Here is a 57,671-nt window from a genome sequence, read left to right on the forward strand (position 1 = left end):
AGTTCAATGCCAGAGTTTTGCTGGCATGATCACTCAAGATTCCGAGAGATCATTTTCTTCCCCGTCAATGGTGATGGCGTTGCAGCCTCCCATTGTCATAAGCATTGTGCCTGCTGCCATAAGTGCCAGTATTTTCTTAATCTTCACGGTCTTTCCCTCCCAAAATTCATATTCTTAATTTCATATCAGATTTCTGTGTGCTGTGTACTGTTTTCCTATCTCTTGCGGTCTGAGAGTACGGCAATCAGGATGACCAGACCCTTGATTACGTCCTGATAGTAGGATGATACGCCAAGGATGTTAAGGCCGTTGTTCAGCACCGCGATAATCAGTACGCCAATCAGGGTTCCGTAGATTTTTCCCCTGCCGCCGCTCATGCTGGTGCCTCCCAGGGCCACTGCGGCGATGGCGTCCAGCTCATAGCCGTTTCCAAGGGTAGGCTGCGCGGAGCCCAGTCTGGAGAGCAGAATCAGTCCGGATAATGCCGCCATGGTGCCGGATATGGCATAGGCGATGATCTTTGTCCTGTGTATGTTTACGCCAGCCAGCTTGGCGGATTTCCAGTTGCTTCCGGTGGCGTAAATCCTGCGTCCGAAGGTGGTCTTATTTAACAGGAAATAAAAGAGCAGAAACAGGAGTATCAAAAGGATGACCGGAATCGGAACGCCGTAGAACTTCCCCTTTCCAACCACCTTCAGGATGAAGCTGTCTCCCAGGTTGGAGATTGGCTTTCCGTTGGTGTATATCATGGTCAGGCCGCGGTATACCGTCATGGTAATGAGGGTTGCGATAAATGGCTGCAGACGTCCCTTGGTGACCATAACCCCGCTGATAACGCCCATGGCGCAGCCCAGGACCAGTGCCAGAATCATGGCCAGCCCAGCCGGAACCCCTGCCGAAATCATTCCGGCGCACAGAGCCGTGCTGAGGGCCAGCACCGAGCCCACGGACAAGTCAATGGCGTCCGTCAGTATGACAAAGGTCATGCCGAAGGCAATGAGTCCGTTAATGGAAGACTGGCGCAGCAGGGACAGGAAATTGGCCCCGGTGCGGAAACTTGGGCTGGCAATGCTGATGCCTGCCACCAGCAGGATGAGGGCGATGAGCGCTCCAAAATCCTGGGCGTAATTGATGACTTTATTCTTATTTTCATTCATGATAAGGTACCTCCCGTAGCCAATGTCATTATCTTCTCCTGGTCAGCCTCATCCTGGCCGATGATTCCCCTGACCAAACCTTCCCGCACCACCATAATCCGGTCGCTCATTCCCAATACCTCCGGCAGCTCAGAGGACACCATGATGATGGCAACCCCCTTTTTTGCCAGCTGGTTTATAATGCTGTATATTTCCTTCTTGGCGCCTATGTCCACGCCTCTTGTGGGCTCATCCAGAATCAGTATTCTGGGTTCTGTGTAAATCCATTTTGCGAATACCACCTTCTGCTGGTTGCCGCCGCTTAAGTTCACACACTCATGTCCTGGCCCGAAGCACCTGATATGAAGCTCCTCTATGGCCTTTGTGACCAGCCCTTTTTCCTTCTCCCTGCTGATTACCACCTTGCTCTTGCCAGAGATACGCCCCAGATTGGTCAGGGATACATTTTTCTCAATGCTCTCCTCCAGCAGAAGTCCCTCTGTCTTGCGGTCCTCTGTTATGAAGCCGATTCCATGTTCAATGGCCTGCAGGGGATTCTTAATCACCGCCTGCTTTCCGTTGATAAAAATGCTGCCTCTGTCATAGGGCAGGTTTCCGAAAATAGCCTGCATGATTTCCGTGCGCCCCGCTCCCATCAGCCCGGATACCCCCAGCACCTCGCCAGCCTTTACCGAGAAATCCACATCGCGGAACACCCCCTCCTTTGTGAGGCCCTCCACCCGGAATACCTCGTCTCCAATGGCGCAGTCACGTTTGGGATACCGCTCGCCGATTTCACGGCCAATCATCATTTTGACGATTTCATTCATATTGGTTTCCGGAATCTTCTTTGTGCCTATGTATGTGCCGTCCCTGAGAACGGAAATGCGGTCGCAAAGCTCAAAGATTTCCTCCATGCGGTGGGATATATAGACGATGGACACTCCCTTTTTCCTCAGGGACTGCATGACCTCAAACAGCACCTCTGTCTCGCTCTGGGTAAGGGCTGCCGTGGGCTCATCCATGATGATGACTTTTGCGTCCACCATCAGGGCCTTACAAATTTCTATCATCTGCTGCTGTCCCACGGAGAGCTCAGACATCACCTTGTCCGTGGGAATGCTGACCCCCAGACGTTTTAAGGTTTCCTCGGCCTTTTCCCTCATGGCCTTCCGGTCGCATATTCCAAATCCCTTTTTGATTTCCTTTCCCAGGAAAAGGTTTTCTTCCACCGTCAGATCGAACAATACGTTCAGTTCCTGCTGGATAAAGACAATGCCTGCCCGTTCCGCTTCCTGGGGACTTTTGTAGGTCACTTCTTTTCCGTCCACTATGACGGTGCCCCTGTCGCGGGTGTAGACGCCGGTCAGAATTTTCATCAGCGTGGACTTGCCTGCGCCGTTTTCTCCCATCAGGGCGTGTACTTCCCCGTCGTCCAGCACAAAGCCGGCGTCCTTTAGGACCTGGTTCTGCCCAAAGGATTTGTTGATTCCTTTCATTTCAATTTTCATGTTGTTTCCCTCCAGATAAATTCTGCTTTAAAAGATACAGCCGGACTGCAGGATGATGTTGGCATAGGGCGTTGTCTCTCCTGTCCTGATAACGGCCCTGCATTCCTTTGTCATCTCCTTAAAGCGTGTATGCGGGACAAATTCCACCTTTTCCGGTTTGAAACCGGTTTCAAAGCTGGCAAAAAGCTCCTGGATTTCTTCCAGGATTTGTGGATTCTGTTCTTTGATTTCCTCTGCCAGAACCACTGCTTCTATTTTCATATCACTTGAAACCGCTTTCAAGACGTCCATAAACCGGGGATTTCCAAATGTCACAGCCAAATCAATGCGCTCTGTCCCCTCCGGTACAGGCAGTCCGCAGTCAGCGATTGCAATTCTGTCCGTATGCCCCATGGATGACAGTACCCTGGAAATATTGCTGTTGAGTATGCCGTGTCTCTTCATGTTTTTGTTCCTCCGTCTTCTTTACGCCGAAAGCGTATTTGTCAATGCTTTACATGTTCTCCTGATTCATGGCTTCCAGTACCTGGCTGCGCACAGGCATTCCGCCCTGGGCTCCGAACCGCTCAGTGGACAGGCTGGCTGCCGTGTTGGCAAACCGGAGCGCTTCCTCCATGGTGCTGCCCCCCGCAATCTCTACGGTAAATGCACCGTTTAGTGTATCCCCTGCTCCTGTGGTATCCACCACATTGGCTTTCCTGGCTGGTACGGTAAGTATTTCTCCCGTTGGAAGGCATGTGGATACGCCTCTGGAACCCTGGGTAATCACTAGCTTGCCGGGATGTGCCCTCAGCATCTCCTCCACGGGCATATCCCCGAACAGGATGGCTGCCTCATGTTCATTTGGCGTAAGGTAATCCACCTTTGCCAGGACTTCCGGCTTCACCGGTCTGGCCGGTCCTGGATTCAGCACTACCTTGACCCCATTTTCATGGCAGATATCAATTACATACTCGATGGTATCCTGGGGTATCTCATGCTGCAGCAATACGATATCACATGCCAGCAGAGCATCCCTTATGCTGTCCACATATTCCCGGTCCACCTTGTCATTGGCTCCTGCCACCACCACGATAGTGTTGTCATGATCCCCCACAGTGATGACCGCCAATCCTGTGTTCACTCCGGGAGCCACTTTGATGTGGGTGGTTCCCACTCCCATGTCTTCCATGTTCTTTATGAGGCTTCTTCCCGCCTCATCACCGCCCACACAGCCGAACATCTCCACATCTGCTCCCAGCTTTGCCATGGCAACGGCCTGGTTGGCGCCCTTTCCTCCGGGTATGTAGCGGATGTCCTCTCCCTTCAGTGTTTCCCCCTTTAAGGGAATCCTCTCTGCTGTCACTGTCATGTCCATGTTGATGCTGCCTACCACTGCTGTCTTCATAATTCCTCCTTTTCTGCTTTACATTTTATTTTATGGTTACAGTTTATCCCTTTGATGCCCGGAAATGGCCTGGTACTGCGCTGCGGCCATTCCCTAAAGAGTTGTGTCCCTTTTTATCAGCTTGACATCGAATACCTTATTCCGGCTAATCTGCGCTCCGGCAACATATTCGGTCAGCATTCGAACTGCCTCCTGCCCCATCCTTTTGATGGGCTGGGCAATGGTGGTAATCTCCGGCGTAAACAGGCTGCTGAGGGAAATGTTGTCAAACCCGATTAACTGCATATCCTCCGGCACCTTTATACCTTTCCTGTGAAGCTCCTTGTAAACCGATATGGCCACCATATCGTTGGCCGCAATGATTCCGTCCGTATCCGGGTACTGCTCCAGCAGCCGCGCCGCCATCTCGGTTCCCGACTCAAAGCTGTAATCTCCCTCTATCCAGGCAGGCTCGATTCCACGTTCCCTGCACACATCCAGGTACCCCTGGTGGCGCTTTCTGGCGCTGGAAAGATGAAGGGGACCGCTCATCTGTACGATGTGCCTGCACCCGCATTCCAGCAGATGCTCCACGGACATCCGCCCGCCCTGGTAATGGTTGGACTGGATACAGGCAATTTCCTTGCCCCCCTCAATCTGCCGGTCAATCATCACTACCGGAATCCGGCAGTTTCCCACTTCCTTATGTATCTCATCCATGTTGGTCATCAGGATAACTCCGTCTGCATTCATCCGTTCCAACAGACTCAGGTTCCGCTTCTCCTTTTCCAAATCATCATTGGAGTTGCAGAGCGTCAGGCGGTATCCCCTGCGGTCACATTCCTCCTCCACAGCTCCTGCCAGCTCATTAAAAAACGGATTGATGATGTTCGGCACCAGTATGCCGATGATTTTGGACGAACGCTTGTAAAGGGACCTGGCCACCTCATTTGGTTTGAAACCGGTTTCTAATATGGCCCGTTCCACCTTCTGTCTCTTCTCATCATCCACCCTGGCCGTACCGTTCATTACCCTGGATACGGTTGAGGGGGATACTCCCGCCAGTTTTGCCACATCGCGTATGCCCGTCATAAGCCCATCATCCTGCCTGTCTGCGGATTATATGCCTTCCGGCTCTTCCGCTCTTTGTATGTTTTATACTTGAAACCCGTTTCAAATATAATTTAATTATATATTCTGCTGGTTCCAAAGTCAATATTCAAATTTTTGTTTCGCCATTTTAGTCTAAACTCACAATATGAGCAGGTCATACGCCGTGAATTCCGCGTTTTTTTTAGATACATTTCACAACAACTTTGTTAAGACATTATCAGTATGTTTTCCGGCATCGTATGGGGACAAACTGGAAACAGAAAAAGGACTGACCCCCGTGTCATACGGGATTCAATCCTCATTATCTGTCTGTACCGCCTATTCTGCTATTTGAATACTATGGTTTTTATAGGTATCTGCCGGCCCGTCCGCGGCTTTATCCCTGAATTCCGTCCTGTTCTTTTGTCCTTTTTAAAATCTCAGTCAGCAGGCAGTCAGCTACCTCTTCCTTGGTCATGATGGGAAGTTCTGTCTCGCTGTCCCTTGTGATAAGCGTCACCACATTGGTATCCGTACCGAATCCAGCGCCTTCCACCTTCAGGTTGTTGGCTACAATCATGTCAATATGCTTTTTTGCCAGCTTGGCCCTGGAATTCTCCAGCATATTCTGGGTCTCCATGGAAAATCCGCAGAGGAACTGTCCGTCCCTCCGGTTCTGCCCCAGCCATGCCAGGATGTCGTTGGTCCGCTCCAGGGCAATGGATAAATCACCGTCGGATTTCTTGATTTTTTCTGTTCCCACCGTGGCAGGCCGGTAATCCGCCACCGCCGCTGCCTTGACAATGATGTCCTGCTCCCCGCTCCTTGCGGTAACCGCCTCGAACATCTCCCTGGCGCTCTCCACCAAAACAGTCTCCACGAACAGGGGACGTGGCAGGTCCACAGGGCCGCTTACCAGGGTAACATCAGCTCCCCTGTAGGCTGCCACCCTGGCAATGGCATACCCCATCTTGCCGGTGGAATGGTTTGTGATGTAGCGCACCGGGTCAATGGACTCCCTGGTGGGGCCGGCTGTCACAAGAATCCGCCTGCCTGCCAGGTCTCCTGGATAACCAGCCTCCCGCAATATATATTCGTAGAGTACCTCCGGCTCCGGCATCTTTCCGGCTCCGGTGTCACCGCAGGCCAGATATCCCCAGGCCGGTGTAATAACTTCCATGCCATAACGCCTGCAGATATCAAGATTGTCCTGTAAAATCGGATTCTCGTACATATTGGTGTTCATAGCCGGGGCCAGTATTTTTTTACACCTGCACGCCATGACCGTGGTGGTCAGCATGTCATCTGCAATGCCGTGGGCAATCTTTCCGATGACATTTGCCGACGCGGGAGCAATCATCACCACGTCCGCCTGCTTTGCCAGGGCCACATGCTCCACGCTGAATTCAAAATTCCTGTCAAATGTATCCACCAGGCATTTGTTGCCTGTCAGGCTCTCAAAGGTTATGGGATTAATGAAGTGAGCGGCGTTCTTTGTCATCAGTACATGGACCTTCACGCCCTTTTTAACCAGCATGCTGGCCAGGCTGGCTGTCTTATAAGCTGCAATGCTTCCTGTCACTCCAAGAAGGACTGTCTTTCCTTTTAACATATGATTCCTCCGGTTGTCTTTCCTCTTTTTCTATGTTACAATCCATGTTAAAGTATAACATACATCCTATATGATTGAAAGGAGTTCCCCCAATGATTTTAGCAATCGACATGGGCAATACCAACACCGTCATCGGCGGCATAGACGAGACAAAAACATATTTCATAGAGCGGGTCACAACGGACCAGGGACGCACGGATACAGAGTACGCGGTGAGCTTTAAGAACATCCTGGAGATGCATCAGATTGATATAGCAAGCATAGAAGGAGCCATTCTCTCTTCCGTGGTTCCCCCTGTTAATTCCACCATCCTGAACGCAGTGGAAAAGGTGACCGGTATCCGTCCCCTGCTGGTGGGGTCCGGCATGAAAACCGGCATGAATATCATTATGGACAACCCCAAGACGGTCGGAAGCGACCAGATTGTGGACGCGGTGGCAGCCAGCCATGAACATCCCCTTCCCCTGGTGGTCATAGATATGGGCACGGCCACTACTCTGTGTACCGTGGACAAAAAAGGAAATTATATCGGCGGCGTCATCCTTCCCGGCCTCAAGGTCTCCCTTAACTCACTCAGCAGCAAGACGGCCCAGCTGCCCTACATCAGCCTGGAGGTTCCCAGCCATGTCATTGGAAAAAATACCATTGACTGTATGCGCTCCGGCATCATTTACGGCAACGTGGACATGATCGACGGGATTCTGGACCGCATGGAAAAGGAGCTGGGAGAGCCTCCCACCATCATCGCCACGGGCGGGCTGGCCAAGTTCATCACTCCCCTGTGCCGCCATAAGATAGTGGTGGACGATGCGCTGCTCCTGAAAGGACTGCTGATTTTATATCGGAAAAATACGGAAGTTCATTAGAACAGATTCCGGCACCCGTCAGCGCCCTCCCTTGGCGGGCGAACTGAACCAGGGCTGTCTAACGCGGACAGCCCTGGTTTTTATTTTATTTCCACATACTCATAATCGCAATACCCATCAGACTCCCGGTTTTCCCGTGAGCAGGACCACAGGCAGAGTTTTGCACCGGTCCATGTGGCACGTTTCAGGGGAAATGAATATTCTATCCGGGTAAAGTTCCTGCCGTCAAACGAATAGGAAAAACCATATGTCTTATCTTCCTCCAGCACCAGTCTGAACCAGGCCTGTTCTCTATCTGCTTCCTGTGAAAAGACCAGCTTCTCACCGGCTTCCCCCTCAAACATGGGTTGTGTGACCGTTCCCCGGTAACATCTTATCTGGATTCCCTTTCCCATGCGGTACAGGCCTGCATATCCGTAATCATGGCCCACCATGCCGATTCCTCCAAAATCACCGTCCTCCCTTCCGGAAAGAGACAGCTTCACGGTCATGGACAGCTTCTGTTTCTGCGGAATCTGGGTCAGCACATTGGGCGCATACCAGAGCAGGTTTTCCCTGCCCGGATTCCGGTAGCAATACAGCCGCAGGTGTCCCGGATTTTCCCTCAGGGAATAAAATCCCGCATCGGGATTGGCCTGCCACTGCCACTGTAGTCCCAGTGTCTTTTCCTCAAAATCATCAGACTGGCGGATGGCATATTCCGGCACATCTCCTGCGGGGTCTTCTCGCGCCGCACGTTCTCCCTCTGTATGATCTCCCGCAGTATGTTTTCTCGTAGTACGTTCTCCTGTAGTATGTTCTCCCGTAGCACGTTCTCCCGTAGCACGTTCTCCCGTAGTACGTTCTCCTGCCGGAACGGACCACTCCCTAACCGGCTCTCCAATACCGTCCCCATTCTGGTCCTGGCCAATGAACGGCCAGTCATCCAGAAAACACATGGGCTGCAGGTGGATGATTCTCCCCAGCTCCACCACATCCTGGAAATGGACGAACCAGTCCCTTCCATCGGGCGAAGTTACCCATCCTCCCTGGTGGGGGCCGTTTACCCGGGAATTCCCCTGGTGCATCACCACCCTATAGTCGTAGGGCCCATAGACAGACCTGGATCTGAGGCAGGACTGCCATCCGGTCTCCACGCCTCCTGAGGGCATCAGAATGTAGTAATACCCATTCCTTTTGTACATCTTGGGGCCTTCTGATGTGGGCGCAATCTGTTCACCGTCAAATATAAGCCTGGGCTCTGTCAGAAGGGAGCGGCACTGGGGATCTATTTCCACCAGCGACAGCCGGTGTTTTATACCGGAGCGGCTCTTTGCATAGGCAAAAACCATGTAAGCCCTGCCGTCATCATCCCAGAAAGGGCAGGGGTCAATCCATCCCTTTGATTCACACAGCATATTCCATTCAAATTCCCTGTAGGGATCCTTGGATCTGGCCACCAGGATTCCCTCGTCCACCAGAGGGATAAACACAAAGAACGTTCCCTCATGATAGCGGATGGATGGGGCCCATGTGCCGGAACCGTGGCATGGAAGGGCGTATTTCTCAAAGGGGAGCTTCTTCACGCAGTGGTTAATCAGCTCCCAGTGAACCAGATCTCTGGAATGTAAAAGCGGAACCCCCGGAATATAGGTAAAAGAGGAGGATACCATATAATAATCCTCCCCCACCCGCACCACATCCGGGTCGGAATAATCCGCATACAGAATCGGGTTTTTGTACGTTCTCATATTTTCAATTAACCTCCTTTTTTTCTGCCATATATCCGGCCAGCCTTTCTGCTATCATCCCATGCCCCAGGTCCGATGGATGTAGGCCGTCCGACGACAGCCCCTGGGGAGTATCCATGGCCTCAAGCCCGTTTATATAATGAAGCCTGCCCCCATACTGCCCGGAAAGAACTGCCGCGCAGCGCTGTATGGCGCCGCGAAACCGTGCCGCCCTTTTGTCCCCTTCAAAATCATAGCGGTTATAATACATGTCTGTCACAAATACCTGTTTATCCGGCCTGGCTTCCAGCACAGCGGCCAGGAATGCAAGGGCTCTGCCATAGAGCCGGTCCCCATCCCATGTTTCGATCACATTGACTCCCAGCTCAAAAAGCGCCATGTCCCAGTCGTCCCTGGACCCTATATATGAGGCCATGGCCTCATCCATTTGGCAGCTTCCCGCGCACCCCAGATTAATCAAATCATATCCCAATTTCCGGGCCAGTCTGAACGCGTATGTACCGGAGGGCACTGACGCGTTCCCACCGTGGGTAATAGAAGAACCGTAAACCAGCAGGCGCTTTCCGGGCATCTCCTGTTTCTTTGGAGGACGGATATCCCCCTTTATGTTCCCGAGACAACATCCCCAGTCATAAGGAAGCAGAATTCTGGTCACTGAAGGATGAAAGGAATAACCGTTACCGGCAAACCTTTGGATGGCAGACCAGTCCTGCCTGCGGATTGTAATTTCAGTTCTGTCTGCCGTTACGGACCAGGGGCTTATTTCGTAGCTTCCCTGGTAATCCCCCTGAAACACCTCCAGAACCCCCTGGGAACGTATGTCGCCTTTAGCCGGCATACGCCTGAGTCCCAAGACGGCACTGTCTCCCTTCATCACGAACCGGATCTCACTGTTGCTGGCAAAAAGTATATTTTTCTGCGCTTTCATATTAAGCCCCAGCCTGGTGGGTTCCGGCACCCGGCAGAGCAGGTAATCTCCTGCCTCTTCATCCCGAATCAGGCTTTCCACATTGTGGAGTATGGTGCTGCCAAATTCCATGTTCCCCTCGTCTCCCCTCAATACATGTTATTACACCTTCACCCAATCATCCCTTCAGGCCGGAAGTTGCAATGCCCTCCACAAAATATTTCTGGGCTGCAAAGAACAGCAGAATCAGCGGAATCACGGACACCAGCGCCATGGACATAACCTGGTTCCACTGTATATTGGATGTCACGTCAATACTCACCCTGAGGGCCAGCGACAGCGGGAATTTTGAAACCGTGTTAATGTAAATGTTGGTGTTGAAAAAGTCATTCCAGGTCCATAAAAACTGGAACAGGCCCGCGGAAAACAGAGCCGGCTTAAGTAAGGGCAGCAGAATCTGTATAAAACACTGGAACGGGCCGCAGCCGTCAATGCAGGCAGATTCATCCAGATCCCTTGGAAGTCCCCTTAAGAACTGCACCATCATGAACACAAAGAAGGGGTAGCATCCCACGGCAGCCGGCGCGTAAAAGGTCATATAGGAGTCCAGCCAGCCCAGCTTGTTGAACAGCGCGTATCTGGGAATGATGATGATGGCATTGGGAAGCATCAGCGTGGCTATTAGCACCATAAAAAGAAACTGGTTGCCGGGGAAATCAAACCTGGCAAAACCGTAAGCCACGATGGAGCAGGACACCAGGGTAAGCAGCGTGGTGGGAACCACCAGCGCAAAGGTGTTTATGAAATACTGGGCATATGTGTAGGTTCCCGTGGTCTTCCATCCCTTGATGAATGCCTCAGGGCTCCATCCCTGGGGAAGAAGGCTCAGGCTGCCGAATATCTCGTTATTGGTTTTAAAGCAGGCAAAGAACATCCATATGACAGGAAACAGCATCACCACACCCACGATTCCGAGAATAACATAGGTAATACCGTTTTTAATCTTTTTCTCTTTCATGCCGTCCTCCTAATTATCGTAATAAACCCATTTCTTCGAGGTCACAAACAGGATAATGGTCATGACCAGGATAACCATGAACAGAATCCATGAGGTAGCGCAGGCATATCCCATCTTAAAGTATTTAAATGCATCCGTATACAGCTTCATACCCAGCACATAGGTAGCCTTATTGGGACCGCCGTTCGTTACCACAAATGCGGATGTAAAGTTTTGAAGGGCTGTGATAAGCTGCATAATGATGTTGAAAAACGCAATGGATGTAATCATGGGCAGTGTTATCTTGAAAAACATCCTGGGTTTTGATGCCCCGTCAATCCTGGCCGCTTCATACAGGGACTGGGGCACCTGCTTTAGGGCGGATAAAAACAGCACCATGGAGGAACCGAACTGCCATATTTCCAACATACAGATGGTGATTACTGCCATATCCGGGGTTCCCAGCCATTTGACCGGGCCGATGTGGACCAGACCCAGAAGACTGTTGATGAAACCATCATTCATAAACAGTACCTTCCACAGGATTGCCACTGCAACAGAGCCGCTGAGCAGGGACGGTATGTAGTATACGGTTCGTATAAAGTTGATTCCTTTCAGGTTCCGGTTCAGAATCACAGCAATAATAAGGGCCAGCACCACCTTGCCCGGCACTGTGATGAAGGTATACTTCAGTGTAACTGCCATTGAATTCCAAAATTCCCTGTCCTTTGTAAACAGCTTCACATAATTATCAAGGCCCACAAATTCCGGCGCATGGAATATATCATAGTTTGTAAATGAATACAGCAGCGAACTGATAAAGGGGTACAGCTGGAACACCAGAAAACCGAATATCCAGATACACACATACATGAATCCAATCCTGTTGCGTTTGGTCCAGCCGCCGTGCCTTGGCTTTGCCTTTTCCATCCTATTTCCTCCTATCCTCCAAGCGGCCCGGGAAAGGATGTCCGGGCCGCCTGCTAATCTCTTTTATGTTTGTTTTGGAGCCTGTTTGCTGAGAAGCCTTTTAGTTCAGGCCGCTCAGATAGTCATTAATCAGTTCAATGGCATTGTCGGCCGCCTCTTCAGGAGTGCTCTGTCCATAGGCAATACTCTCTATCATGTCTTCCTGAATTGCATAAACCTCTGCGCTGGTGGTATATCCCTTATCACTCTTGCCGTTAAGCCCTGCTGCCAAATCCACTGCATCCACCACGGTCTGGTTTAAGAGTCCCTTATCCGCACACAGCTGTCTTGCCGTGGATGTGGGAGGAATGGATCGTACGTCCTTAAGCGTCTCCTGAGCCTCTGCATTGTTGTAGAAATAGTTCAGGAAATCCACTGCTTCCTCCACATGTTCAGAGTTCTTATTTACTGTCATATACTGTGGGGTATCCGCAAAAAAGCCGTCATTGACCCTGTCTTCTGCCATCGGCATCTGTACAACGGTACACTCTGCTTCCGGAACAGCGTCCATCAGCAGGTTGATGCTGGAGGAAGGGCCGTAGGCAAATACAAATTTTCCATCCATCCACTTTGGATTGGTGTGAATCTGTCCCTTAAAGGTGGCGCTGTCCTCCGCCGGTTCAAAGACGCCTCCGTCATAGCAGTCCTTGATGTATGTAAGCACTTCTACCAGCTGTTCCCTGGTAAAGCTCATCTTCTTTTCACTGTCAATAATAAAGGATTCTCCTGTCATCTGACGCAGATACGGCCTGAGCACGTACTCGCAGAGTATCTTGGTGTCAGTATTCAGGTAATAATAATCCGGATTCTCCGCGTGAAGCTTCTTTCCGTCCTCCAGCATGGAATCCCATGTGATCTGCTTTGTCAGGTCCACGCCGCAGGTTTCAGCCGCATTTTTATTGGCCACGGTTGCCAGACATGACATACCGGTAGGCAGGGCCAGAAGCTTTCCGTCAAAGGTGCCGAACTGGCTGATGAATGTCTCGTCAAAGCCGGAGGTGTCAAACGTATCCTTGTACTCGTAGAAATCTACAAAAAAGTCTCCTCTGGACACAAAGTCAGGCAGAGAGTCCACGTTCTGCTGAAGGATGTCCGGAGCCGTGCCGTTGGCCAGCATGGTGGATACCTTGTCAATATATCCCTGGTCAGAATTCATTTCCGCCTCAATCCGTACCTCAGGATGCAGCTTCTGATACTGGTCGATGACAGCCAGAGTTGCCTCATTTCTCTCATCTCCGCCCCACCACATAAAGCGGAGCGTAATCTGGTCGCCTGAGGCGGCCGGTGCGCCGCTGCCTGCTGCACTGTCCTTCCCGGCTTCAGCCTGGGATGTGGATGAAGGAGCCGGTTCATTGGTACATCCGGCCAATACGGCGGAAGCCATAATACCAGCCATCAAAAGGCCTGTTATTTGTCTTGCTTTTCTCATTACTAATTACCTCCCATTTTTCAACTGTCCCTATTGTACTGTACTTTTGCCGTCTTGTTAAGAAACCTTACTTACGAAAATGGTATCTTTCCTTAATCAAATACCGGAGAAAGTATCATTTTTTACAATATTTATTCATTATTGGGAATCCTTTGTCCCGGATCCAGTTTTCAGATGATTTTTTTCTCTCTTTTATATATAATAAAGGCAGTATTTTTCAAGAAAGGGGCCCACCTATGTACCAAGTAATCATTGCAGACGACGAAGCCAAGATACGGAGCGGACTGGCCAATCTCTTTCCATGGAACCAGCTGGGTTTTGAGATTACCGGCTCATTTTCCAACGGCGGGGATGCCTATGACTTTGCCCTGTCAAGCCCGGTAGACCTGATTCTCTCCGACATCCGTATGCCTCTCATGGACGGACTGGAGCTGTCGGAACGCCTGCTGTCCCGTAAAAAAGTAAAAATCATATTTTTCAGCGGTTACCAGGATTTTGATTATGTGCGGAAAGCCCTGCGCAACGGCGTCTTTGATTACCTGTTAAAACCAGTAAAATATGAGGACCTGGCAGACTGCCTGACCCGGGTAAAGGAACTGCTGGACAGTGAACAGGGCCAGGACATGCCGGAGGTCTGTGAAAGCCTGAGCTACTATGAAAAAATTATCAGTACGGTAAAAAACTATCTGGACACCAGCTACCAGGACGCTACCCTGGAACAGGCTGCCAGACTGGTGTCCTTAAGCCCTAATTACCTGTCCAAAATCATGAAGGAGCACTCGGATACCAGCTTCTCCGATTATCTGTTAAAGACCCGGATGGAAAATGCGGCCCGCATGCTGAGGGATATCGGTTACAAGCAATATGAGATTGCCTACCGGGTAGGCTATGACAATCCCAAAAATTTTTCCCGGGCATTCCACCAGTATTTCAATATGACGCCCACCCAGTACCGCAATTGCGGCGGCCGTCCTGAACCGCAGCTATGATGTGGTCTGGCTTTCCCTACCCGGAACACCCCAAGAAGGAACTGAAAACCATGAGAAAACGAAATTTCATAAAAAGCTTTTTATATTATTCAGCCATCATAGCCATACCCATCCTCACCGTATTCCTGGTATTCCTGGCCTTTGTCTTTCAGGGTAAACAGCGTGAAATCCGTGAGGACGCCGAGACAGCAGCCCAGGCCGTAAGGGATAACTACTCCCTGGTCCTGGACAGCGCCGCCACCCAGTACGATATCCTGGCCAGGAATCCCAGGCTGTCCATCTCCCTGCGGGGATTTATCTCCCATAAGCAGATTGGCTATCTGGACGTGATTCTGACCAACACCATCCTTTCCAACTTTAATTCACTGACCAACAACGCACCCTATATTGCCTCTGTGTACTATTACCTGGATGGGTATGATTCCATTCTCACCTCTGACACAGGGGGGACTACACGGCTGTCACAGTTTTCAGACCTGAGCTGGAAGGATTCCTATGACCACTCTGATGAGGACGAATGGCTGAAACGCAGGGAAATGCACCAGTACTCCTACACGCAGCCAGTCCCTGTCCTTACCTACTTTAAAAAGCTGAGCATGTTTAAGGGCGTGGTTATGGTAAACATATATGAGGAACAGTTAAAACAGCTTATCAATACCAGTTCCCAGCTGGACCGTTTCTTTATTCTGGATAAGGACGGGAATTTCCTGCTCCAGGGAGGCGCCCAAACCGCCCAGCTGTCCCCGGAGGATAAGGATTTATTGGTCAGCCGCTTGGAACAGTCACCGGACGACGCCTACCGCGGGTGGGTAGACTTAAGCCGTGGAAAATACTATGTGAGAATCATTCCGGCTGACTGCGGAACTTATATCGCAGCCTGCATCAGCCACTCCAACTACTATCAGGCCCTTTACACCCTGCTGCTGCAGTTTCTGATGGTCCTGGCAGCAGTTATTTCCACCTCCCTGTGGATTGCTTATACCATTACCAAAAAGAATTTTCAACAGATTGATTATTTCGTTGAAGTGTTCTCGGATGCGGAGCGTGGTGTATTTAACCCTAAAAAGCCCGCGTTCATCAAAGATGAATACGATATAATCCTTAACAACCTGGTTCAGCTCTTTCTGAACCAGACCTTCCTTCGCAGCCAGCTGGCTCTGAAGGAGCAGGAACAGAAGCTGGCTGAGATGACAGCCCTTCAGCTGCAGATTAATCCCCATTTTTTGTTCAACACCCTGCAGACCCTGGATTTCAAGGCAATGGAATATACACATAAGCCCACTGCGGTAAACCAGATGATTGAGGCACTGTCCGATATCCTTAAATATTCCCTCCAGAATCCTCATTCCATGGTGACCCTAAAGGATGAAATTGATTATCTGAAAAAATACGACAGTATTCAGCGGTACCGCTATGAGGATAAATACATCCTCTATTATGAATACGAAAAGGAGCTGGAGAGCATCCCCATCATGCGCCTGATTCTCCAGCCTCTGATTGAAAACAGCCTGTACCACGGCATCAAGCCCCTGGAAGGCTCAGGCTTTATCAAGCTGCGCATTGTGAGAAGGGGCGGACACCTGATTTTTTCTGTCATTGACTCCGGGGTGGGCATGGAAAAAGCAGATATCCAAAAACTGTATGAAAAGATAGCCAATCCGGGCAGCGAGAATATCGGCCTTACCAACGTAAACAGCCGCCTCATCATGCGCTATGGGGAATGCGCCGGACTTAAGATACTCAGCAAAAAGGGAATGGGCACATGTATTTCATTTCGTATATCAATAAAAGAAATAGCGTGTTCCGTCCCGCATAAAGACACCAAGGCGCACCAGGCCTCCAAATCAGCAGTCATATTTCAGGACATGCCGAATAAAATATAATATCACCCTTGAAAGGAGCACTTACATAATATGACGATCTATCCAATCTGTACCACCATAATGAAATACAGGATTATCCAGACACTGGCGGAAGCCTATTACAGATACCGAGTAAAAAAACCATGTTTCATCATGCGTCAGAATAACCGCTGGACCCTTGTGACCATGGATAGATGACATCATATGACCTGCACGGGAACTTCATATCCATAAACAGCAAAGGACGCTGTCCTATGATGTGTGATTCAGGCATGAAATCTGAGCCTGAAACTCCATCATAAGACAGCGTCCTTATATAATTTTCTCAATTTTCCGTTGCAATTTTAGGATTCCTTCTTTTTCTTTCCAAGGACCAAATATACGGCCATCAGCATCCCCGAAAGAATGAACGATAACTCATGGGCACTGCTTCCCCTGTCACCTGTCTTCGGTATGGCAGCTAACGGTATCTCCCCATCGTCTATGATGGCCATTGACTGGCTGAATGCTGCCGATGCATCCGCTGGAAGGGATGCAAGGGGAACCTGTGAGGATTCAATCACATTCTGCTGCGCGCCTGGACCGCTCTGGGCATCAGTCCCCTGATATCTGCCTGTGCCGCCGGACGTTGTGGTGGTTCCTCCGCCTGAACTGCCGGAACCCTCAGAGCCTTGGGACGTATTCGTTGTGCCGCCGGCGGATGAACCTGGGGTATCTGTATCCGCTGTGTCGTTCCCGGACACTCCGCCCGATTCATTTCCATTACCGTTGTTTGAATCGTTATCTGGTTTTTCTGAGGAATCATTTCCTGAGGAATCATTGTCTGTGGAACCAGTGTCTGTGGAGCCGTCACCTGCGGAAGTACTATTATAGTAATAATTTTTAAATGTATACTCTATTTGATATGCGGTGCCAAATTTGGAAATGACACCGTCCACAGCCGGCTGCATAATCGGATCTCCTATATCCGGTACTTCTCCCGGGCACATTGCATGCCAGTTGCCGCTGTCTTCTTCCATCAGCATATGCATGGTTTTAGGGGTATTCACATTCCCTCCTGCATGCAGACTGGAAATCATATAGGTTGTGCTAACTGGATATGCTTTTAAATACTGGTACCACATACCCTCCTGGCTGTCAAAGGCCGCGTACGCATTCCAGTCCTTCAAAGCGTCACTTCCCGTTAAATATGGTATGATTTCCATATTTTCTGTGCTGTCTACTGTTCTGAAGTATATATGCAGGTATAAATTCTTTGGCCGCTTGTTATTTGGGACATTGTCTTTTTCCAGTCTTTCACTTACGATGCCGGCCAAATCGCCAAATCCTTCTTCCGATGCCAAAGGCCACTTAGAAGTACCATAATGGTCTTCTAACAGCTTCGCTATAATGCTATCATTGGTTACGTTATTATTCGAAATTCCCAATAAAGCCCGCCGTTGCTCAAACCGGTCTTTTCTCCCCGGAGTCTCATCGTATTCCCTGCACTTTGTATATGCTCTCATTAATACGGCGGCCCGCTCCATCAGCGAACCATATTGATTGTTAGAACCATAACCATAGGGGAAGCTTTCTCCCTCTCCCTCCGTGCCGAGGTCAATGTCTGTTTCAATCCAATCAATTTTTGTTCTAGCTGTTTCCGTTACCCCTCTAAACTCGTTATAAGTATCCTCTATCGTCTGGACTACCCTGTATTCAGCTGACGGCCCTACATTCCCTATCTTCATCTTTCCGTTGGGTTTTAGATTGAAGGTATAGGTATTGGTGTCGCCTTCTGTTACAGCGGTTGTATTATATTCCTCAGCCCCACCATCTCCTGTCAGCAGATAGAGCTTCTCATTCTTATTCTTCCTGCTGTCTGTGATGCTGACTTTATAGGTGTATTCGACTTTTTCAGCACCTTCACTGCCTTCCTGCAATTCATTGGCAATCACCAGATAAGGTGAGGTCTTAAATATAGCCGTAAATGCCGAGAAATGGTCAGTCTGGAAATGAATCTGTCCAACGGACGCGCTTCCGCTCACATCCAGTTCCTGGCGTCCCTCGCTGTCAACCGCAATATCGTCTGCTGAAATGCCATCCAGCACAGGCACCTGGGCTACGGCTTCTGTTTCCCCGCTGCCTTCCAGCTCCGCCTTTGCAGATACGGCCTGGACCTCCTGGGTAGGCGTCTCCAGATGGAGAATTTCAATCTGGTCCGCCTCCATGCTGGCCTTCTCAATCCGCTCTCCGCTAAAGGATACCGTAACAAGATTGCTGCCGTCCTCGGCCCAGCTGTTATCTAATTTCACGCCGTCATACATAAGGTTGATGTCATATGCAATGATGGTGCTGACCACTGTTCCGTCATCAGACTCAGCATCCACTTTTTCCGTCAGCGCTGATTCCACCTGCTCTGTTATCTCCTCTGCCTGTATCTGCGTGTCGGCAGGCAGCACTCCTTCGGGAGCAGTTATCCTGATTGTAACCCCATTGACCTCCACTGACTTGTCAAAAGCAGGATGTTCCAATGTCTCCAGGGTGTATACCTGTATGTTCTGCTCCTCATAAACCTCGGATATGGTATACCATGCTGTCTGTGATCCGTCCAGCTCATCCGTAACCGAGTCTGCTTCCAAATCCTCATCATTGGCAGTCACATTGTCAATTGTATATCCCAACTGGGTCTTGACGCCAAAGGTCAGGCTTTCGCCTTCCTTCACGCCTCTTGTCCCCTCCATAATCCGGGCACTGGCCTCAGGGAAACTGGTGTATGTCACCTTATAACCGTCAAAATCCTCCAATGCCTTTAACTGGTTCAGGCTTGTGGTGTAAACCTTGGCTGTGGAACAATACCCCATGCCAGCCAAATCAGAGGTGCTGGCCTTCTTAGTATCATCCTCCGGCACAGGTTCCGGAGCGGTCTCCTGCTCTGACTCTGAAGGAAGTGAGGCATCTGCGGACGGTGCTGTTGATGTTTCCGCTGAATCGGAAGATGGCTCGCTGCTTCCGGCCGTGCTGTCCGCTGCCTGCGTACTCTCAGGTGCGCTTCCCTCATCATCCGCTTTTGTAGTCTGCACTTCGTCTGTATCCGGCACATTCACTTCCGTTGTTGGGGCAGCCGGTTCCCTGGTCTCTTCCGCAGAAGGCTTCTCTGTTTCTTTTACCGTCTCTGTCTCTTTTTCTTTCCCTGTCCCAGCTGCTTCTTCTGTCTCCTTTACTTCCTTATGCTCCTCTTTCTCCCTGGGCTCAGTCTCCTTCTCATTGGAGGCTTCTTCCTTCTCCGGCACGTTTTCCTTTACATCGGCGGAATCTGCCGGACTGCCCTCCTCTTTCTCAGATACAACCGGGGCATCATGACGGGAAATGGCAGCTGCCGGCACAGCGCCCTCTTCTTTCTTATCCTCATCCTTATTTGACTTTTCTTCCCTGTCCTCCTGCTTCTGGGTGTCCTTATCCTGGTCCGCAATATCCTTTTCCGGCTTCTCATCAGAACCAGACCCGCTGTTCTTTTCCGGTACCTTTGTATCGGCAGCATTGTCTTTCTCAGTATCTGTTCCCTGAGCATCGTCCGGCGGCACGGCTTCTGTATCAGCTGTACTGTGATCTGCATTGCCGTCTGAACCGTGGTCTGTATTGCCGGCCGAACCAAGAGACCCGTCCTCAGGCCGTGATATTTCCTCCTGGTTTTCGCCGCTGCTTTCACTGCTGTTTTCGCTGGCATCTTGGCCGCTGTTTCCACTGTTTTCGCCGCTTCCGCTGCCATCTGCGCTTTCCTCCGGCAGAGTTGACTCCCCGGTGCCGTCGGCGCCGCTTTCAACCGATGTCTCAGATTCGGAGGCTTCTGTCTCCTCCTGGGCTGGCTTTGATATGATATCTACTTCCTCATCGCCAAATGCATCCTCATAACTCCTGATGGTGACGCGCTTTGTCTTTTTGACCTTTTCTACACCGTCATCCATCCGTGTGATTTCCGTGGTGCAGCTGATGGTCTCCTCCCCGTTATTCACATAAAGCAGGATGATTTCCTCGTCCCCGGTTACCATATACATATCGCCGGCATCCTCCGGAAGGCGCACAAATACACGCAGCTCCGCTTCCATGCTGCTTCCTTCCATCTCCGGATATACCTCATACACGGCACCCTTCGTACCGAAAAATACCTTTTCAAATTCTGCCGTCCTGCCATTGGTAAAGCCTAAATCATCTGCCGTTATCTCATGGCCGCTTTCAATGGCCTCCTCCACGGCAGCTACCAAATCCGCGCCTTTCATCTGGAACGTAACCTGGTCCGCCGTACCAGCATAGGATACATTCAGACCGGTGCCCAAATTCGTGAAAACCATGGCTGCTGTCAGCAAAAATGCCAGAATCCTTTTCTGGCTGTAATACATGGATTTCGTTATTGTACCGGAACTTCTCCGTCTTTCCATAATAGTTCTCCTTTTTCATAAACTCCCCTGCCAATCAGGTGCAGCTGCTTCACGATTCATCTTAACAATATCATATCATAAATGATTACACTTTGGTTACATTTTCATGTTTTTTATAAATTATTTATGTATTTTGAATTGTAACCAGAAGCCATTTTCCTTCACTATAGTTACATAATAGCATACAAAGCGTTACGTAAAGCGTTATTTCAAGCTGTAATTGGTCACTTTTTTTATTTTTACGTTATTTTATTCATTTTTTTATAATATGTGTGTCCGCATTTCCCTGCATTCCACACAAACCAGAAAAAAATGGAAATCTTTTTCTCCCCCCAAACCGTATAAAACATCTGGAATCCGTACATCATTTCGTTATAGCAGATTCATCCAGTACAGCCCTGAATTTTTTCATGTCAGGGCGTATGGCATTATAACGGAGGTAAGGATTATGTCGGGCTACAAAGTTGAGATATGCGGAGTCAATACCGCCAAACTGCCTTTACTGAGCAATGAAGAGAAAGAGGAACTGTTTCAAAGAATACTGGACGGTGACAAGGAGGCCAGGGAGCAGTATATCAAAGGGAACCTGCGCCTGGTACTCAGCGTAATCCAGCGCTTTTCAAACAGCCAGGAAAACATCGACGACCTGTTCCAGATTGGATGCATCGGCCTAATCAAGGCCATCGACAATTTTGACATCACTCAGAATGTCAAATTTTCCACTTATGCAGTGCCTATGATACTGGGAGAAGTGCGCAGATATCTGAGGGACAATAATTCCATCCGGGTCAGCCGTTCCCTGAGGGATACTGCCTATAAGGCCCTCTATGCCAGGGAGCAGCTTACCAGAACCAATTCCAAGGAACCCACTCTCATGGAAATCGCACAGGAAATAGGTGTTTCAAAGGAAGACATCACCTATGCACTGGATGCCATACAGACTCCTGTCAGCCTGTATGAGCCGGTTTATACGGATGGCGGGGACCCTCTTTTTGTGATGGACCAAATTAGTGACAAAAAGAACCTGGAGGAAAACTGGGTGGAGGATTTATCTCTGGTGGAGGCCATGAAGCGGCTGCCGGAGCGGGAGCGCCATATCATTGACATGCGTTTCTTTGAAGGAAAAACCCAGACCGAGGTTGCCCAGGAAATCCATATCAGCCAGGCCCAGGTGAGCCGCCTTGAAAAAAATGCGCTGAAAAGTATGAAGTCCTATTTAAGCTGACCCTTGAAGCCTTTCAGCAGATGTGTTAAACTATTCATGTTAGTGCTTGTTTGAAACATATGCCAACAGAAAGTGAACATATCTATGGAACAAAATGAACGCAGATTTGCAGTATTGATTGATGCAGACAATGTCTCCCCCAAGTATATCAAATACATTTTGGACGAAGTGTCGGATGTGGGAATCGCCACCTACAAACGCATTTACGGCGACTGGACAGATAACGAAAAGCGCAGCTGGAAGAATGTGCTTCTGGACTGGTCCGTAAATCCCATCCAGCAGTACAGCTACACCACCGGAAAGAACGCCACTGATTCAGCCATGATTATTGATGCAATGGACATCCTATATTCCGGAAATGTAGATGGTTTCTGCCTGGTTTCCAGCGATTCGGATTTTACCAAGCTGGCCCAGCGCCTGAGGGAGGCAGGGATGTTTGTCATGGGAATCGGGGAGCAGAAAACCCCCAAGCCCTTCCGTGCAGCCTGCGATACGTTTAAATTGCTGGAGATCATATCCTCTGACGATGCACCGGAGACATCGGTCATCGAAAACCAGAAGACCATTACCAACATAGATGAAATCCAGAAGGCCATCACCAAGCTCCTCATTGAAAATAACAGCCAGAACCAGCCCATTATCCTTGCAAAGGTGGGTAACTTCCTTACAAAGCGCTTTTCAGATTTTGATGTCAGGAACTACGGCTACTCCAAGCTCTCCACCTTTTTGGAAAGCCTGAACAACAACGACTTTCAGGTGGTCAAGCTCCACGGCGGTTATTTTGTCCAGGAAAAGAGCGCCAGCATCTCCAAGACTGAGATTGAAAAGGAAATCATCCGCATCATCAAGGGATATAACGGACATGTGGATAATCTGAGCATCATACACGATGAGCTGAAAAAGACATACCCTTCCTTTGACGTGAAGCAGTATGGTTTCAGCCGCATTTCCAGCTTTATCCGCAGCTTCGGTACATTCCGCATCAGGGATAACATGGTTCAGCTCAAATAACAACAACAGAAATGCCCGGAAGGGACATCCAGCCTGTGGATGCGGCCTATTCCGGGCATTCCTGTTTTACTCTCTTTTCTGCCTCTCCTGTTATCTGCGGATGATTTCAAAGCCATCCTTAAACTCTTTATAGTCCCTTATGCCGATGAATTCTTCCGGAACAGGCATCTTCGTCATATGGCTGGTGATTTCATACCATTTGTCCATTTGGAATACAGCGTCCGGGTCTGTCCATATGGCCTCCGCCTCTTCTCTGGTCAGGTCCGTATATTTAAGTATGTCCTCAGGAAACTCCTGCTCTTTTCCGTAACATCCAAACTCTGATTCCAGTATTTCCTTAGTAATTGATGTCGCCCTCTGGTACACATGCTTTTGATGTTTGTCGCTGTAGGCAACCATCAGCAGATCTCCGTCAAATTCGTCATAGAGAATGACATCCGACTTGAATATTTTTGACACCTTCCTGGCATTCTCCATGGTGCAGTTTTCCTGGAGACTCTGACTGTCTATGCCCAGCCAGAGACTGTCCTTTGTCCGGGCCGCCAGCGCATCCCCGCTTTTTACCCCAAAAAAGCCTGTGTCAATCTTCTTCACCATCTCCAGGCAGTCACCGATTTCCTCCGGGCTTAAGTCCTCCTCCAGAAGGACCAGACAGTTTGTCATAACATAGTTTTTGCCGTAATAGCCGTGAAATACCTCGTCCTCCATCTTTTTGCAGATACCCGCAGACGTATCCAAAATCCGGAAGGAATCAAGAGCCTGCCTGGCTTCTCCTATGGATTCCGGCGTTTCTTCCCTGAGACGTACCGTTACCGTGTAAAAATACTCCGGTCCCAGCACACTGAGCTCTACGCTATATCGATATGTCCCTTCCCCGTATTCACCCCCACCGTATATCTGTCCTGTATTCTCCTCAGCCTTATACCGTATCTCCTTTTGGACAATCTCGTCTCCCTTCACCCTTCTGTATGTATACTCCAGCACCTCCGGCATGGAATCGTCCTTAACAGCTGCTCCGCTCTCCATCCTTCGGATGTAATCCGCCTTTGTCCTGGGGGTATCTATTCCCGCTATTGCAAAAAACTGCGGCTGCTCCCTGTATCCCCGGACCAGAATACTCCCCCATTCCGAGACCAGGATGTCCCCGAAATCACGGTTTCCCTGCTGGGTCCACTCCTCCTGCGGAAGCCGGATTTTATAATAAAGGGAGGATGATACATAGGTTCCGTCTGATACCACCTGGTCAAAAACCGTATCATCGGGAACAGTAATCATAATACCGTCCTGTATTTTGTCTGCTGCTTTATTTCCATGTTCCTCTGCCTGACTTGCGTTTTCCCCCGAATCCGCCGTTCCCTCTTCAGACACCTCTGCCATTGCCATCCGGGCCTGTACGCTGCCCTCCGCTGTCCCTGTGCTTCCCGTTGTTCCTGTGCTTCCACCACTCCCTGCTCCCCACGCCGCCAGTCCCAATGCCGCCACAGCTGCGGCCACAGCCAGTAACCTTCTGCCTGTCCCCCATTTTCCTGCCGGCACATGTACCTTTTTTTGCTTCAGGCTCAGAGGCTTCCCGCTTCCTCTCTCATTGCATATCTGAAACAGCATCTTAATGCCGCCTATTTGTGCTAACGGCTCCACGGGAATCATGACCGCCCCGCCCCGTCCTTTCATCAGACAAACATATTCCGGCGTATAAACCGCCTTCTCAAAATCCCCATAGGCATGTCTGACCACGGACCGTTCTCCATATTCACAGATACCGTCCTCTTCCAGTGCCAGCAGCTGCAAACCCGCATACCGGTACGGGAACAATGCCGCCTTCCTCAGCTTCTGCACATTTCTCCAAGGCAGGCCCAATGCCCTGCATGCGTCTGCTATCTGGTCCACGCTCCTGGTGTAACAGCAGAATGGGACGGTTCTTCTGCGGCAGGCTTCCTCCACATCCCCCATGGGAATCCGGCCATCCCTGTTCTCCAAACATTTTGTGTTCAGGCATCTGAACCATTCCTGCGCCTCCAGATCCCCTCCCAGGACCCGCTCCGGTATGGCCCAGAATTCCTTCTGCCCGAAAAACAGAATCAGGCCTTCCTTCCTATGAACCTCTGTCAGCGCAGAATACAGCAGCCATATATCCGTATTCCCGGTCTGTATGCGGATCACCTCATTCTCCATGGTGATACAGCAGTCTTCCTTCAGATTCATAAAATCCGGCCGGACCCTTCCAAGGTCCTTTTCCTTCAGAAAGTCTTTCTTATACCATCTGAGGAATCCTTTATACTCCTGTTCACTCAGCCTGAAACAGAGCCTTTCTCCCACCTGTGCTGCGGACATGCCTCTCCTACCCCCTTGGCCGGCTCTCCCCATACGCATCTTTAAGATATGGAAAGCCTTGTATATCAAATCATATTCCTGATAACAATGTACCGCATTTTCCTCTGTTAGACAAGCCTTAAGACAGCAAAAAAGCCAGCTCTTTCTGCTGACTTTCCATGCCTATTCAAATCTGACAATTTCTTTTTTAAGCCGTTTCATGATTTTCTTTTCCAGTCTGGATATATAGGACTGGGAGATTCCCAGCAGGTCGGCCACTTCCTTCTGGGTCATTTCCTCCCCGTCCTCGTTTGTAAGGCCGTACCGCAGCTCCACGATTTTGCGTTCCCTGGGGTTTAGGCGGCTGATTGCGTTGTTGAGAAGGCTTTTTTCTATCTCATCCTCGATATCGTGATAAATCACATCCTCATCCGTTCCAAGAATATCCGACAGCAGAAGTTCATTTCCATCCCAATCCACATTCAGAGGTTCATCTATGGACACTTCCAGACGTGTCTTATTATTCCTTCTGAGATACATGAGAATCTCATTCTCAATGCATCTGGAAGCATAGGTGGCCAGCTTGATGTTCTTATCCGGCTTAAAGGTATTGATGGCTTTGATGAGTCCGATGGTTCCGATGGAAATTAAATCCTCCACCCCCACGCTGGTGTTGTCGAATTTCTTCGCTATGTAGACTACCAGCCTCAGGTTGTGCTCAATCAGGGCCGCCCTGGCCTCCTTGTCATCCTCGCTTCCCAAAAGACTTATCATCCGGCCCTCCTCCTCTGTTTCCAGAGGGGCAGGCAGTATATCGGCGCCTCCTATATAATGTACCTCCCCCTGCCTGGGCATCAGTACGGTCCTGAAGCTGGGGATGGTCTTTAACTGGAAACGGTTTGGTATGGATACTTTTATAATCATGGAAATGTCCTCCTGTACGTTGTGTGTTATTCAAGTTCCTTAGTCGCTTTTCTGTATCAGGATTTGATACTCCCCTGAGGGAGAAAGCTCCTGCTTCGTAATGGCAATGAGGGGCTTCTCAAGGCTGTACCTGCCGCCCTCCTGCTCTATCTCCATCCGGTCTATGAACACGGCCGGCAGAATTCCGCGGCTGGTTCCCACGGACTGGTACGGCACATAGACCACACCCTTTACCGACGGACACAGCTGCTTCATGACACCGGCCGCCGCCACATGGACCGGCTGGCTGCTCACAGGCTCCCTCAGCCGGTTGCCCGTGTCTATAAGCCCTGTAACTGTCTCTTTCTTTTCGCCGTAAATCATGGTAACCCTGCATAAATCCTTCCTGTGGGCCATGGTACGGATTAATTCCTTTATCCCCCCTGAAAATCCATAGCAGGCTGCGGCTGCCCCTGCAATCATTAAAATCCAGACCATGACGGGAATCCTTCTTCCATGTCCGGACTCCACCAAAAGCCATGCGTAATACCCAGCCCTGGTGTGTTCATAGAGCACCAGCATCACACCTCCAAGAACAACCGATACAAGGTAGATACCTGCCACGGATTTAATTACCTCTCTAGGGCTTTTCAGGTGATAGGCAGCTACGGCCATCAGGCTGCTCACCGCTACATACGTTCCCAATATCTCCACTGCGGCCGGAAGACCGGGAACCAGGCTCACCACACAGGACCATATACCGCCGATGACAGCTCCGGCCAGAATACGCCGCTTTGTGGTCCTGTAGGATAAAACTCTGTTTAAGATGGTCAGAACCATCATGTCCATTATGGTATTGACCGCGAATACCACATCTATGTATACTGTATAAACCACTCAGTCCGGCCTCACCTCCCTGGCAAACTTTCTGAAAGCCATTATAGCGGTTTCAAAGCGCGGATGTTGTCGAAATAACCGATAACAGGTACAATATTTATCGACAAAATTCGAGTTTCATACTAAATATGGTGTTTTTACAAAAAGCCGGAATGCCGCCGCCACATCCATACACGGTGTGGCGGCAGCGTTCCGGCTGTACGCGTCTCTATTTGATTGTGCTGTTCTTATAATAGCCTGTGTTTACAACAGCCTCTATTCACATAACCTGTTTCATGGTTCATTCACCACATTCTGAGGCGTGCCTGACATAAACCGGCTCAGGTTTTCCACTGCTATATCCATGAGCCTTTGTCTGGATTCCCTGGGCGCCCAGGCGATATGAGGCGTAATCAGTATATTTTCCGCGCCCAAAAGAGGATTATCCTCCTGTATGGGTTCTGCGGAAACCACATCCACGGCAGCGCCTCCTATCTTACCGCTGTCAAGTCCCTCCCTCAGGTCGGCTTCCTCCACCAGCTGTCCTCTGGAGGTGTTGATAATCAGAACCCCATCCTTCATCTTTTCAATGGTACGGCGGTTGATGATTTTCTCCGTTTCAGGAAACAGAGGGCAGTGCAGGCTGATTACATCAGAGCCGGACAGCAGCTCTTCCAGGTCTGCGTACCGGCAGCTGTCCGTCTCCAGACCTTTATCCTGATACCGGTCAAAGGCCAGCACCTTCATTCCCAGAGCCTGGGCAATGACAGCAGTGCGCCTTCCTATGCGCCCGAATCCGATGATTCCCATGGTCTTTCCCGCAAGCTCTGTCAGCGGGTACTTCCAGAAACACCAGTCCCTGGAGCGGGTCCATTCGCCTGCCCTTACACAGTCAGAATGGAAGCCCACATGGTGGCACAGCTCCAGAAGCAGGGCAATGGCGTACTGGGCCACTGCATCTGTGCCGTAGGAAGGAATGTTGGAAACAATGATCCCTGCATCTCCGGCTGCGCGTATGTCCACAATATTATAGCCTGTGGCCAATACCCCGATAAACCGCAGGTTGGGGCAGCTCTCTATTGTCCGGGCGCTTATGGGCGTCTTATTTGTATACACCGCCTCTGCCTGGCCAATGCGTTCCACCACCCGGTCCTTGGGCGTCCTGTCATAAACCGTCAGATCCCCCAGGTCCTCCAGGCCCTTCCAGCTCAGATCCCCCGGATTTTCCGTATATCCGTCTAATACCACAATCCTCATATATGATTCATCCTTTCCATTTTCCCAGCGTACCATTTGGCGCTAATCCTCTCCATCAGTCCTCCACCATCGCCCATGCCCGGTTAATCACACGCTTCGTGTCAGCCAGTATAATTTCCCCGTCCTCGTCCCCCCAGGGTTTGACCTCCAGAGATAACACATAAGGCTCTTTTTCATTGAAAAAGCCTTCCTCCTTCAGTACCCTGAAAAATTCTGCCAGCTGCTCCGTATCGTTGGCGCTCTCCGGGAATCCGAATCTGGGGTGCTGATCCCCGTACGCCTCGCAGCCCTTCTTAACCACTGCGTTTCCTATGTGGAAATGTGTGATATAGGGGCGCAGGGTCCGCACCACATAACGGGAGGTCTCATAGGTGGTGGGAAAATGGGACAAGTCCGCCAGCAGGCCAAAATTATGATGGGTCATGCCCATATCGGCTGCAAACCGGGCCGCCAGAGGCGCCGGACCAATCAGCGCCGCCTTATCCATATCATAGTCAAATACCTCTAACTCCACCATCATGCCCTTTTTTGCGGCGTGGGTGCACACTGCCCTGGTTGTCTTTAAAAGCTGGGAATATGCCTGTTCCCTGGAATCAGGTTCCCACTTTCCTGCCAAAAATGCGATACCCCCGGCCCCCATATACGCCGCCTCGTCCACTGCCCGGGTCAGCTCTTCTTCCGCCTTCCTCCGCTCCGTCTCCTCCAGATGGTTGGGATTCAGCCCCTTCCCCAGCAGGTTCGGCTGGGCGCCGTAGCACACCCGCAGATGGGATTGGTCCAGCATTTTCTTCACCCTTTCCCTGGTCTCGCTGTCCGGGATATGGGTAATCTCCAAAGCCCCAAAATACGGATCGCAGCAGATGGTTCTGACTGAATCGCACACCGGATAACTGACCGGCGGGTGGGTCATCCACTGGATGGTGCCTACCTGGAAATATTTCTGGATTGGTTCTTTCATTCTCTTATTCCTCCTGTTCAAATGGGCCTCAGGGCATATCAAAGGGCCGCAGTATCCTTTCAGGCAGCCTGCCCGTCCCATTGTCCTGCTTACGCCGCATCACGGCCCTGCATCTTTGCGCAATGGATTCCGGGCCATATCCGTACTTTTCCATGAGCTGGCCGTAATCCCCTGACTCGGCGAAATCCACTGCGCCGATCCGCTCCATGGGAACCGGACAGTGCTCTGCCAGCACCTCTGCCACTGCGCTGCCCAGGCCGCCGTATATGCTGTGTTCCTCCGCTGTCACGATGGCTCCTGTCTGTTCTGCACATTCCAGAATCAGATTTTGGTCAATGGGCTTTACCGTATGCATGTCCACCACCGCTGCCTGGATGCCCTCCTGCTCCAGGAGCAGGGCTGCCCGGATTGCGTTGTGCAGAAGCGTTCCCGTGGTGATAATGGACACGTCATTCCCCTCCCTGACGCGGATACCCTTTCCAATCTCAAACCTCATATTGTCCCCGTAAAACACCGGAGCCGGCGCACGGCTCAGGCGCAGATAAACCGGTCCCTGATGCTCTGCAATGGCAAACACAGCCTTTCTTGTCTCCGTCCCGTCTGCCGTGGCTATGACTGTCATGTTCGGTATGGATCTTACAAATGCCATATCCGTTATGGCCTGATGACTGGCTCCGTCATAGGAGTCAGACAGGCCGCAGTAAGCGCCGCACAGCTTTACATTCAGGCTGTCATAGGCAATGAGGCTCTGGACCGGGTCCGCACCTCTGGTGGTCAGGAACACGGCAAAGGTATTAACAAAGGGAATGAAACCGGTCCTGGCAAGTCCGGCCGCCATGGACACCATATTTAACTCGCTGATTCCCACATTAAAATACCGCTCAGGAAACGCACTTCCAAATATACCGCTTTTTGTGGAGGAAGCCACATCAGCCTCCAGTCCCACGATCCTTACATCCTGTTCCCCCAATTCTTTAAGCGCCGCTCCGTAGGCATCGCGGATTGCTGTCATCTCTCCCATTACCGGTCACCTCCCAGTTCTGCTTTTGCCTGTGCGTATTCCTGGTCTCCAATGGCTTTTCCATGCCAGGTATTTTTGCCCTCCATGAAGGAAACGCCCTTTCCCTTCACTGTCTTTGTCAGTATCAGGGATGGCTTGTCTGCCGTCATTTTAGCCTCCTCCACGGCCCTGCATATGTCCTCCACATCATGGCCGTCGCAGGGAATCACATTCCATCCGAACGCCTCCCATTTGGCCTTTATATCACCCATGGGCATGATATCCTCCAGGGTGCCGTCCAACTGTACCCCGTTGTTGTCCAGAATACCTATCAGATGGTCCGCCTTGAATTTGGACGCTGACAAGGCTGCCTCCCATACGCATCCTTCCTGTATTTCCCCATCCCCCATGATTACATATGTGTAGGAATCATACCCTTTAAGCCTGGATCCCAGGGCCATTCCCAGTCCTGCGGATAATCCCAGTCCCAGCGGTCCGGTGGAAAGCTCCACCCCAGGCGTCTTATGTACGCAGGGATGGCCCTGGAGCATGCTTCCCGTCTGGCGCAGGTTCTTTAACTCCGCCAGGGGAAAGAATCCCTTGTGGGCCAGGACAAGATAAAGCATGGGCGCCCCGTGACCCTTTGACAGTATCAGATGGTCCCGGTCCTCCTTTTCCGGGTTCATGGGGTCCACATCCATCAGCTCATAGTAAAGCGCTGTCAATATCTCCGTGCAGGACAGCGATCCCCCGGGATGGCCTGTCTGGACACTGTACAGCAGATCAATCAGCTTGTTGCGGAATACAAGGCACAGCTTTTGAAGTGTTTCCTTTCGTTCCTCTCTCATATCTGCATCCCCTCCTTACGGCTGCGTCCTCTGCCATCCTTGTTCCGGCCTGCTTCATTGCAGTGTGTGTTTCCGCCGTAAACCCGGTCGGCAATGGGCCTCAGATACCGGATGGATTCCCTGGCAGCTTCCTCCATGGACGGAAGCTGGAATATCTCGGTACAGTAATTGCCGTCATAACCGCACTCCCGAAAGACCGTCAGAATCTTCTCAAAATCCAGGCCGCATTGGCCCGGATAGCGCCGGTTATTGTCAGCCAGATGTACGTGAATGTTGTAACTGCTGTATGTACGGATGGCCTCATACAAATCCTTTTCCTCCAGATTCAGGTGAAAAATATCCATCATGAGCCGGAAATTAGGCCGTCCCACCCGGTCTGCCATGGCAGCTCCCTCCGCCAGGGTATTGATAAAGTTGGTCTGCATGATGGTCACTGTCTCCAGGGCAATGTCCACATTTTTAGGGGCTGCATAGTCAGCCAGCTCGGTAAACGCGTTCTGAGCCAGTTCAATGGTTTCCTCCCTGTCCAGTTCCCTGCAGTACTGCCCGCGTATCCTCCCTATATTGACATTGGCCCCCAGGTAACCGGCAAAATCAATGATTTCCTTTGTCCTCTCCACGGCCTCCCGGCGTAGGGACCGGTGGGGGTGTGTATAGCTCAATCCCAGCTGTCCGAAGATCTCGCCTGTGCACACCAGCACCACGGACAGATTGTTTTCCTCAGCAGTTTCCTTCACTTCCCTCCAGTCCAGCTTTCCCGGATTCAGGGTCATCAGCTCTACCCCGTCGTATCCCAGGGCGCCCAGGTCCCCAAAGGTTTTTGCCAGAGGCCCCTGGTACGCTGTCACTGAATCCGCTATGGCCACGTCGGGCGTGGCTGCCTGATAACATAATTTCATTGCTCTCCTCCTCCCGCGAATACAGGCTTTAACGCCTGGTACAGTTCCCGGTAAACCCGGTACTGTCTGTCATATACACAAGCCCGGACATCATCGGGCCAAAACACCTCGCCGTCCGCTGCCAGCACCTTTCCAAAGTCCGGCGCAATCTCATGGATTCCCATAGCCTGGGCAGCGATGATGATATCGCCCAGGGTCTCTGTCTCATTGGACCGGAGCCGGGCCACAGGAATTCCCAGCACATCGGCAAATATCCGGCACCACAGAGGGCTGTTGGCCGCGCCGCCGCCAAGGGGTATGATATCCGGTCTGGCAGCCCGGTCCAGGACCACTTCCAGACAGTGGCGCTGTGAAAATGCCACTCCCTCCAGGACAGCCCTTATAAAGGATGGGTAATCTGTCTCCAGCCCGGCCCCATAAAACACGCCCCTGGCCCGTGTATCCCAGACAGGGCTCTGCTCCCCGGCCAGATAGGGAAGCCATATAAGGCCTCCGGCCCCGGCCGGGGCAGTGTCCGCCAGACGGTCCAGATATGGGTATATACCGCACCCGGCTGCCTGGGCCTGCCTGGCTGCCTCCCTTCCGAATGTGTCCCTGAACCAGCGCAGGGACACACAGGCATTGTTGGTGGACTGGACAATGATGTACTGTCCGTCATAGGCCCCGTACAGGTTCAGCAGCCTTGGATCCTCCATAGGCTGTCCCGCAATGCTGCAAAGCCTTCCGCTGCTGCCTATGGTCAGGGCGAAATCCCCCTCATCCACAGCGCCTGCCCCTATGGTGGCCGCTACCGTGTCAATGGTGCCGCCTGTAACCGGCGTTCCCGCAGCCAGTCCTGTCATGGAGGCCGCCCATTGGGTCACAGTGCCCACGATTTCAGCGGAACCGCAGGGACTCGGCAGCAGCCGGGCAGGCAGGCCTGTCTGTTCTGCAATCTCTGTATCCCATTGGCCGGTGCGGATATCCGCCATAAGGGTCAGGCTCATGCGCGGCCGGTTCATGGTAAACTCCCCTGTGAGCTTTTGAATCACATAGCCGCAGGGCACCATCAGCTTATGTGCTCCCTTTATCAAATCCGGCCGGTTCTCAACCAGCCACCGCAGGGCCGGAAGGCTGAAGGAGCCGTTGGCAATGCGGTTTGCGGCCAGAGCGCGGATCCGCTCCTCACCGATATTCTCCTTCAGCCATTCCACCTGGGGACCGCTTCTCTGGTCATGGAGGCTGATGGCATTGCACAAAGGCTGCCCCTGCCGGTCCGCCAGAAACACTGCGTTGGTGCTGCTGGTCCCCACCGCCGCAAACCTGTTTTTATCTATGTCCTGGCTTTGAAATATGGTCTGCAGGTTGCAGCACACTGCGTCCCACCACCGGGAAGGGTCCTGTTCGGTCCATCCGGGCCGGGGATGGAGCATAGGATATTCCCGGTAAGCAGAGGCCACCCGTTTTCCGTTAAAATCATATACCGAACATTTTGTTCCGGTGGTGCCTACGTCTATTCCCAATAACAGGTCCTTATGCATCATACAGTTCCTCCTGCCCGAAACAGCGCCTCTGTCTGTTCTTCATCAAGGGGAATTCCCCGGTCTCCCAAAAGTATGGTAAGATGCGCGTTCTCCTCAATCTCCTCCGCAGCGGCCAGCACTGCCTCCGGGCTTTTTCCCGCAGCCACCATGCCGTGATTTGCCAGCAGAAGGCTGTCCCGGCTGCAAATCACGTCAGACACAGCCTCGGCCAGTTCCCGGCTTCCGGGACGGTAATAGGGAACCACAGGAATCCTTCCCACACGCATGGCGTATCCCGGAGTGTAGGCAGGCATGCCCGTGGCCAGACTCCCGTTTCCCTGCCTGAGGCAGGCAGCTGCAATGGAATAGGGGGAATGCAGATGAAACAGGCACAGGATGTCCGGGCGGCTCCTGTAGCACGCCAGATGCATTCCGGCCTCCTTGGAGGGACGCCGCCTGTCGGAATCCGACATATCTGCGGGAGGCGCAAAACCATCTGCCTCCAGCATTATCATGTCCTCCTGCGTCAAATCACCCAGGCAGATTCCGCTTGGAGATATATACACCTGCCCCTGAATCCGTATGCTCACATTGCCGCCGCTGCCCGCGGCAAATCCTTTCATATACGCTTTGCGGGCAGCTTTTACCACACGTTCCAGCATATTCTTTTTGTCCATATCCATATGGTTCTCCTTACTTTAAGATGGCCGGCAGAAACTCCGTGATTCCCGGCACCGCAAAGGTGAGCAGGGCGCAGGCCGTCACAGTCAGAATAACCCACAGGGTATCCGGAAACGCCTCGTCATACTTTACATTCAGCACCCTGCAGGATGTAAACAGGTTAACGGAAAGAGGCGGGGTCAGGGAGCCTACCATCAGCGCCATCAGCATGGAAACTCCATAGTGGACCACTCCCATTCCAAGGGTCTGGGCAATGGGCAGAAGGATAGGCGTCACCAGAATAATGATGCACATGGTCTCCATGAAGGTTCCCAGCAGCAAAAGAAGCAGGAATATGAATGCCATGATTAAAAACTTACTGGATGTAATGGACAGCAGCCAGCCCGCAAACAGGGTGGGCACATTCTGTATGGACATAATCCACCCGAAAGGCGTGGCAACCGAGATAATCAGCATGATAACGCCTGTGGTGACAACGCTTTCCGCCGCCACCTTATAAAACTCCCGCAGCGTCAGTTCCCGGTACACAAACACTGCCAGGATAAAGGAATAGATGACAGCCACCACCGATGCCTCTGTGGCGGTACAGATACCTGAAAACACACCGCCCAGCACGAAAATAGGCATTAAAAGCGGAAGCAGGGCATCTCCTGTAATCCTGAGCCTTTCCTTTGCCGTATAATCTGTTTTCTCAACGTTCTCCTTGTTTCCCCTTTTTACGGCAAAAAAGGTATTGAGCCCGATTAGGGCAAGGATGCAGATAAATCCCGGCACAAAGCCGGCCAGGAACATATCTCCCACCGACGCTCCGGAGGAGGATGCATAGACCACCATTACAATGCTTGGAGGAATGATGCATGCCATGGTTCCTCCAGCCGCAATCAGTCCCACGGTCAGTCCCCTTGGGTATTTCTGCTCCAGCATCTCAGGTCCTATGATCTTGCCGATAGCCGCAGCGCTTGCCACACCGGACCCTGAGACCGCGCCGAAGAATCCGCAGGCTGCAAGTGCCGTGGCCCCCAGTCCGCCCGGCATTTTCCGCAGCATCATGTTGGCAAACCGCATGAGGCGGGGCGTACTGCCGTATACCATCAGGGAACCGGCAAAAATAAACATAGGCATTGCCATCATATTAAAGGATTTGGCGCCGCTGGCCATGCGCTGGACAACGATATCCAGAGGCGGATAGCCATTGACGGTCAGCAGGGCCATACAGCTGATGCCGATGGAAAAAGCCACAGGCAGTCCAATCAGCAGACAGATTCCCAACACAACAAACAAAACAATTAATCCAGTATTCATTATCGACTCAGCTCCTCCTCCACATAATCCATGTTTCTTCCCCTTAACTTCTCCACATCAATCCAGAGACGCAGCACATAAAAAAGAATCATCAGTACACAGCCGCTCAGTACACCCACATAATTGACGGAAAGAGGTATCTTCATAGCTGCTGAAAGGGCATTGAGATTGGTGCCCACCAGCTTTGCCGCATAGCGGCAGATTACCAGGAGAAACGCAATACAGATACAGTCATCCAGAATCTCAAAACCGCGGTACACAGGTCCGGGGAGCTTGCGGATAAAAAAGTCTATCCGCGTGTTGCTGTTATTGATGGTGGCCATGGCTGCGCCGAAATATGTAATGTAAACCATGGCCATGCCTGCCAGCTCCTCCACCCATGTAAATGAAGTTCCAAACACATACCGGTTCACCACCTGTATTCCTATGATGATGGTCAGGGTACACACCGTGACGCAGCTTAAAATGCGCAGAAGGAATTTTACCTTGTCTATTAATTTCAGGACCATTTTTTACCTCCTTTTTCATATTGTTCTGTGGCAAAACCGGGGCACGGCCGGGCCGTCCCCCGGTACTTGCGGATACCTACTTATTAAAGGAAGTAGCAAGGTCTATCCAATACTGTCCGTCCTCGTACTGGGAAGCAAACTCTTCCCAGATGCCTGACATTGCCTCCTGGAACGCTTCCTTATCCACCTCATTGATTTCCATACCTGCCTCTTTTAATAATTCCAGGTATTTTGACTCATCATTTTCCTGCAGGTCCACTTCCCTTGCCTTGTCAGCCTCCTCAAACAGTATGGTCTGGTACTCTTCCGGAAGGGTTTCAAACCATGCGGTATTGACTGCCAGAGGAGCAGCGTCATACATATGGCCGGTCAGGGACAAATAAGTCTGTACATCCTGGAGGGATGAGGTGTAGATGTTTGCCAGAGGATTTTCCTGGCCGTCAATGGTCTTGTTCTGAAGGCCTGTATACACATCGGAAAATGCCATAATAACAGCCGATCCTCCAACCGCCTCATACATCTTGACCTTCATGCTGTTTTCATTGGTGCGGAACTTGATGCCCGCAATATCCGCAGGAGCCAGAATAGGCCTGGTGTTGTTGGTCATATGGCGGTAGCCGGACTCCCACACAGACAGAATGGTCACGCCTGTTGGCTCCAGAAGCTTTTCGCAGAACTGCTGGCCGAACTCACCGGCCCAGGCTTGCCTGGCATTGTCCAGGGATGTAAACAGGAACGGCAGAAGGGCCACGTTTACTTCCGAATTATAGGGCTCCCAGTTGGCTGCTCCCATCTGCATCATTCCCTCTACCGTACCGGATGTAACCTGTTCCAAAAGGTCGGCTTCACCGCCCAGGGCCGAATCCGTATATATGTTTACAGCCAGGTCCCCGCCGGTCCTCTCCTCCACCGCCTTTTTAAAGCTCTGCAGGGCAATGCTGGACGGATTGGTGGAGCTCATGGCTGATCCGATATTCAGCGTATAGCTGGCCTTGGCATCCGTACCTGTGTTATCCGTCTTGGAACCCTCTGCCTCCCCCTGGGCCGAAGCCGCATCGGCTGATGCTGCCGGGTCGGCGGCTGATGCCGGGGCAGAAGAACCGCCTGCGCAGGCAGTAAGTCCCCATGTCATGGTCAATGCCAGAAACAGTGATACAAGTCTTTTTTTCATACGTTTATCTCTCCTTTTTCATTATATAGTTTTATGATTCATGCAGAATGCTCGTCCGGCGGCATGCGCGGCTGGTCCGCAGCATTCTGCCGCATCATACAGTTACGCGTAAATACCATTCCCCTGGCAAGTATAAGCAGCAGGTTCTGGCTTTCCACCGGAAGTTCCTTTGCGTTGTCAATGATTTCCATTAATACCCTGTTCTGCCGTTCTTCTTCCTTTTGCATTGTCAATGTTATCCCTCCTTTCTTTTTGCTCTATTAATGAATTATAGCAGATAAGGAATTCACTGTCAATGAAACATACTATATTTTTCCTGCACTTAAGCGGCCAAAAAATCATTGACAATGAATTTTGCTCATTGTATACTGATTGCGGGGGTGATAAAAATGAATACATTGGGAGAACGACTCAACTATGCGCGAAAACAAAAGGGATATACCCAGGATTCCCTTGCCCAGACCATCGGCGTATCCAGAGGTGTCATCTTCAACCTGGAAAAAAACAAGACAGAACCGCAGGCCATTGTCATCAATGCAGTCTGCCAGATACTGAACATTAATAAAGAATGGCTCACCGACGGCACAGGAGACATGGAATCCGGAAACCAGGCCTTTCAAAGCGCAAAACTGCTGGAGGAACTCTATAATATTGCCAAGGAACTCTCAGAGGATGAACAGCTATTCCTTTTGGACACGGTCAAAGCGCTGAAACTGCGTCTGGGCAAGCGGCAGTAGACTGCCATCCTGTGGCGTATTGTTATATATTGGCGTATTGCCAATATGTATATTTATAATATCAGCGAATTGCCAGTATGTCAATGTATTTTATCAACAAATTGACAATACGCCAACCAGAGGTTGGCCCGGAAATGAGGTGTGATAATGGGATTTTCCGAACAACTGAAAAAAGCCAGGGTTTCCATGGGGTATACGCAGCAGCAGGTAGCGGACGCCTTAGGCCTGACAGCCAGCACCTACTGCGGATACGAAACAGGCAAACGACAGCCGGATGTGGCTAAACTGAAGCAGCTGGCCCGGATTCTGAACACTACCGGCAGCTTCCTTTTGGAGACAGAGCCTGTTCAGAACACATGCCGGCCGGACCCTGGGTCTGGCAATGACCTCATGGCCTCCTATGGCAGGCTCAATGAACGGTCAAAAAAAGCAGTGGATGATTTGGTGGCCCTGCTGCTGGATTTGCAGGAAAAGAGCAAAGAATAACAAAGAAATAAATCTATGATGAATGTTGGAACGTACTTTAGCAGATACCGTCCCGGCATTCTTTTTTATTAGGGATAACTAAAAGCAAAAAACCGGCTGCCTCATGGCAGCCGGAACATATACAAATCTGGTTGAAACTTATCTCTTATTCTTCAGGAAATCCGGAATATTAATCTGCATCTCCTTATTGGTAGCCGGTCTGAAAGGCTGGCTTGGAGCAGGGGTAGGATTCTGGCCGGCATTCTGGCTGCCGCCTGCGGAATATCCCTGGTTCGGGTTATACTTGGGCGCTGTGTATCCCTGGCTACCTCCGGCCGGATTATAGCCGTGGGTCGAATATCCCTGGGATGCCGGTCTGCTGGTATAAGGTGCAGACGCTGTTGCTGCTGCCTCAGGTGCTGCCGCATGTGCCTGCTGTCCGGCGGGCGCTCCTGCTGCCGGTACCTTTGTCTTAAAACTGGTAAAACCAGTCATGGCCTTTGCCACGGAAGCATTGGCTCCATGCTCGTCCAAACCAGTGGCAATAACAGTGATGGTAGCCTCATCCTGAGCGTTCTCATCAAACATGGCGCCGAAGATAATGTTAGCTTCATCACCGGCCAGTTCCTGAACATAGCTGGCAGCCTCATTGGCCTCAATCAGGCTGATATCGCCGGAAATATTGATGATGACATGGCTGGCGCCTTCAATGGTAGTCTCTAACAGAGGACTGGATACAGCCTGCTTAACCGCCTCAATGGCCTTATCATCTCCCTTGGCCTTGCCGATACCGATATGCGCAATGCCCTTGTCAATCATGACGGTCTGGACATCAGCAAAATCCAGGTTAATGAGACCCGGAACATTAATCAGATCCGTAATGCCCTGAACAGCCTGCTGAAGCACCTCATCTGCTTTCTTAAGTGCATCCGGCATGGTGGTACGCCTGTCCACAATCTCAAGAAGCCTGTCATTGGGAATCACAATTAAGGTATCGACACTGTTCTTCAGCTGTTCGATACCTGACAGGGCATTGCTCATACGCGTCTTGGCCTCGAAACGGAAGGGCTTGGTCACCACGCCTACGGTAAGAATCCCCATATCTTTTGCAATCTTGGCTACCACTGGAGCTGCTCCGGTTCCGGTTCCGCCGCCCATGCCGCAGGTGACAAACACCATATCAGCACCCTTTAAGGCCTGTGAAATCTCTTCTGAACTCTCCTCAGCAGCTTTCTCTCCCACCTCAGGCCTGGCACCTGCTCCCAGTCCCTTGGTCAGCTTCTCTCCAATCTGCATGGCAGTGGGGGCTTTACAAAACTGAAGGGCCTGTTTATCAGTGTTAATGCCAATAAACTCCACCCCTGCAATGTTTTCGTCAATCATGCGGTTAACTGCATTATTTCCTGCGCCGCCCACACCTACGACTATAATCCTGGCGGCATTCTCTGACTCATTTATCTTAATCTCTAACAAGATCCATATCCTCCTTTTATTCCCTTACTACCATTTCAAGCCATGCTTTCATTCTATCATCAATGTCAATTTCTCATCAATTTCTGGTCTAACTAATACTATATTTGATTTCACAAAAAATATCAACACCTTTTTTTACATTTCCTAATATTTTTAGAAACACTCATTGACATTGTACCAAATTCCAGCTTACTTTACAACACCTGATTCATGCCACTATTTTCTAAGATGCAGATAACCGCCCTAAAAAGGAAAAACCTGACTGGCGGAGGACTATTTTTTGACTTTCTTCCTTAATTAATAGCAGCCCTCTGTCTGCCAATATATGTTTCATGCGGAAAAAAGCAAATACAGGGGATGGACAGCTCCTAAACAGACAGCCGTCCATCCCCTGTTTTAAACTTAATATACGTTATCCTGTGAATTTAAACCTGAAGCCTTCAGCATATCCTCAACTCACCACATTGACTGGATTTCCTTCCATAAATGCCTTTAAATTGGAGACAGCAATATCCATAAGCCGCTGTCTGGACTCCCTGGGAGCCCATGCAATATGTGGAGTGATAATACTGTTTTTGGCTCCCAGCAGAGGATTATCCTCTCTGATGGGTTCCTCTGACACCACATCCACAGCTGCCCCGCTAACCTTTCCGCTGTCCAGGGCCTGCCGCAAATCCTGCTCCACAATCAAGGGACCTCTGGAGGTATTGATGATTTTCACTCCATCCTTCATTTTGGCAATGGTATCTTTATTGATAATGCCTTCTGTTGACGGAAACAGCGGACAGTGGAGGCTTATGACATCCGACATGGATAAAAGCTCATCCAGGGAAACGTATCTGAAATTTTCCCCTTCCAGCTCTTTCACAGGCCGTTCATCATAAGCTACTATCTTCATTCCTAATGCCTCTGCTATTTTTGCGGTCCTCTGACCGATACGTCCAAAGCCGATGACCCCAAATGTCTTGCCTGCAAGCTCCACCAGGGGATGCTTCCAAAAGCACCAGTCCCTGCTGCGGCTCCACCCGCCGGCCTTCACGCAATCCGAATGTTCTCCAATATGATGGCAAAGCTCCAGCAAAAGCGCCACAGCATACTGGGCAACTGCATCCGTTCCGTAGGAAGGTATATTGGAAACCACTACGTTTGCAGAACGGGCCGCCTTAATATCAATCACATTATAACCGGTTGCCAGCACTCCGATAAACTTCATGTTGGCGCATTTCTCAATGGTTTCACCGGTGATGGGCGTCTTATTGGTATATACGGCCTGTGCATCTGCGATCCTCTCTATCACCTTGTCGCCGGGAGTCCTGTCATACACAGTCAATGTTCCCAGCGCCTCAAGACCCTCCCAGCTTAAATCTCCCGGATTCTCTGTATAACCATCCAATACCACAATCTTCATCCTGTCTCCCCTGTCTTAAAAATCCTCATAGTTCTTATCATGCTCCAGCTGGGCCAGCAATTCCTTTGCCTGCTTTACCGTATACCCCTTATGAATCATATACCGCAGGGCAATAACCAGGGCTGTCACGTCTTCATATTCCCAGACAAATCTTCCCATTGTCACGCCTCCTACCCCGCAGTCCATGGCTTCCCTTGTCATGGTCAGGTAATCATCCAATGTCCTGCATTTGTCGCCTCCCTGAATCACAATCCGGAAAGAGGACGGAACACACGACACCACCCTGGCCATGGAATCCGGGTCACCTGTATACGTTGTTTTCACAATATCCATGCCCAGCTCGCAGGCGCTTCTCACACAGTATGCTATATTCTCCCAGGAGGTCTGCTTGTCCGCCGGAACCGATTCTCCCTTGGGATACACATGACCGATAAGCGGCATTCCCTTTGCCATACACTCCTCGGAAAATCTGCCGATGGCAGCAAACTGTTCTCCCTGGAAATCCCCCAGGGTCATGGCTCCCATGGAAACCGCATCCGCTCCCATCCGCACCGCCTCATCCACTGACCCGAATATAGTGTCCCTGGTAGGCGATACCGGGGAATAGTTTGATACCTTCATCAAAAGGGCCACCTTTCCGGCAAAGGGCCACATGCAGTGTTCCGCGATTCCCTTTGTCATGGTCATGGCATCCGGCCTTCCCATAACGATTTTTTCAATGGTTTCCTGAATGGGCTGTAAGCCCTTCATAGGCGCTATGCCTCTCGAAATTGCATGGTCAACAGTAATTGCCATCATCTTTTTGCTTTCAGGATTGACCAGCCGGCTCATCCTTACCTCTTTTCCTAACATTGCCATAATTATATACTCCTCTCAATTTCTATCATACTAAGATGTCATACCATCGGCAGTACGGTTGCTCCCGCCAATGAAAGTATAAATGCCATGCCTGCAAGGGTTATGGTATTCCATGTATATGTTTTTAAGCCGCCTGTGACACTGGCCCCTGATAGGTTTGTCACCACCCAGAATCCGGAATCATTGACATGACCTATGAAGTTGCCTCCGGCCAGGGCCGCCAGGGCAATATATACCGGATGACAGCCTGCGGACGGAGCCACGGAAGCCATGATGGTCATCGCGGTTATGGAAGCAACGGTTCCTGACCCCTGCGCCACTCTGAACAAGACTCCGATTCCAAATGTCAGGCATAATATAAGCATTGTGGAGGATTGTCCTTCCGTCAGTCCTGCGATGAGAACCTCACCGATATTTGTTGCCTGTATCACGGCCCCAAAAGCCCCGCCTGCTCCTGTTATCAGCAGCACCACGCCTGCCTGCTTCAGGGACTTACTCACTGATTCATTGAGTCCGCTCCATCCCATTCTTTTCAGCAATATGATATAGGCAGCCAACAGGCCCAGAAGGATTGCTATGGTTTTCTGGGAAATAAACTGTATAACCACCGGTGCGTCGCTTCCGGTTACCACTGGCCAGAAGGATCCGATGAGAATCGCCAGTACCGGAAGGCAGATAGGTATGACTGCCGCCCATGGAGACGGCAGATCCACCCGGTGCACAACAGCCGCGTCCATATCCAAAAGACCGGTTTCATCCTTATTGGGATCCCAGAATCCCGGGCGGTCCAGCATCCTGAACCAGACAAACATGGAGAATACAGCTGCGGCCAGGCCCACAATGGTTCCTGCAATAATAATATAAGACAAATCAAAATCAAGTATGGTGGCAGCCGCCAGGGGATTTGGGGTGGGCGGCACAAATGTCTGGGAGCTGACTCCTCCTATGGCAATTGCCCCTGCAAAATATGCCAAAGGCCGTTTCGTTTCCTTCGCCACCGCAATGCCCAGGGGAATCAGAATAACAAACGTTACATCAAAAAAGACGGGGATGGATAACAGAAACGCCGTAAGCCCCAAAGCCCAGGGCGCCTTCTTACCGGGGAACGCCTTTAATATGGATTTTGCCAGGGATTCCGCAGCACCGGAATCCTCCAGTATCTGGCCCATCATGATTCCAAATCCTATGGGAAAGCCGATTCCCGTCATCAGAGATCCAAATCCGCTGTTGATTGATGTAATGGTGTCCATGAAGCCCAGGCTGCAGGATATCCCCATATACAGACTGGCCAGTATCATAGATATAACAGGGTTGATTTTAAACTTCAGGACTAAAAATAATATGATCGCAATTGATATGGCCAAATTCACAGCTAATGTAATCCCACTCATATGATAACCTCCTATTTTGGGCGTACTTTAATAGAAGTACCACCCGTTTCAACTGATACCTTAATTCTCACATTTCAAGTTTTTTTAAGCGCTGTATTCGGAATACAAAAATGGAATTGACAAATCCAGGAAACAGAATTAGTATATAGATGTACGGCTGGATATCCTGTGACTGATATCCTTTAATCCCGGATATATTCTTTTATATTCCTCAAATCTTGTTTCATACTCCTTTACCATTGCAGGATTGGGGATATATGTTTCTTTCGGATGGACCATATGTTGGATGGCTTGTCCGAAATCTTCAAAATAACCGGTCCCTACAGCGCCTGTTATGGCTGCTCCCAGGGATGCTGCCTCCTGGGTTTCTAACACAGTGATGCTGCGGTTGAATATATCTGCCTTTATCTGTAACCATTTAGGCGACTTGGCACCGCCGCCAATCATGCGTATCTCTTCGATTGACTGTCCTGTGCTCTGTTCAATGGCTGAGAGGTTTAATTTCATCTCATAGCCCAGGGAATCTAAAACAGCACGGGTTATATCTTTTTTTGTATGAGTGACTCTTAAGCCGATTACGGCTCCAAGAGATAGCGGATCATTTACCGGTGTACCCGCGCCTTCCAAATGAGGTAATACATATATGTCTGCCGGAGTGTTGGCGCACTCTTTAATAATATATGTATAAATATCACAGTTCTGTTCACCGCATAACTGTGATTCCTCATGACAGAAGGTATTCTTGTACCATTTCAAAAATAATCCCCCGTTTGTATTGATTGCCATGGTAATATAATTGGTTCCGTCCACATGTCTGTAGCAGGGCAGTTTGTTATCCAGCATGGCCCTGTCTATGATAAAGCCAGGCAGAACCGAAACCATTGCGTCCACGGTGCCGCAGGCATCCATCACCATACCCGGCGTAATCACGCCGCTTCCAACTGCGCCGCAGGCCTGATCGTGTCCTCCCAGGACCACCTGGCAGGTCCGGCTCAGGCCAAATCCGGCTCTTATGTCCTCCCTCACCCTTCCTATAGTGGCAGTGGATCTGACTGGTTCCGACAATTTGTCCTTTGATATTCCTGCAATATCTAATACACCGCTGTCCCACTCCGGACGCTCTGAGGACAGCATCATGGTCCTTCCGGCCATGGAATAGTCTATAAACGGGCCTTCTCCTGTCAGCTTAAACACCACATAATCCTGGACGCAGCAGAATTTCCATGCCTGTTCATAGATATCCGGCCTGTTCTCAATAAACCACATGATCTTGTTTACCGTATAAATGGAAGCAAATCCATTGCCGGTGCGCTTGTATATCTCCCACTCATCATGGTGTTCCTTCCAGAATCTGTATTGCCGCAGCGTTCTGTTATCCATTGTAACGATGATGTTATACAGAGGGTTCCCCCTACGGTCTATGGGTACCACTGCCTGTGCCTGGGATGAAACCGCGATTGATGCAATATTCCCATGGCATTGTGCCGACACATCCCGTAATGTCTCGTATACCTTTACCAGATAATTCTCTGGATCCAACTCCGCCAACCCTGTCTGTGGAAGTACCAGATCAATCTCTCTTCTGGAAAAGGCCAGCTGTCTCCCATGTTCGTCAAAAACAGAGGCCTTTACACTGGAAGTCCCCAAATCAATTCCACAAAACATACACTATCCTCCTTAATCTCAGATATTTAACTTTGGTTGTCTTATCACCTCTCTCCATACGTTGACTTCATGTTCCTTTTTTATTCACCTCCTTTATATTTTAGTGGAATCCAATGCCTTCCTCGTCTTAAGTATATTGGCATATGATTCATCGTATCTCTTATAAGATACTCCTATATACAGCATATCAATGATTGTCAGCTCCGCTATTCTGGATGACAATGCATCGCTGTTAAAGGCAGTCTCATTGGAAGATGTATACAGAACAACATCCGCCTTTTCCACAATGGGCGACTTCCCATAATTGGTAATAGCGATTGTCTTTGCCCCGGATTGTTTTGCAATGTCCATGGCCATGAGAATGTCCTTGGATGCCCCGGAATGGGAAACAGCCACCAAGACGTCCCGGGATGTAAGTACAGACGCAGCCATGGCCTGCAGATTACTGTCCGTAAATGCCATGGCCATATAACCAATCTTTAAAAACTTATGCTGCCCGTCCATGGCAACACAGCCGGAACCGCCCACTCCAAAAAACAAAAGGCGCCTGCATCCCAATATCAGATTAACCGCCTCATCTATATTCTCCCTGCTGAGCACGTCGCTTGTATCCCTTAATGACTGGATATTTGAATCAAATATCTTATCCACAATCGTAGGAATGGTATCTCCCTTTGACAATTGGCCGTAAATCTGCTGTCCCGGCTCAATTACGTCCTGGGCAATGCTGATTTTCATGGCCTGGTATCCCTTGTACCCTAATTTCTGTGCATATCTGACTATGGCTGCCTCACTGACCCCGCAAGCCTCCGCCGCATCCGCCACAGACATATGTATGATTTCCTTCCTGTTTATCTCTATGAATTCATAAATCTTCATTTCATTCTTTTTGTTGATGGAAGGCAATATTGATTGCACTCTCAGCTGATAACTCGTATTTGGATTGTCCATTTTCTACCTCCTGGATATTATTATATCGTATTTGAAATATAATTTCAATATATTATATTATTTTTTGAATTTTTATTTTATTTTCACCCCCTGCACCCCCTTGAACCTCTTATATTTTGTACCTTACAGAAAAAAGCACTATTCAGATTATGAATAATGCTTTTTTATAAGCGGATTGAACCGAAGCAAATCACTTCTTTATTACTTCTTTTTAAATGTAATCCCGGCCCCGCTGTTGGACTCCGAATAGTTGTCCAGCTTCATGGTCCCGCTAATTTCCGTAAGCTGGGGCTGGGCCTTAAGAATATCGTTGAGCGTGGAAATCTTTCCGTCAATATCCGTGTGATCTCCCATGGTAACCTCCATCTTTCCGATGAACAGGGTAGCCTGTCCGTGGGAATCATACTGGATGCGGTCCACGGCAATATCATAGACTGACAGCTGCTGTGTCAGGTTCAGTATCTCCTCAAAAATGTTCTTATCATCCACGGGAAGGGGGCGGTGCAGCACGATTCTGCCGAATTCCATGCCTGTAATCCACGGGACGCCGGGCAGCTGGCTTCCCGAACTCTCCACCACAATGCCGTCCTTGTCAAAATACATGAAGCTGCTCATGTAGGACACATATCCCACAATGCTCTTCTCATATATAATCACTTCTACGTCAAGCGGATTGTGGAAAACCACTTTATAATCCTCCACAAAGGGAATCTGGATGTGGGGACGGAACTTGTCCGAAAAATAAGCGTGGGCTGAATTCTTCCCCCATCTGCCGGTGAACAGAAGCTCTTCCACCTGTTTGGCGGAATACCTGTCGCTTCCCGTCACCGTCACATGCTGAATCTGTACAGACAAAAGCAGGATTGCCAGCAGCAGTACCACTGCCACGGCAATACCTGCCCCTATATGATGTTTACTGCCATAATTTCTCATACTGTACCTCACCTGGTAAAATCATTCTTCCCTGCCATAAATCCGCTCCCGTCTGCGGGAACTTTTTCCGGCCGTCAGGAGTCCTTCCCCACCCAGCGGATATGGGCGCCCAAAGCTGCCATGTCCCTGCATATGTCCTCGTACCCCCGCTCAATGTGATGGCATTCCCCGATGAATGTATCCCCCTCCGCGGCCAGGGCCGCCACCATCAGGGCTGCCCCGCCTCTTAAGTCGCAGGCATTGACAGCAGCTCCCTTCAGGGGATAATGCCCCTCAATCACAGCTCTCTGGTCCTCCGTGCGTATGACGGCACCCATCTGCTCCAGGATTTTTGCCGTTGCAAATCTTCCCTCAAAGACCTGTTCCTCGATATAACTGGTTCCCTGGGCAGTTGCCAGAAATGCCATGAAGGGCGACTGCAAATCCGTGGGAAAACCGGGATACGGCTCTGTTTTAATAAGAAGGGGAAGGGGACGTTTTCCCATGCATATCCGAATCTGGCGGTTTTTTTCATCGGCATCCACCGCCGCGCCGGCCTTTTGGAATTCCTCCAAAGGCACCTTAAGGTCAGACGGGCAAATGCCACGCAAAAGGGCCTCTCCTCCAGCCGCCACAACGGCAGCCCCGTAGGTACCGGCCACTATCCGGTCTCCCTCCACCCGGAAGCTGCTGTCATGAAGCCCGGCCACTCCCTGTACCATCAGATGGTCGGTTCCCATGCCGCAGATAACAGCCCCCATATTATTAAGGAAGCGGCACATCTGGCTGATTTCCGGTTCCCTGGCAGCCTGGTGGATGATGGTCACCCCGTCTGCCAGGACAGATGCCAGTATGGCCTGTTCCGTGGCCCCCACGCTTGGATAGGACAGATGGATTTCCGTGCCCTTAAGTCCGCCGTTCTTCCTGCAGCTGGCCTCTATGGTCCCATCCCGTTCCCTGATATCGGCTCCCAGGGCCCTCAGCGCCATCAGGTGCAGGTCAATGGGCCTGGCTCCTATGAGACATCCGCCCGGATAACAGCAGCTGCCCTCTCCCATGCGGCCCAGCAGGGCGCTTAACACCACGATGGAGGAACGCATGGCCGTGACATACTCCTCAGGGATGGATGTCCCTGTGACGCTGCGGGCATCCATCACAAGACAGTCCCCCTTGTGGCAGCACCGGCAGCCCAGGCTTTCCAGTATGTCCAGCATACAGGCCACGTCCCGTATGACCGGGACATTGGTCAGCACCGTAACCCCTCTGTGAAGTAAAGCCGCAGCCATCATGGGCAGTACGGCGTTTTTAGAACCTTGTATGGATATCTCTCCCTTTAAGGGAGTAAGACCACAAACCTGAATGACAGACAATGGGGCACCTCCTGGTATCTATGCCTTCCGTAGAAAACACCTTCTACTTAAAGCATATGCCGGGACGTGCCCGCTTGTGCGGTATTCCTGCTGTTACTTTTCAAGTTTTATCTGATTGGACACGCTTAGGACGATTCCCATTTCCATCAAGAGGAACAGCACCGACGTTCCCCCGTAACTGATAAAGGGAAGGGTGATTCCCGTGTTGGGAATGGTATTGGTCACAACCGCTATGTTCAGGATAACCTGAATGGCAATGTGTCCCATGACGCCCACCACCAGCAGGGCCCCGAACAAATCAGGGGCATTATTGGCTATAATCATGAACCTGTATATCATGAACAGAAATATGAGGATAATGGACACGGCCCCAAACAGCCCCAGCTCCTCACATATTATGGCAAATATCATATCGTTCTGGGACTCGGGCAAAAAACCCAGCTTCTGTATGCTCTCTCCCAGCCCCTGGCCCACCAGTCCGCCGGAACCAATGGCGTAGAGTCCCTGGAGAACCTGGAATCCCTTGTCCGTAGGGTCGGACTCCGGATTCAGCCATGCCTCGATTCGCCGGTACTGATAAGGCTGGAGCAGTCCCACCGTTGTCAGGAACTTGCCTATGGGCCCGGCAAAGGCCAGGGTGGTAAGTCCCAGGGCCCCGATGGAGAAAAAGGGCCACTTCACCTTACATGACACGAACAGCATGACAAACGCGATTCCGCAGACAATGATGCCGGAGCTTAAGTTGTTCATGGCCACCAATCCCGCTATGGGAAGGGTCAGGGCCACAACATATCCCATATTTTTCCATTTATTAATTTTCATGCCCATAGTGGTTATCACCGCGGCCAGAAGCACAATCAGGGCTATCTTGACGAACTCCGTGGGCTGGAAGCTCAAAGGCCCCACTCCCAGCCAGCGCTTCTTGCCGTTGACCTCGCGGCCAACCAGGCTCACCGCAATCATAAGTATGTATGACATGAGATAGGCAAACACGGAGAACCGGGCAAATATGTGATAATCTATCTTGGAAATGATGAGCATGGCCACCAGTCCCACTGCCGCGATTCCCGCCTGCCTCTGCATAAAATATGCACCGTTTCCGTTATATGCCTTGCTCAGCTGCGCTGAATAGGAGCTGGCGCTGTAAATCATTACCAGCCCGAAAGCTGTCAGGAAAATGATGCAGAACAAAAGGCTGTAATCATAAAAACGCTTGGCCTTCTTCTTTTTCTTTGGCATCTGCTGCTCCATACGCTCCCCGCTCCCGGCCGGACGTCTCATCTGGCCGGAGGGTCCGGCTGCCGTCTGCACCTTTCCCGCCATACGCATTTACCTCCTACAAAGCCATGACGCACTCCTTAAAGACGCGTCCCCGCTCTTCATAATTTTTAAACATACCCCAGCTGGCACAGGCGGGGCTTAACAGCACATAATCTCCGATGTCCGCATATACGGCGCATACCTGCACTGCCTCCTGCATATCTTCTGCGTACATGATTTCAGTAAAACCATGCTTCTTTGCGCACTCCGCAATCTTATCCCTGGTCTGTCCTATGAGCACCAGATATCTCACCTTGCCCTCAAACTCGGATACCCACTCATCGTATTCGCTGTTTTTATCATAGCCGCCCGCAATGAGAAGGGTGGGGCCCGGCATGGCTCTGAGAGCCTGGATGGCTGCATCCGGATTAGTACCCTTGGAATCGTTATAATATCTGACTCCGGTGCGTTCCCTTACGAACTCGATTCTGTGCTCCACCGGATGGAACCCCTCAATGACCCTTGTAATATCAGACATGGGAACTCCCATCTCCAGGGCAATGGCTGCTGCCGCCATGGCGTTCTCATAATTATGCCGACCCAGAAGCTGCATGTCATGAACATTGACCACAACGGTCTGACGGCCGTTCTGGCAGTACACGATGTTATCCCCGTCCATGCAGAAACCGTCCTTTAACATTTCCCTGCTGGAGAACCAGATAACCCTGGGCTTAAGCTCCGGATTCTGGCCAAACTCCCTGAGGACAGGATCGTCGTAGTTGAGCACCACCGCATCCTCCTTTGTCTGGTTCAGGGTAACGCACTCCTTGATGCGGATATAGTTTTCCATGGTGCCGTGGCGGTTCAGATGGTCCGGGGTTATGTTTAAAATAGCGCTGACATTGGGCCTGAAATCCATGATGGTCTCCAGCTGGAAGCTGGACACCTCTGCAACGGTCACGGAATCCTCAGTCATCTCCAGAACCTTGGAGGTATATGGATCCCCAATATTTCCCACCACAAATGCCTCCTCATAGCGGGCCTTTAATATCTCCCCTGTGAGGGCTGTGGTGGTAGTCTTTCCATTGGTTCCCGTGATGGCGGCCAGCTTCCCCAGGCCGCACTGGTAGGCCAGCTCAATCTCTCCTAAAATAGGAATCTTGGCATCGTCCACAACGGCCACAAAAGGACTGTCAAGGGGTATACCGGGACTGATAATGCACAGCTCCACTCCCAGCAGGTCGGAACGCTTGATTTCCCCCAGCACCACGGTCACCTTTGCATCCCTGTCAAATTTCTCTTTGATATCTTCTTCCTTTAAGGCGGCATTGCCGTCATAAAGCACCACATCTCCGCCCCGTTCCAGAACCAGCTTTGCAGCAGCAATACCGCTGATTCCCGTTCCAGCCACTAAAACTCTCTGACTTTGGTTCATTTGTCAACTAACCTCCTCGTTATGAGCATTTAGAGACCGTATTTTGGTCTCTTACGTGCGATACATTCCGCTGCACTTAGCGAGGTCTTTTCGAGCTTAGTGCAGCGGTTCGTTATGAGCACTTAGAGACCGTCCTTTGGTCTCTTACGTGCGATACTGATATCTACAGCCCCAGATAAGCCACCATGCAGAGGATGGCGGTCACGATGGCGAATACAGCCACCACCCTTGTCTCCGACCATCCGCACAGCTCAAAATGGTGGTGGATGGGCGCCATTTTAAAAATACGCTTGCCGCCGGTGCGCTTAAAATAGGTTACCTGGATAATGACGGACAGTACCTCAACTAAATAGATAAGCCCTATGACAGGAATAAACAGGGGCATGCGCATCATATAACAGGAGGCTGCCACAAAACCGCCCAGGGCCAGGGAGCCTGTATCCCCCATGAACACCTTGGCCGGATATACATTGAACAGCAAAAATCCCAGCAGGCTTCCCACCACTGCTCCGGTTATGGGGCTGATGCCCATGTCCTCACCGATGGCCACAATGGTAAGAAAGGTGGCAACCAGTATGGTAACGCTTGTACAGAGACCGTCCAAACCATCGGTAAAATTCACCCCGTTATCCGTTCCCAGCATAATGAAGAACAGCGCGGGTACAAAGAAGATTCCCAGGGACAGGAAACTGCCTCCGTCAAAACCTCCCGTAAAAGGAATCAGCATATCCGTTCCCACCTCCCCGCTGTTAAGCAGGTACCAGGCGAAGATGCCTGTGATGATGAACTGGCCCACTAACTTCTGCATGGGCTTCAGCCCCTCGGAACGCTTCATCACAATCTTGATATAATCATCCAAAAAACCAATAATGCCAAATCCTACCGTGACAAACAGCACGGGAATGATTTTAGGATAGCTGGGAATATAAAAGACAGATGTAATGATGATGCTGCTGAGTATAATCAGGCCGCCCATGGTAGGCGTTCCCTGCTTTTTCAGATGGCTCTCCGGTCCGTCGTCCCTGACCTGCTGCCCGAATTTAAGCTTGTGCAGGAAAGGGATGATAATGGGGCAAAGCAATGCGCTGATGGCAAATGCAATGATAATAGCTAGTATGGTTTCATGAATCATAAAGGCACCTCAATCTCATATGTATGTCTTATTTGGTAATTAGTATACGTCTTTTTCCGGGAATAATCAACTATGGATTGGAAAGGTGTACAGCAGTTTCTTCCTGTACTGCCTCAATTCCCAGATAAGGAAGTATATTCTTAAATAAATCTCCGACCACCGGGGCAGCTATGGTTCCGCCGTAATAAATCCCCTCCGGCTCATCAATGGTAATGAGGGCCATAACCTGCGGATTGTCAGCCGGTGCAAAGCCGATAAACGATGAAATATATTTTTTAAGGCTTCGCGGAAGCTTCTCCGACGTGGCTGTCTTGCCGCCGATGCGGTATCCCTCTAACTTTGCCTTTTTGCCGCTTCCCTCCGATACCACCTGCTCCAGCACATACCGCATGGTGGCGCTGGTCTCCTCCGACAGAATTCTTCCCCCGGAAGGATAATCCAGCTTGTGGACCGATGTACCGTCGGCGCTGACGGTCTCCACGCCAAAATGAGGGGTCACCCGGTTTCCTCCATTGACAATGGAAGCTGCCGTGGTGATAAGCTGAACCGGTGTAATCTGGAAGGACTGGCCAAAGGAAACCGTGGCCAGCTCCACCAGTCCCATGTTCTCTTTTTTGTGCATGATGGTGGCTGCCTCGCCGGGCAGGTCGATCCCCGTCTTTCCCTTCAGTCCGAACTGGGTAAAATACTTGTAATAGCCATCCACGCCCAGGCGCTGCCCCACGTCAATGAACACCGGGTTGCAGGAATTCATGGCGCCCTGCAAAAAGGTTTCGGCCCCGTGTCCCCCCACTTTATGGCACCTTATCTTCCGGTCCTCCACCACCCTGAATCCGGGACAGGAAAACTGGTCTGTCAGCTTCACCACACCTGACTCCAGGCCGGCTGCCGCTGTGATGATTTTGAAGGTGGAACCAGGCTCATAGGTATCATTGATGCAGGTATTCCTCCACATCTGGTTTAACAACTCCTGTTTGCCCGCCCCTGTGGCCCCCTGGTTGGCGGCAGCCATCTCCTGGAGACTCTGGCTTCGCAGGTTCTGGTTCAGGGTGAAAGGGTCGTTCAGATTAAATTCAGGAACATTGACCATGGCCATCAGCTCCCCGTTCTGGGGATTCATGACAATGATGGATACCTTCTTGGCATTTTTCTTCTCCAGCACCTGGTAAGCCAGCTGCTCCGCATATTTCTGTATATTCACATCCAGGCTGATGTGAAGATCATTGCCCGGTATGGGTTCAATCCTGTCCTCTGCGGCATTCTCTATCTCCACGCCCTTTGCATCGGACATGGTGAGTATCTTTCCGTTCATTCCTTTCAGATATTTCTCGTATTTTACTTCCAGGCCGATGATGCCCTGGTTGTCTCCCCCGGTAAATCCCAGGACCTTGGATGCCAGGCTGTCGTAGGGATAATACCGTTTGTAGTCCTCATCCACCTTGACCCCTGCCAGCCGGTAGGAACGTATCTGGTCCCCCAGCTCTTTGTCCACATTGGTCTTGATGATTTCCCTGGAACTGCGCTTCTCCACCCGTTTTCTCACCAGCTCCTCATCCAGATCCAGTTCATCGCACAGTACCCGTATGACCTGCTCCCGGTCCTTTACCTGATTGTATATGACGGAAATGGTACAAACTGTCCTGTTATCAGCGATGACGACCCCGTTGGCGTCAATGATACGCCCCCTGGCCGCCTTAATGGTACGCTCCCTCTGGTGCAGGTCCTCGGCCATGGCGCTGTAATGCTCTGAACAGAACAGCATGAGATAACCAAGCCGCCCTGACAGGCTCACCATGACGATGGCTATGAGCAGTGCCAGGACGGCTATATTCTTTCTGTGTTTCGTTAAATTAGAATACATGAGCAGCTCCGGTGTCCATCATTGTTAATAATATATTGGAGCCCGTCACATTTTATGAATCTTTCTCCTGATTACTCAGATGGCTTGGCCGTCTCCCCTGCTGAGGAGGGTTCTGTTGCCTGGGTGCTTTCCCCGGCAGGACCTGCCTGAGTGCTGCTTTCATTGGATTGGCGGGGCGGCGCCTTCACCGGAAGGGACGAGGGGCCTGTCCCTTCTCCGTTTCCGTCCCCAGCCACAGTGGGCACTGCGTCCGGCACACCGCTGCCCGCGCCTTCTCCTTCCTCTCCGCCCGGCATGTATTCATCTGTCTCATACTGCTTCTCTGTCTCAGCCGGAGTCTCCTCTGTTCCCTCTGCGCCCTCTGTCTCAGATACCGGCTCATTAATGCCCTCTGAGGATGGCAGGCTTTCCTGGATTGCCTCACTTTCAGGAAGGTCCTTGGTGGGGAATATATTCAGATAAGGAAGTATTTCTGTCATGATTTTGGAGAAAACAGCGCTTGCATAGGAGCTGTGGGCCTGCTGCTCTCCCGGCGGATAATTGGGCGTGTCAATGACCACGTACACAAATACCTGCGGATCCTCAATGGGCGCAAATCCGGCAAAGGACACCAGATAATTCTTAGCGCTTCGGGGCTGCTTCTCAGCCGTACCCGTCTTGCCGCCCACATCATAGCCAATGACCTGGGCCGCCTTTCCCGTACCTGTCTCAACGGTCTGGAACATGGCCTCCTTCAGGAAATCAGAGGTGGACTGGGATACAGTCTCCCGCACCAGCACAGGCTCCTTTTTCTCCACCACGGACCCCTGCTCATTGAGAATCTGCTTCACCACATGGGGTTCATAGTAGGAACCCCCGTTCAGAACAGAGCAGAACGCCGCGGACAGCTGCACCATGGTACAGTTGTAGTTCTGTCCAAAGGCATTGGTGGCCAGGTCCGTAGGCCCGATGTCGTCCGCGCTGTAAACCAGACCGCTGGTGTCTGCCTCCCCGGGAAGGTCAATCCCCGTCTTGTCGCCAAACCCAAAGATGCCCTGATATTTGGTAAATCGCTCTCTTCCTATCATGGCTCCAATGCGCATCATGGCCACATTGCAGGACTGCATCAGTGATTCCTGGAGGTTCAGCCACCCGTGGCCGCCCCTGCGCCAGGCCGTACATTTGATGTTATAATCTCCCACATGGAGGTAACCGGTACACTCAAAGCTTTCATTTCCTTTAAGCACCCCTTCCTCCAGTCCGGTGGCCACGGTAAAAATCTTGGAAGGCGATCCCGGTTCATAGGTATCGCTGACGCAGAAATTCCTCCATATCTGGTTCCACGCCACCTGCTGTCCGTAGGAGATCACATCTTCCCTGGAAAAATGCTCCGTCACCTGGTCCTCGGTAATGACTGCACCGTCATTTTCCCGCCGGTACACAGCCGCTGCCTCCTTTTTCCCCAGGTCAAACAGCTCCTGCTCCGTATAGCCGGATACATCCCTGGGATTATTCAGGTCGAATTTATTGCTGGTTCCCATAGCCAGGATTTCCCCGTTGTTGGGATTCATGACAATGGCCGCCGTCACCTTGCTTCCCACATTGGTCTGCCACTCGTCAATATATTTCTGTACAATGTTCTGGATGTTCACATCAATGGTTGAAACCACCGTATTGCCGTTGGAAGCCGGTTTCACCACGCCCTCCAAATTGGAATCCTGGTCCAGGTATCCATATTCGCGTCCGTTGACCCCGATCAGGCTGCTGTTGTAATACTGCTCAATGCCTCCGGTGCCCACGCTTCCGTCACTGCTGGTAAAGCCTATGACATTGCAGGCCAGGGAATTGTAGGGATATATACGCTTATACTCATCCTCAAACCAGATGCCCTTAACCCGCTTCTTGGCCTCCGCGTCATTATCGCTCTTGCGGTAGGCTTCATTTGTCTCTTTGGCCATCTGTTCAAATGCCACCCTCTGGTCATAGGTGAGCTGGCGTCCCTTATTATATCTGAGATAGGCTGACTCCTTCCGCTCCTCAATCAGGGTCCGCAGCTCCCCGGCATCAAAACCAAAATTGGTCACCAGGGCCTGAATGGTTGGCTCCAGATAATTTTCCGGATCCGACATGATCTGTCCCGGATCAATAATCAGGTTATACACCTTCTCGCTGGTAGCCAGATAGGTGCCGTTCCTGTCCACAATATCTCCCCTCCGGTATGGGATGACACGGCTGTCATACTCCTGCTGGCGCTGGGAGAGCACGATTTTATTGTACTGCTCGTTGTTGTCCTTTATGATCCGGTACAAAATCATGACTAATGCAAATAAAGCCAGCGTAATCACCAGGACGGTGATTGCCAGCTTCTCTTGTATATACTTGGGATAATAATACTTTCCCCGTTGATTGTTCCGTTGTTCATTTCTGTATTGTTCCTGATCCCTGGGGCCGTTCCCGCTGCCGCTGCTGCCTTTCCCCATACGGCCCCCGGATTTAGTGTTCCGGGATGTCTTCATACTGTCTTACATACTCACTTTCTGTCTTGTCATATAACAGCACCTGGTCCTTTTTGGCATACACCATTCCCAACTCCTTGGTGGCAATCTCATATATCTTGTTGAGGTCGATGCTGGTATTGATGCTGGTCTCCAGAGCGTCGTTCTCCGCCCTGAGCTGTTCCAGCTCTGCCTCCATCTGCTCAATATGGTGCATCCTGGCCGTGATGGAGGACTGCACATGGAGGTAGTTGATACAGAGGTATAAGGTAAACACAGACGCAATGGTAAGCATGATGACATATGGAAGGTCCATATACATGGCACGCTCCTGATTGCGGCGGATCCGGTGATTACTCCGGACCGACTGGCTGCCTGATGGTTTCCCCGGCCTGGTCTCCTGCTTTGGAGCAGTCTGGGGCCTTAGCTTTGGTGCGGCAGAACCCTGTACATAATCATTGCCGTACACGGGTCTGGTATTTCTATGTGTATTCCTGCGTCCTGACGACGCCTGCGCCCTTGCAGCCATAACCTTATCCTCCCTTCTATCTGAATCCGGCAGCGGACACCGGCATGGGCCGGTCTTTTCTGCTGCCTGCTGTCTTTCGTATTTTCATAACCGGAAAAAGGTCTTGTCCTCTTACTAAGACTGTCCCCGCTCAAAGACGCGCAGCTTTGCGCTTTTAGAACGGCTGTTTTCCTCCAGTTCTTCTTCTGACGGCAATATGGGTTTTCTGGATACCACCTTCCCCTTGCTTTTCCGGCCGCACACGCAGACAGGAAAATCATGAGGACAGATGCAGGGATTCTCATTTAACCGGAAACGGCTCTTTACAATCCTGTCTTCCAGTGAATGGAAGGTAATGATACTGAGGCGGCCTCCCGGATTCAGAAGGTCTATCATGGTATCAATGGACTGTTCCAAAACCTCCAGCTCATGGTTGCATTC

At 50.8% G+C, this 57,671-nt stretch carries 49 protein-coding genes (1 of these 49 running past the window's edge); 8 read left to right on the forward strand and 41 right to left on the reverse strand.

All coding sequences use genetic code 11. From position 1 onward, the window contains the following. Window positions 1-215 precede the first annotated feature (215 nt). From LI015_RS22360 to coaBC, 6 genes are all read right to left on the reverse strand, one after another. On the reverse strand, window positions 216-1,157 hold the full coding sequence (locus LI015_RS22360) for an ABC transporter permease (protein ID WP_002567105.1): 942 nt from the start codon (window positions 1,155-1,157) through the stop codon (window positions 216-218). Continuing rightward, a complete protein-coding gene (locus tag LI015_RS22365; protein WP_002573546.1) occupies window positions 1,154-2,647 on the reverse strand; it encodes a sugar ABC transporter ATP-binding protein in 1,494 nt (497 codons plus the stop codon). Before LI015_RS22365 ends, LI015_RS22360 begins: the two co-directional genes overlap by 4 nt. Before the next feature lie 27 nt (window positions 2,648-2,674). After that, window positions 2,675-3,091 carry a D-ribose pyranase gene (rbsD, locus tag LI015_RS22370; RefSeq protein ID WP_002567103.1) on the reverse strand — a complete coding sequence of 139 codons (417 nt, stop codon included), beginning with the start codon at window positions 3,089-3,091 and terminating at the stop codon, window positions 2,675-2,677. Between the two features lie 49 nt (window positions 3,092-3,140). After that, window positions 3,141-4,034, reverse strand: coding sequence for a ribokinase (gene rbsK / locus LI015_RS22375; RefSeq protein ID WP_002573548.1), 894 nt, complete (start codon window positions 4,032-4,034; stop codon window positions 3,141-3,143). A 93-nt stretch (window positions 4,035-4,127) separates the two neighbouring features. Continuing rightward, window positions 4,128-5,105: a LacI family DNA-binding transcriptional regulator gene (locus LI015_RS22380; protein WP_002573549.1), complete on the reverse strand. Its 978-nt coding sequence runs from the start codon at window positions 5,103-5,105 to the stop codon at window positions 4,128-4,130. A 397-nt stretch (window positions 5,106-5,502) separates the two neighbouring features. Continuing rightward, the gene (coaBC, locus tag LI015_RS22385; protein WP_227126410.1) at window positions 5,503-6,717 is read right to left on the reverse strand and encodes a bifunctional phosphopantothenoylcysteine decarboxylase/phosphopantothenate--cysteine ligase CoaBC; all 1,215 of its coding nucleotides are present in this window, start codon (window positions 6,715-6,717) and stop codon (window positions 5,503-5,505) included. Between the two features lie 92 nt (window positions 6,718-6,809). Between coaBC and LI015_RS22390 the strand changes: the two genes are divergently transcribed. Continuing rightward, window positions 6,810-7,583 carry a type III pantothenate kinase gene (locus LI015_RS22390; protein ID WP_002567099.1) on the forward strand — a complete coding sequence of 258 codons (774 nt, stop codon included), beginning with the start codon at window positions 6,810-6,812 and terminating at the stop codon, window positions 7,581-7,583. 80 nt (window positions 7,584-7,663) lie between these two features. Here LI015_RS22390 and LI015_RS22395 read toward each other — a convergent pair whose 3' ends face one another. The 5 genes from LI015_RS22395 to LI015_RS22415 all read right to left on the reverse strand — a co-directional run bounded on the left by LI015_RS22395 (window position 7,664) and on the right by LI015_RS22415 (window position 13,615). Next, entirely contained in the window at window positions 7,664-9,313 is a 1,650-nt protein-coding gene (locus LI015_RS22395) for a glycoside hydrolase family 43 protein (RefSeq protein WP_227126411.1), read from the reverse strand. 4 nt (window positions 9,314-9,317) lie between these two features. Further along, window positions 9,318-10,352 carry an SGNH/GDSL hydrolase family protein gene (locus LI015_RS22400; protein WP_227126412.1) on the reverse strand — a complete coding sequence of 345 codons (1,035 nt, stop codon included), beginning with the start codon at window positions 10,350-10,352 and terminating at the stop codon, window positions 9,318-9,320. A 46-nt stretch (window positions 10,353-10,398) separates the two neighbouring features. Further along, window positions 10,399-11,238 (reverse strand): carbohydrate ABC transporter permease, encoded by an 840-nt coding sequence (locus tag LI015_RS22405; RefSeq protein WP_002567096.1) that lies wholly within the window; start codon window positions 11,236-11,238, stop codon window positions 10,399-10,401. Window positions 11,239-11,247: 9 nt separating this feature from the next. Continuing rightward, window positions 11,248-12,147, reverse strand: coding sequence for a carbohydrate ABC transporter permease (locus tag LI015_RS22410; RefSeq protein ID WP_002573552.1), 900 nt, complete (start codon window positions 12,145-12,147; stop codon window positions 11,248-11,250). A 100-nt stretch (window positions 12,148-12,247) separates the two neighbouring features. Continuing rightward, window positions 12,248-13,615, reverse strand: coding sequence for an ABC transporter substrate-binding protein (locus LI015_RS22415; RefSeq protein ID WP_002573553.1), 1,368 nt, complete (start codon window positions 13,613-13,615; stop codon window positions 12,248-12,250). A 236-nt stretch (window positions 13,616-13,851) separates the two neighbouring features. Between LI015_RS22415 and LI015_RS22420 the strand changes: the two genes are divergently transcribed. Genes LI015_RS22420 through LI015_RS22430 form a run of 3 tightly spaced genes read left to right on the forward strand, consistent with a single transcriptional unit; the run spans window position 13,852 to window position 16,664 of the window. Then, window positions 13,852-14,604, forward strand: coding sequence for a response regulator transcription factor (locus LI015_RS22420; protein WP_227126413.1), 753 nt, complete (start codon window positions 13,852-13,854; stop codon window positions 14,602-14,604). Between the two features lie 50 nt (window positions 14,605-14,654). Then, window positions 14,655-16,487: a sensor histidine kinase gene (locus tag LI015_RS22425; protein ID WP_227126414.1), complete on the forward strand. Its 1,833-nt coding sequence runs from the start codon at window positions 14,655-14,657 to the stop codon at window positions 16,485-16,487. Between the two features lie 30 nt (window positions 16,488-16,517). Further along, window positions 16,518-16,664: a hypothetical protein gene (locus LI015_RS22430; protein WP_002573556.1), complete on the forward strand. Its 147-nt coding sequence runs from the start codon at window positions 16,518-16,520 to the stop codon at window positions 16,662-16,664. Between the two features lie 146 nt (window positions 16,665-16,810). On the opposite strand, the gene LI015_RS22435 is transcribed toward LI015_RS22430, so the two are convergent. Next, complete coding sequence (locus LI015_RS22435; RefSeq protein ID WP_227126415.1) at window positions 16,811-20,878, reverse strand: doubled motif LPXTG anchor domain-containing protein; 4,068 nt, start codon at window positions 20,876-20,878, stop codon at window positions 16,811-16,813. Between the two features lie 448 nt (window positions 20,879-21,326). Between LI015_RS22435 and sigG the strand changes: the two genes are divergently transcribed. Next, window positions 21,327-22,103: an RNA polymerase sporulation sigma factor SigG gene (gene sigG / locus LI015_RS22440; RefSeq protein ID WP_002567089.1), complete on the forward strand. Its 777-nt coding sequence runs from the start codon at window positions 21,327-21,329 to the stop codon at window positions 22,101-22,103. 84 nt (window positions 22,104-22,187) lie between these two features. Beyond that, on the forward strand, window positions 22,188-23,114 hold the full coding sequence (locus LI015_RS22445; RefSeq protein ID WP_002567088.1) for an NYN domain-containing protein: 927 nt from the start codon (window positions 22,188-22,190) through the stop codon (window positions 23,112-23,114). 90 nt (window positions 23,115-23,204) lie between these two features. Here the strand turns inward: LI015_RS22445 and LI015_RS22450 are convergent, their stop codons facing one another. The 14 genes from LI015_RS22450 to LI015_RS22515 form a co-directional block, all read right to left on the reverse strand. Beyond that, entirely contained in the window at window positions 23,205-25,445 is a 2,241-nt protein-coding gene (locus LI015_RS22450; protein WP_227126416.1) for a YcxB family protein, read from the reverse strand. A 162-nt stretch (window positions 25,446-25,607) separates the two neighbouring features. Then, window positions 25,608-26,348 carry an RNA polymerase sporulation sigma factor SigE gene (sigE, locus tag LI015_RS22455; protein ID WP_002567086.1) on the reverse strand — a complete coding sequence of 247 codons (741 nt, stop codon included), beginning with the start codon at window positions 26,346-26,348 and terminating at the stop codon, window positions 25,608-25,610. A 39-nt stretch (window positions 26,349-26,387) separates the two neighbouring features. Continuing rightward, the gene (locus LI015_RS22460; protein ID WP_002573559.1) at window positions 26,388-27,224 is read right to left on the reverse strand and encodes a sigma-E processing peptidase SpoIIGA; all 837 of its coding nucleotides are present in this window, start codon (window positions 27,222-27,224) and stop codon (window positions 26,388-26,390) included. 273 nt (window positions 27,225-27,497) lie between these two features. Next, the gene (locus LI015_RS22465) at window positions 27,498-28,460 is read right to left on the reverse strand and encodes a D-2-hydroxyacid dehydrogenase (protein ID WP_038282022.1); all 963 of its coding nucleotides are present in this window, start codon (window positions 28,458-28,460) and stop codon (window positions 27,498-27,500) included. 55 nt (window positions 28,461-28,515) lie between these two features. Then, on the reverse strand, window positions 28,516-29,418 hold the full coding sequence (locus LI015_RS22470; RefSeq protein ID WP_118024293.1) for a sugar phosphate isomerase/epimerase family protein: 903 nt from the start codon (window positions 29,416-29,418) through the stop codon (window positions 28,516-28,518). Window positions 29,419-29,446: 28 nt separating this feature from the next. Continuing rightward, window positions 29,447-30,439, reverse strand: coding sequence for a transketolase family protein (locus tag LI015_RS22475; protein WP_227126417.1), 993 nt, complete (start codon window positions 30,437-30,439; stop codon window positions 29,447-29,449). Further along, the gene (locus tag LI015_RS22480) at window positions 30,439-31,266 is read right to left on the reverse strand and encodes a transketolase (RefSeq protein ID WP_227126418.1); all 828 of its coding nucleotides are present in this window, start codon (window positions 31,264-31,266) and stop codon (window positions 30,439-30,441) included. The genes LI015_RS22475 and LI015_RS22480 overlap by 1 nt, the downstream gene beginning before the upstream one ends. Next, a complete protein-coding gene (locus LI015_RS22485; RefSeq protein WP_002567080.1) occupies window positions 31,263-32,165 on the reverse strand; it encodes a sugar phosphate isomerase/epimerase family protein in 903 nt (300 codons plus the stop codon). Before LI015_RS22485 ends, LI015_RS22480 begins: the two co-directional genes overlap by 4 nt. Next, the gene (locus LI015_RS22490; RefSeq protein ID WP_227126419.1) at window positions 32,162-33,688 is read right to left on the reverse strand and encodes a xylulokinase; all 1,527 of its coding nucleotides are present in this window, start codon (window positions 33,686-33,688) and stop codon (window positions 32,162-32,164) included. The genes LI015_RS22485 and LI015_RS22490 overlap by 4 nt, the downstream gene beginning before the upstream one ends. Continuing rightward, window positions 33,685-34,350 carry a class II aldolase/adducin family protein gene (locus LI015_RS22495; protein WP_227126420.1) on the reverse strand — a complete coding sequence of 222 codons (666 nt, stop codon included), beginning with the start codon at window positions 34,348-34,350 and terminating at the stop codon, window positions 33,685-33,687. The genes LI015_RS22490 and LI015_RS22495 overlap by 4 nt, the downstream gene beginning before the upstream one ends. Before the next feature lie 10 nt (window positions 34,351-34,360). Next, a complete protein-coding gene (locus tag LI015_RS22500; protein ID WP_227126421.1) occupies window positions 34,361-35,650 on the reverse strand; it encodes a TRAP transporter large permease in 1,290 nt (429 codons plus the stop codon). Beyond that, window positions 35,650-36,159 (reverse strand): TRAP transporter small permease, encoded by a 510-nt coding sequence (locus tag LI015_RS22505; protein ID WP_054354213.1) that lies wholly within the window; start codon window positions 36,157-36,159, stop codon window positions 35,650-35,652. The genes LI015_RS22500 and LI015_RS22505 overlap by 1 nt, the downstream gene beginning before the upstream one ends. Window positions 36,160-36,235: 76 nt before the next feature. Beyond that, window positions 36,236-37,330: a DctP family TRAP transporter solute-binding subunit gene (locus LI015_RS22510; RefSeq protein WP_227126422.1), complete on the reverse strand. Its 1,095-nt coding sequence runs from the start codon at window positions 37,328-37,330 to the stop codon at window positions 36,236-36,238. A 38-nt stretch (window positions 37,331-37,368) separates the two neighbouring features. Then, a complete protein-coding gene (locus LI015_RS22515; protein WP_002567074.1) occupies window positions 37,369-37,563 on the reverse strand; it encodes a hypothetical protein in 195 nt (64 codons plus the stop codon). A 156-nt stretch (window positions 37,564-37,719) separates the two neighbouring features. On the opposite strand from LI015_RS22515, the gene LI015_RS22520 reads away from it, so the two are divergent. Then, window positions 37,720-38,067 (forward strand): helix-turn-helix domain-containing protein, encoded by a 348-nt coding sequence (locus LI015_RS22520; RefSeq protein ID WP_227126423.1) that lies wholly within the window; start codon window positions 37,720-37,722, stop codon window positions 38,065-38,067. 147 nt (window positions 38,068-38,214) lie between these two features. Continuing rightward, window positions 38,215-38,553 (forward strand): helix-turn-helix domain-containing protein, encoded by a 339-nt coding sequence (locus tag LI015_RS22525; RefSeq protein ID WP_054354211.1) that lies wholly within the window; start codon window positions 38,215-38,217, stop codon window positions 38,551-38,553. A gap of 138 nt (window positions 38,554-38,691) precedes the next feature. Here the strand turns inward: LI015_RS22525 and ftsZ are convergent, their stop codons facing one another. The 15 genes from ftsZ to rsmH all read right to left on the reverse strand — a co-directional run. Continuing rightward, window positions 38,692-40,005 carry a cell division protein FtsZ gene (ftsZ, locus tag LI015_RS22530; protein ID WP_002567071.1) on the reverse strand — a complete coding sequence of 438 codons (1,314 nt, stop codon included), beginning with the start codon at window positions 40,003-40,005 and terminating at the stop codon, window positions 38,692-38,694. Between the two features lie 451 nt (window positions 40,006-40,456). Next, on the reverse strand, window positions 40,457-41,413 hold the full coding sequence (locus LI015_RS22535; RefSeq protein WP_002567070.1) for a D-2-hydroxyacid dehydrogenase: 957 nt from the start codon (window positions 41,411-41,413) through the stop codon (window positions 40,457-40,459). Window positions 41,414-41,428: 15 nt separating this feature from the next. Further along, window positions 41,429-42,271, reverse strand: a complete 843-nt coding sequence (locus tag LI015_RS22540; RefSeq protein ID WP_002567069.1) for a class I fructose-bisphosphate aldolase — start codon at window positions 42,269-42,271, stop codon at window positions 41,429-41,431. Between the two features lie 38 nt (window positions 42,272-42,309). Then, window positions 42,310-43,662: a GntP family permease gene (locus LI015_RS22545; RefSeq protein ID WP_227126424.1), complete on the reverse strand. Its 1,353-nt coding sequence runs from the start codon at window positions 43,660-43,662 to the stop codon at window positions 42,310-42,312. A gap of 138 nt (window positions 43,663-43,800) precedes the next feature. Further along, window positions 43,801-45,327, reverse strand: coding sequence for an FGGY-family carbohydrate kinase (locus LI015_RS22550; protein WP_227126425.1), 1,527 nt, complete (start codon window positions 45,325-45,327; stop codon window positions 43,801-43,803). A gap of 93 nt (window positions 45,328-45,420) precedes the next feature. Beyond that, window positions 45,421-46,278, reverse strand: a complete 858-nt coding sequence (locus tag LI015_RS22555; protein WP_002567066.1) for a MurR/RpiR family transcriptional regulator — start codon at window positions 46,276-46,278, stop codon at window positions 45,421-45,423. A 201-nt stretch (window positions 46,279-46,479) separates the two neighbouring features. After that, a complete protein-coding gene (locus tag LI015_RS22560; protein ID WP_002567065.1) occupies window positions 46,480-47,211 on the reverse strand; it encodes a cell division protein FtsQ/DivIB in 732 nt (243 codons plus the stop codon). A 74-nt stretch (window positions 47,212-47,285) separates the two neighbouring features. Next, complete coding sequence (gene murA / locus LI015_RS22565) at window positions 47,286-48,560, reverse strand: UDP-N-acetylglucosamine 1-carboxyvinyltransferase (RefSeq protein WP_002567064.1); 1,275 nt, start codon at window positions 48,558-48,560, stop codon at window positions 47,286-47,288. A 93-nt stretch (window positions 48,561-48,653) separates the two neighbouring features. After that, complete coding sequence (locus LI015_RS22570; RefSeq protein WP_002567063.1) at window positions 48,654-49,883, reverse strand: FtsW/RodA/SpoVE family cell cycle protein; 1,230 nt, start codon at window positions 49,881-49,883, stop codon at window positions 48,654-48,656. 13 nt (window positions 49,884-49,896) lie between these two features. After that, the gene (gene murD / locus LI015_RS22575) at window positions 49,897-51,255 is read right to left on the reverse strand and encodes a UDP-N-acetylmuramoyl-L-alanine--D-glutamate ligase (protein WP_118019241.1); all 1,359 of its coding nucleotides are present in this window, start codon (window positions 51,253-51,255) and stop codon (window positions 49,897-49,899) included. A gap of 163 nt (window positions 51,256-51,418) precedes the next feature. Beyond that, the gene (mraY, locus tag LI015_RS22580; protein ID WP_002567061.1) at window positions 51,419-52,387 is read right to left on the reverse strand and encodes a phospho-N-acetylmuramoyl-pentapeptide-transferase; all 969 of its coding nucleotides are present in this window, start codon (window positions 52,385-52,387) and stop codon (window positions 51,419-51,421) included. Window positions 52,388-52,457: 70 nt separating this feature from the next. Beyond that, window positions 52,458-54,248, reverse strand: a complete 1,791-nt coding sequence (locus tag LI015_RS22585) for a peptidoglycan D,D-transpeptidase FtsI family protein (RefSeq protein ID WP_002567060.1) — start codon at window positions 54,246-54,248, stop codon at window positions 52,458-52,460. Between the two features lie 71 nt (window positions 54,249-54,319). Beyond that, entirely contained in the window at window positions 54,320-56,707 is a 2,388-nt protein-coding gene (locus tag LI015_RS22590; protein WP_227126426.1) for a peptidoglycan D,D-transpeptidase FtsI family protein, read from the reverse strand. Between the two features lie 13 nt (window positions 56,708-56,720). After that, complete coding sequence (locus LI015_RS22595; RefSeq protein WP_002567058.1) at window positions 56,721-57,251, reverse strand: septum formation initiator family protein; 531 nt, start codon at window positions 57,249-57,251, stop codon at window positions 56,721-56,723. Between the two features lie 114 nt (window positions 57,252-57,365). Beyond that, window positions 57,366-57,671, reverse strand: partial view of a 16S rRNA (cytosine(1402)-N(4))-methyltransferase RsmH gene (gene rsmH / locus LI015_RS22600; RefSeq protein ID WP_002567057.1) — the final stretch only. Its footprint extends 642 nt past the window's final position; the window shows 306 of its 948 coding nt (coding positions 643-948); its start codon lies off the right edge, out of view — the gene reads right to left on this strand; its stop codon occupies window positions 57,366-57,368.

This window comes from Enterocloster sp. 210928-DFI.2.20, from assembly GCF_020554465.1.
Classification (GTDB): domain Bacteria; phylum Bacillota; class Clostridia; order Lachnospirales; family Lachnospiraceae; genus Enterocloster; species Enterocloster bolteae.

Coding starts and splice junctions, on each gene's coding strand:
- LI015_RS22360 (WP_002567105.1), bottom strand. CDS start 1,157: ATGAATGAAAATAAGAATAAAGTCATCAATTACGCCCAGGATTTTGGA.
- LI015_RS22365 (WP_002573546.1), bottom strand. CDS start 2,647: ATGAAAATTGAAATGAAAGGAATCAACAAATCCTTTGGGCAGAACCAG.
- rbsD (WP_002567103.1), bottom strand. CDS start 3,091: ATGAAGAGACACGGCATACTCAACAGCAATATTTCCAGGGTACTGTCA.
- rbsK (WP_002573548.1), bottom strand. CDS start 4,034: ATGAAGACAGCAGTGGTAGGCAGCATCAACATGGACATGACAGTGACA.
- LI015_RS22380 (WP_002573549.1), bottom strand. CDS start 5,105: ATGACGGGCATACGCGATGTGGCAAAACTGGCGGGAGTATCCCCCTCA.
- coaBC (WP_227126410.1), bottom strand. CDS start 6,717: ATGTTAAAAGGAAAGACAGTCCTTCTTGGAGTGACAGGAAGCATTGCA.
- LI015_RS22390 (WP_002567099.1), top strand. CDS start 6,810: ATGATTTTAGCAATCGACATGGGCAATACCAACACCGTCATCGGCGGC.
- LI015_RS22395 (WP_227126411.1), bottom strand. CDS start 9,313: ATGAGAACGTACAAAAACCCGATTCTGTATGCGGATTATTCCGACCCG.
- LI015_RS22400 (WP_227126412.1), bottom strand. CDS start 10,352: ATGGAATTTGGCAGCACCATACTCCACAATGTGGAAAGCCTGATTCGG.
- LI015_RS22405 (WP_002567096.1), bottom strand. CDS start 11,238: ATGAAAGAGAAAAAGATTAAAAACGGTATTACCTATGTTATTCTCGGA.
- LI015_RS22410 (WP_002573552.1), bottom strand. CDS start 12,147: ATGGAAAAGGCAAAGCCAAGGCACGGCGGCTGGACCAAACGCAACAGG.
- LI015_RS22415 (WP_002573553.1), bottom strand. CDS start 13,615: ATGAGAAAAGCAAGACAAATAACAGGCCTTTTGATGGCTGGTATTATG.
- LI015_RS22420 (WP_227126413.1), top strand. CDS start 13,852: ATGTACCAAGTAATCATTGCAGACGACGAAGCCAAGATACGGAGCGGA.
- LI015_RS22425 (WP_227126414.1), top strand. CDS start 14,655: ATGAGAAAACGAAATTTCATAAAAAGCTTTTTATATTATTCAGCCATC.
- LI015_RS22430 (WP_002573556.1), top strand. CDS start 16,518: ATGACGATCTATCCAATCTGTACCACCATAATGAAATACAGGATTATC.
- LI015_RS22435 (WP_227126415.1), bottom strand. CDS start 20,878: ATGGAAAGACGGAGAAGTTCCGGTACAATAACGAAATCCATGTATTAC.
- sigG (WP_002567089.1), top strand. CDS start 21,327: ATGTCGGGCTACAAAGTTGAGATATGCGGAGTCAATACCGCCAAACTG.
- LI015_RS22445 (WP_002567088.1), top strand. CDS start 22,188: ATGGAACAAAATGAACGCAGATTTGCAGTATTGATTGATGCAGACAAT.
- LI015_RS22450 (WP_227126416.1), bottom strand. CDS start 25,445: ATGTCCGCAGCACAGGTGGGAGAAAGGCTCTGTTTCAGGCTGAGTGAA.
- sigE (WP_002567086.1), bottom strand. CDS start 26,348: ATGATTATAAAAGTATCCATACCAAACCGTTTCCAGTTAAAGACCATC.
- LI015_RS22465 (WP_038282022.1), bottom strand. CDS start 28,460: ATGAGGATTGTGGTATTAGACGGATATACGGAAAATCCGGGGGATCTG.
- LI015_RS22470 (WP_118024293.1), bottom strand. CDS start 29,418: ATGAAAGAACCAATCCAGAAATATTTCCAGGTAGGCACCATCCAGTGG.
- LI015_RS22475 (WP_227126417.1), bottom strand. CDS start 30,439: ATGGGAGAGATGACAGCAATCCGCGATGCCTACGGAGCGGCGCTTAAA.
- LI015_RS22480 (WP_227126418.1), bottom strand. CDS start 31,266: ATGAGAGAGGAACGAAAGGAAACACTTCAAAAGCTGTGCCTTGTATTC.
- LI015_RS22485 (WP_002567080.1), bottom strand. CDS start 32,165: ATGAAATTATGTTATCAGGCAGCCACGCCCGACGTGGCCATAGCGGAT.
- LI015_RS22490 (WP_227126419.1), bottom strand. CDS start 33,688: ATGATGCATAAGGACCTGTTATTGGGAATAGACGTAGGCACCACCGGA.
- LI015_RS22495 (WP_227126420.1), bottom strand. CDS start 34,350: ATGGATATGGACAAAAAGAATATGCTGGAACGTGTGGTAAAAGCTGCC.
- LI015_RS22500 (WP_227126421.1), bottom strand. CDS start 35,650: ATGAATACTGGATTAATTGTTTTGTTTGTTGTGTTGGGAATCTGTCTG.
- LI015_RS22505 (WP_054354213.1), bottom strand. CDS start 36,159: ATGGTCCTGAAATTAATAGACAAGGTAAAATTCCTTCTGCGCATTTTA.
- LI015_RS22510 (WP_227126422.1), bottom strand. CDS start 37,330: ATGAAAAAAAGACTTGTATCACTGTTTCTGGCATTGACCATGACATGG.
- LI015_RS22520 (WP_227126423.1), top strand. CDS start 37,720: ATGAATACATTGGGAGAACGACTCAACTATGCGCGAAAACAAAAGGGA.
- LI015_RS22525 (WP_054354211.1), top strand. CDS start 38,215: ATGGGATTTTCCGAACAACTGAAAAAAGCCAGGGTTTCCATGGGGTAT.
- LI015_RS22535 (WP_002567070.1), bottom strand. CDS start 41,413: ATGAAGATTGTGGTATTGGATGGTTATACAGAGAATCCGGGAGATTTA.
- LI015_RS22540 (WP_002567069.1), bottom strand. CDS start 42,271: ATGGCAATGTTAGGAAAAGAGGTAAGGATGAGCCGGCTGGTCAATCCT.
- LI015_RS22545 (WP_227126424.1), bottom strand. CDS start 43,662: ATGAGTGGGATTACATTAGCTGTGAATTTGGCCATATCAATTGCGATC.
- LI015_RS22550 (WP_227126425.1), bottom strand. CDS start 45,327: ATGTTTTGTGGAATTGATTTGGGGACTTCCAGTGTAAAGGCCTCTGTT.
- LI015_RS22555 (WP_002567066.1), bottom strand. CDS start 46,278: ATGGACAATCCAAATACGAGTTATCAGCTGAGAGTGCAATCAATATTG.
- LI015_RS22560 (WP_002567065.1), bottom strand. CDS start 47,211: ATGAGAAATTATGGCAGTAAACATCATATAGGGGCAGGTATTGCCGTG.
- LI015_RS22570 (WP_002567063.1), bottom strand. CDS start 49,883: ATGGCGGGAAAGGTGCAGACGGCAGCCGGACCCTCCGGCCAGATGAGA.
- murD (WP_118019241.1), bottom strand. CDS start 51,255: ATGAACCAAAGTCAGAGAGTTTTAGTGGCTGGAACGGGAATCAGCGGT.
- mraY (WP_002567061.1), bottom strand. CDS start 52,387: ATGATTCATGAAACCATACTAGCTATTATCATTGCATTTGCCATCAGC.
- LI015_RS22585 (WP_002567060.1), bottom strand. CDS start 54,248: ATGTATTCTAATTTAACGAAACACAGAAAGAATATAGCCGTCCTGGCA.
- LI015_RS22590 (WP_227126426.1), bottom strand. CDS start 56,707: ATGGGGAAAGGCAGCAGCGGCAGCGGGAACGGCCCCAGGGATCAGGAA.
- LI015_RS22595 (WP_002567058.1), bottom strand. CDS start 57,251: ATGGCTGCAAGGGCGCAGGCGTCGTCAGGACGCAGGAATACACATAGA.